54 protein-coding genes and 1 riboswitch (2 of these 55 only partly in view) are annotated in these 55,812 nt (G+C 74.8%); of the genes, 11 read left to right on the top strand and 43 right to left on the bottom strand.

Annotated elements, in window-relative coordinates; all coding sequences use genetic code 11:
* Positions 1-40, bottom strand: partial view of a riboflavin synthase gene (locus tag ABT092_RS06970; protein ID WP_351240618.1) — the 5' portion only. The gene continues 563 nt to the left of window position 1, outside the view; only the first 40 of its 603 coding nucleotides appear in the window; its start codon is at positions 38-40; the stop codon falls past the left edge of the window.
* A gap of 3 nt (positions 41-43) precedes the next feature.
* Positions 44-1,147, bottom strand: a complete 1,104-nt coding sequence (gene ribD, locus ABT092_RS06965) for a bifunctional diaminohydroxyphosphoribosylaminopyrimidine deaminase/5-amino-6-(5-phosphoribosylamino)uracil reductase RibD (RefSeq protein ID WP_351240616.1) — start codon at positions 1,145-1,147, stop codon at positions 44-46.
* Positions 1,148-1,292: 145 nt separating this feature from the next.
* Positions 1,293-1,423, bottom strand: a riboswitch (FMN riboswitch).
* Positions 1,424-1,826: 403 nt separating this feature from the next.
* Between ribD and ABT092_RS06960 the strand changes: the two genes are divergently transcribed.
* Positions 1,827-2,579: an SDR family oxidoreductase gene (locus ABT092_RS06960; protein ID WP_351240614.1), complete on the top strand. Its 753-nt coding sequence runs from the start codon at positions 1,827-1,829 to the stop codon at positions 2,577-2,579.
* Here the strand turns inward: ABT092_RS06960 and ABT092_RS06955 are convergent.
* Complete coding sequence (locus tag ABT092_RS06955; protein WP_351240612.1) at positions 2,492-3,766, bottom strand: ROK family transcriptional regulator; 1,275 nt, start codon at positions 3,764-3,766, stop codon at positions 2,492-2,494. The two genes, ABT092_RS06960 and ABT092_RS06955, sit on opposite strands and share 88 nt — an antisense overlap.
* 184 nt (positions 3,767-3,950) lie before the next feature.
* Between ABT092_RS06955 and ABT092_RS06950 the strand changes: the two genes are divergently transcribed.
* Positions 3,951-5,186: an MFS transporter gene (locus ABT092_RS06950; protein ID WP_351240610.1), complete on the top strand. Its 1,236-nt coding sequence runs from the start codon at positions 3,951-3,953 to the stop codon at positions 5,184-5,186.
* A gap of 20 nt (positions 5,187-5,206) precedes the next feature.
* Here ABT092_RS06950 and ABT092_RS06945 read toward each other — a convergent pair whose 3' ends face one another.
* Positions 5,207-5,734, bottom strand: a complete 528-nt coding sequence (locus tag ABT092_RS06945) for a DUF6584 family protein (protein ID WP_351240608.1) — start codon at positions 5,732-5,734, stop codon at positions 5,207-5,209.
* A gap of 90 nt (positions 5,735-5,824) precedes the next feature.
* On the opposite strand from ABT092_RS06945, the gene ABT092_RS06940 reads away from it, so the two are divergent.
* Positions 5,825-6,448, top strand: coding sequence for a class I SAM-dependent methyltransferase (locus ABT092_RS06940; protein ID WP_351240606.1), 624 nt, complete (start codon positions 5,825-5,827; stop codon positions 6,446-6,448).
* A 19-nt stretch (positions 6,449-6,467) separates the two neighbouring features.
* On the opposite strand, the gene ABT092_RS06935 is transcribed toward ABT092_RS06940, so the two are convergent.
* The 3 genes from ABT092_RS06935 to ABT092_RS06925 form a co-directional block, all read right to left on the bottom strand.
* Complete coding sequence (locus ABT092_RS06935; RefSeq protein WP_351240604.1) at positions 6,468-6,788, bottom strand: hypothetical protein; 321 nt, start codon at positions 6,786-6,788, stop codon at positions 6,468-6,470.
* Positions 6,754-6,978: a hypothetical protein gene (locus ABT092_RS06930; RefSeq protein WP_351240602.1), complete on the bottom strand. Its 225-nt coding sequence runs from the start codon at positions 6,976-6,978 to the stop codon at positions 6,754-6,756. Before ABT092_RS06930 ends, ABT092_RS06935 begins: the two co-directional genes overlap by 35 nt.
* Before the next feature lie 195 nt (positions 6,979-7,173).
* Positions 7,174-7,467, bottom strand: coding sequence for a hypothetical protein (locus tag ABT092_RS06925; protein WP_351240600.1), 294 nt, complete (start codon positions 7,465-7,467; stop codon positions 7,174-7,176).
* A 17-nt stretch (positions 7,468-7,484) separates the two neighbouring features.
* On the opposite strand from ABT092_RS06925, the gene ABT092_RS31000 reads away from it, so the two are divergent.
* Positions 7,485-7,664, top strand: coding sequence for a hypothetical protein (locus tag ABT092_RS31000; protein ID WP_502968398.1), 180 nt, complete (start codon positions 7,485-7,487; stop codon positions 7,662-7,664).
* A gap of 137 nt (positions 7,665-7,801) precedes the next feature.
* On the opposite strand, the gene ABT092_RS06915 is transcribed toward ABT092_RS31000, so the two are convergent.
* Complete coding sequence (locus ABT092_RS06915; RefSeq protein WP_351240596.1) at positions 7,802-8,026, bottom strand: hypothetical protein; 225 nt, start codon at positions 8,024-8,026, stop codon at positions 7,802-7,804.
* An 86-nt stretch (positions 8,027-8,112) separates the two neighbouring features.
* Entirely contained in the window at positions 8,113-9,315 is a 1,203-nt protein-coding gene (locus ABT092_RS06910) for a glycoside hydrolase family 6 protein (protein WP_351240668.1), read from the bottom strand.
* Between the two features lie 187 nt (positions 9,316-9,502).
* Here ABT092_RS06910 and ABT092_RS06905 point away from each other — a divergent pair, with 187 nt between their 5' ends.
* Positions 9,503-10,195, top strand: a complete 693-nt coding sequence (locus ABT092_RS06905; protein WP_351240594.1) for a DUF5995 family protein — start codon at positions 9,503-9,505, stop codon at positions 10,193-10,195.
* 16 nt (positions 10,196-10,211) lie between these two features.
* On the opposite strand, the gene ABT092_RS06900 is transcribed toward ABT092_RS06905, so the two are convergent.
* From ABT092_RS06900 to ABT092_RS06890, 3 genes are all read right to left on the bottom strand, one after another.
* Positions 10,212-11,903, bottom strand: coding sequence for a flavin monoamine oxidase family protein (locus tag ABT092_RS06900; RefSeq protein WP_351240592.1), 1,692 nt, complete (start codon positions 11,901-11,903; stop codon positions 10,212-10,214).
* Positions 11,904-12,126: 223 nt separating this feature from the next.
* Entirely contained in the window at positions 12,127-12,582 is a 456-nt protein-coding gene (locus tag ABT092_RS06895; protein ID WP_351240590.1) for an Lrp/AsnC family transcriptional regulator, read from the bottom strand.
* Positions 12,583-12,715: 133 nt separating this feature from the next.
* The gene (locus ABT092_RS06890; protein WP_351240588.1) at positions 12,716-14,158 is read right to left on the bottom strand and encodes a GuaB1 family IMP dehydrogenase-related protein; all 1,443 of its coding nucleotides are present in this window, start codon (positions 14,156-14,158) and stop codon (positions 12,716-12,718) included.
* A 326-nt stretch (positions 14,159-14,484) separates the two neighbouring features.
* Between ABT092_RS06890 and ABT092_RS06885 the strand changes: the two genes are divergently transcribed.
* Positions 14,485-15,696: a lycopene cyclase family protein gene (locus tag ABT092_RS06885; RefSeq protein ID WP_351240586.1), complete on the top strand. Its 1,212-nt coding sequence runs from the start codon at positions 14,485-14,487 to the stop codon at positions 15,694-15,696.
* The gene (locus ABT092_RS06880) at positions 15,696-17,276 is read left to right on the top strand and encodes an FAD-dependent oxidoreductase (RefSeq protein WP_351240666.1); all 1,581 of its coding nucleotides are present in this window, start codon (positions 15,696-15,698) and stop codon (positions 17,274-17,276) included. The genes ABT092_RS06885 and ABT092_RS06880 overlap by 1 nt, the downstream gene beginning before the upstream one ends.
* A 12-nt stretch (positions 17,277-17,288) precedes the next feature.
* On the opposite strand, the gene ABT092_RS06875 is transcribed toward ABT092_RS06880, so the two are convergent.
* The 5 genes from ABT092_RS06875 to ABT092_RS06855 form a co-directional block, all read right to left on the bottom strand.
* The gene (locus ABT092_RS06875; protein WP_351240584.1) at positions 17,289-18,308 is read right to left on the bottom strand and encodes a Rieske (2Fe-2S) protein; all 1,020 of its coding nucleotides are present in this window, start codon (positions 18,306-18,308) and stop codon (positions 17,289-17,291) included.
* On the bottom strand, positions 18,305-19,273 hold the full coding sequence (locus tag ABT092_RS06870) for a phytoene/squalene synthase family protein (RefSeq protein ID WP_351240582.1): 969 nt from the start codon (positions 19,271-19,273) through the stop codon (positions 18,305-18,307). Before ABT092_RS06870 ends, ABT092_RS06875 begins: the two co-directional genes overlap by 4 nt.
* Positions 19,260-20,783 (bottom strand): phytoene desaturase family protein, encoded by a 1,524-nt coding sequence (gene crtI, locus ABT092_RS06865; protein ID WP_351240664.1) that lies wholly within the window; start codon positions 20,781-20,783, stop codon positions 19,260-19,262. Before crtI ends, ABT092_RS06870 begins: the two co-directional genes overlap by 14 nt.
* A complete protein-coding gene (locus ABT092_RS06860; RefSeq protein WP_351240580.1) occupies positions 20,783-21,994 on the bottom strand; it encodes a polyprenyl synthetase family protein in 1,212 nt (403 codons plus the stop codon). The genes crtI and ABT092_RS06860 overlap by 1 nt, the downstream gene beginning before the upstream one ends.
* A 103-nt stretch (positions 21,995-22,097) precedes the next feature.
* Complete coding sequence (locus ABT092_RS06855) at positions 22,098-23,114, bottom strand: MerR family transcriptional regulator (RefSeq protein WP_351240578.1); 1,017 nt, start codon at positions 23,112-23,114, stop codon at positions 22,098-22,100.
* Positions 23,115-23,253: 139 nt separating this feature from the next.
* Between ABT092_RS06855 and ABT092_RS06850 the strand changes: the two genes are divergently transcribed.
* A complete protein-coding gene (locus ABT092_RS06850) occupies positions 23,254-23,853 on the top strand; it encodes an RNA polymerase sigma factor (RefSeq protein ID WP_351240576.1) in 600 nt (199 codons plus the stop codon).
* A gap of 20 nt (positions 23,854-23,873) precedes the next feature.
* On the opposite strand, the gene ABT092_RS06845 is transcribed toward ABT092_RS06850, so the two are convergent.
* The 4 genes from ABT092_RS06845 to rpe all read right to left on the bottom strand — a co-directional run bounded on the left by ABT092_RS06845 (position 23,874) and on the right by rpe (position 28,819).
* Positions 23,874-25,247: a cryptochrome/photolyase family protein gene (locus tag ABT092_RS06845; RefSeq protein ID WP_351240574.1), complete on the bottom strand. Its 1,374-nt coding sequence runs from the start codon at positions 25,245-25,247 to the stop codon at positions 23,874-23,876.
* An 86-nt stretch (positions 25,248-25,333) separates the two neighbouring features.
* Complete coding sequence (locus ABT092_RS06840; RefSeq protein WP_351240572.1) at positions 25,334-26,842, bottom strand: SDR family oxidoreductase; 1,509 nt, start codon at positions 26,840-26,842, stop codon at positions 25,334-25,336.
* Between the two features lie 150 nt (positions 26,843-26,992).
* Positions 26,993-28,033, bottom strand: a complete 1,041-nt coding sequence (locus ABT092_RS06835) for a sugar-binding transcriptional regulator (protein ID WP_351240570.1) — start codon at positions 28,031-28,033, stop codon at positions 26,993-26,995.
* A gap of 105 nt (positions 28,034-28,138) precedes the next feature.
* The gene (gene rpe, locus ABT092_RS06830; RefSeq protein ID WP_351240568.1) at positions 28,139-28,819 is read right to left on the bottom strand and encodes a ribulose-phosphate 3-epimerase; all 681 of its coding nucleotides are present in this window, start codon (positions 28,817-28,819) and stop codon (positions 28,139-28,141) included.
* A 127-nt stretch (positions 28,820-28,946) separates the two neighbouring features.
* Here rpe and ABT092_RS06825 point away from each other — a divergent pair, with 127 nt between their 5' ends.
* Positions 28,947-29,618: an HD domain-containing protein gene (locus tag ABT092_RS06825; protein WP_351240566.1), complete on the top strand. Its 672-nt coding sequence runs from the start codon at positions 28,947-28,949 to the stop codon at positions 29,616-29,618.
* Between the two features lie 37 nt (positions 29,619-29,655).
* On the opposite strand, the gene ABT092_RS06820 is transcribed toward ABT092_RS06825, so the two are convergent.
* Positions 29,656-31,104 carry an RsmB/NOP family class I SAM-dependent RNA methyltransferase gene (locus ABT092_RS06820; RefSeq protein WP_351240564.1) on the bottom strand — a complete coding sequence of 483 codons (1,449 nt, stop codon included), beginning with the start codon at positions 31,102-31,104 and terminating at the stop codon, positions 29,656-29,658.
* A 150-nt stretch (positions 31,105-31,254) separates the two neighbouring features.
* Positions 31,255-32,187: a methionyl-tRNA formyltransferase gene (gene fmt / locus ABT092_RS06815; RefSeq protein ID WP_351240562.1), complete on the bottom strand. Its 933-nt coding sequence runs from the start codon at positions 32,185-32,187 to the stop codon at positions 31,255-31,257.
* A 254-nt stretch (positions 32,188-32,441) separates the two neighbouring features.
* On the opposite strand from fmt, the gene ABT092_RS06810 reads away from it, so the two are divergent.
* Complete coding sequence (locus ABT092_RS06810; protein ID WP_351240560.1) at positions 32,442-32,981, top strand: hypothetical protein; 540 nt, start codon at positions 32,442-32,444, stop codon at positions 32,979-32,981.
* Positions 32,982-33,056: 75 nt separating this feature from the next.
* On the opposite strand, the gene ABT092_RS06805 is transcribed toward ABT092_RS06810, so the two are convergent.
* The 14 genes from ABT092_RS06805 to pyrR form a co-directional block, all read right to left on the bottom strand.
* Entirely contained in the window at positions 33,057-35,216 is a 2,160-nt protein-coding gene (locus tag ABT092_RS06805; RefSeq protein WP_502968397.1) for a primosomal protein N', read from the bottom strand.
* 113 nt (positions 35,217-35,329) lie between these two features.
* Entirely contained in the window at positions 35,330-36,541 is a 1,212-nt protein-coding gene (gene metK, locus ABT092_RS06800) for a methionine adenosyltransferase (protein WP_351240558.1), read from the bottom strand.
* 257 nt (positions 36,542-36,798) lie between these two features.
* Positions 36,799-38,031, bottom strand: coding sequence for a bifunctional phosphopantothenoylcysteine decarboxylase/phosphopantothenate--cysteine ligase CoaBC (gene coaBC / locus ABT092_RS06795; RefSeq protein WP_351240556.1), 1,233 nt, complete (start codon positions 38,029-38,031; stop codon positions 36,799-36,801).
* Between the two features lie 142 nt (positions 38,032-38,173).
* Positions 38,174-38,446 (bottom strand): DNA-directed RNA polymerase subunit omega, encoded by a 273-nt coding sequence (gene rpoZ, locus ABT092_RS06790; protein WP_030620214.1) that lies wholly within the window; start codon positions 38,444-38,446, stop codon positions 38,174-38,176.
* A 93-nt stretch (positions 38,447-38,539) separates the two neighbouring features.
* Positions 38,540-39,133 (bottom strand): guanylate kinase, encoded by a 594-nt coding sequence (gene gmk, locus ABT092_RS06785; RefSeq protein WP_351240554.1) that lies wholly within the window; start codon positions 39,131-39,133, stop codon positions 38,540-38,542.
* A 38-nt stretch (positions 39,134-39,171) separates the two neighbouring features.
* The gene (locus tag ABT092_RS06780; RefSeq protein ID WP_351240552.1) at positions 39,172-39,495 is read right to left on the bottom strand and encodes an integration host factor; all 324 of its coding nucleotides are present in this window, start codon (positions 39,493-39,495) and stop codon (positions 39,172-39,174) included.
* 396 nt (positions 39,496-39,891) lie between these two features.
* A complete protein-coding gene (pyrF, locus tag ABT092_RS06775; RefSeq protein WP_351240550.1) occupies positions 39,892-40,767 on the bottom strand; it encodes an orotidine-5'-phosphate decarboxylase in 876 nt (291 codons plus the stop codon).
* A complete protein-coding gene (locus tag ABT092_RS06770) occupies positions 40,764-41,870 on the bottom strand; it encodes a quinone-dependent dihydroorotate dehydrogenase (protein ID WP_351240548.1) in 1,107 nt (368 codons plus the stop codon). The genes pyrF and ABT092_RS06770 overlap by 4 nt, the downstream gene beginning before the upstream one ends.
* Positions 41,871-42,013: 143 nt before the next feature.
* Positions 42,014-45,322 carry a carbamoyl-phosphate synthase large subunit gene (gene carB, locus ABT092_RS06765; protein WP_351240546.1) on the bottom strand — a complete coding sequence of 1,103 codons (3,309 nt, stop codon included), beginning with the start codon at positions 45,320-45,322 and terminating at the stop codon, positions 42,014-42,016.
* A complete protein-coding gene (gene carA / locus ABT092_RS06760) occupies positions 45,315-46,472 on the bottom strand; it encodes a glutamine-hydrolyzing carbamoyl-phosphate synthase small subunit (RefSeq protein ID WP_351240544.1) in 1,158 nt (385 codons plus the stop codon). Before carA ends, carB begins: the two co-directional genes overlap by 8 nt.
* Complete coding sequence (locus ABT092_RS06755) at positions 46,469-47,092, bottom strand: PH-like domain-containing protein (RefSeq protein WP_351240542.1); 624 nt, start codon at positions 47,090-47,092, stop codon at positions 46,469-46,471. Before ABT092_RS06755 ends, carA begins: the two co-directional genes overlap by 4 nt.
* Positions 47,092-48,378 (bottom strand): dihydroorotase, encoded by a 1,287-nt coding sequence (locus ABT092_RS06750; RefSeq protein WP_351240540.1) that lies wholly within the window; start codon positions 48,376-48,378, stop codon positions 47,092-47,094. Before ABT092_RS06750 ends, ABT092_RS06755 begins: the two co-directional genes overlap by 1 nt.
* Before the next feature lie 4 nt (positions 48,379-48,382).
* On the bottom strand, positions 48,383-49,360 hold the full coding sequence (locus ABT092_RS06745; RefSeq protein ID WP_351240538.1) for an aspartate carbamoyltransferase catalytic subunit: 978 nt from the start codon (positions 49,358-49,360) through the stop codon (positions 48,383-48,385).
* A 177-nt stretch (positions 49,361-49,537) separates the two neighbouring features.
* Positions 49,538-50,128, bottom strand: coding sequence for a bifunctional pyr operon transcriptional regulator/uracil phosphoribosyltransferase PyrR (gene pyrR / locus ABT092_RS06740; protein WP_351240536.1), 591 nt, complete (start codon positions 50,126-50,128; stop codon positions 49,538-49,540).
* 218 nt (positions 50,129-50,346) lie between these two features.
* Here pyrR and bldD point away from each other — a divergent pair, with 218 nt between their 5' ends.
* Positions 50,347-50,847 carry a transcriptional regulator BldD gene (bldD, locus tag ABT092_RS06735; RefSeq protein WP_351240534.1) on the top strand — a complete coding sequence of 167 codons (501 nt, stop codon included), beginning with the start codon at positions 50,347-50,349 and terminating at the stop codon, positions 50,845-50,847.
* Positions 50,848-51,045: 198 nt separating this feature from the next.
* Here the strand turns inward: bldD and nusB are convergent, their stop codons facing one another.
* From nusB to ABT092_RS06705, 6 genes are all read right to left on the bottom strand, one after another.
* Positions 51,046-51,474 carry a transcription antitermination factor NusB gene (gene nusB, locus ABT092_RS06730; RefSeq protein WP_351240532.1) on the bottom strand — a complete coding sequence of 143 codons (429 nt, stop codon included), beginning with the start codon at positions 51,472-51,474 and terminating at the stop codon, positions 51,046-51,048.
* 2 nt (positions 51,475-51,476) lie between these two features.
* On the bottom strand, positions 51,477-52,043 hold the full coding sequence (gene efp, locus ABT092_RS06725) for an elongation factor P (protein ID WP_351240530.1): 567 nt from the start codon (positions 52,041-52,043) through the stop codon (positions 51,477-51,479).
* Positions 52,044-52,115: 72 nt separating this feature from the next.
* Positions 52,116-53,222 (bottom strand): aminopeptidase P family protein, encoded by a 1,107-nt coding sequence (locus ABT092_RS06720; protein ID WP_351240528.1) that lies wholly within the window; start codon positions 53,220-53,222, stop codon positions 52,116-52,118.
* Positions 53,223-53,292: 70 nt separating this feature from the next.
* Positions 53,293-54,108: an AAA family ATPase gene (locus ABT092_RS06715; protein WP_351240526.1), complete on the bottom strand. Its 816-nt coding sequence runs from the start codon at positions 54,106-54,108 to the stop codon at positions 53,293-53,295.
* 206 nt (positions 54,109-54,314) lie between these two features.
* A complete protein-coding gene (gene aroB, locus ABT092_RS06710) occupies positions 54,315-55,409 on the bottom strand; it encodes a 3-dehydroquinate synthase (protein ID WP_351240524.1) in 1,095 nt (364 codons plus the stop codon).
* On the bottom strand, positions 55,406-55,812 hold the 3' portion of the coding sequence (locus ABT092_RS06705; protein ID WP_351240660.1) for a shikimate kinase. The gene runs 97 nt beyond the window's last position; 407 of the gene's 504 nt are visible here — the last part of the coding sequence; the start codon falls outside the window, past its right edge — the gene reads right to left on this strand; its stop codon occupies positions 55,406-55,408. Before ABT092_RS06705 ends, aroB begins: the two co-directional genes overlap by 4 nt.

Below are 55,812 nucleotides of genomic sequence, written 5' to 3'. Positions count from 1 at the left end.
CGGTGATCTCGCCCAGCTCTTCGACGATTCCGGTGAACACGGTTCAGTACTCCTTCGGGTGGACGGGGGTGACGGGGGCGGGCGCGGCGGTGATCCGCAGGTCGGTGCCGATCCGGACGGCCTCGGTCAGGTCGAGGCGCAACGCGTCCGTGAGGGTGGTGATTCCCGCGCCGGCCAGCGCGGAGGGGCCGGCGCCCAGCAGGGCCGGGGCGAGGTAGCCGACGACCCGGTCGACGGCGCCCGCGGCGACGAACGCTCCGGCGAGCCGGGCACCGCCCTCCAGCAGCACCGAGCGCACGCCACGGGCGTGCAGGGCGTCCAGCAGGGCGGGCACCGACAGCCCGCCGGCGGCCCGCGGCAGTCGGACCAGTTCGGCGGTGTGCGGGGGCGGGGGCGCGTCCTCGGCGACGGCGATCAGGGTGGGTGCGGCGGAGTCGAGGACGCGGGCGCCGGGGCGCACCGCGGTGCCGGTGGTGTCGACGACGACCCGGAGCGGCTGCCGGGCTCCGTCGACGCCGCGGACCGCGAGGTGCGGGTCGTCGGCGCGGGCGGTGCCGGCGCCGACGACGACGGCGTCGGCCTCGGCCCGGAGTCGGTGGACGTCGGCGCGGGAGGCCGCGGAGCTGATCCACCGGCTGCTGCCGTCCTCGGCGGCGGTCCGCCCGTCGAGGGTGGCGGCGTACTTCCAGGTGGTGTGGGGGCGCCCGTGCCGCACCGAGGTCAGCCAGGCGGCGTTGACCGCTTCCGCCTCGGTGGCGAGCAGTCCGTGGGCCACCTCGACGCCTGCGGCGCGCAGGGTCTCGGCGCCGCCGGTCGCCTGGGGCGTGGGATCGGCGACCGCGTACACGACCCGGGCGACCCCGGCCTCGATGAGCGCCCGGGAGCAGGGGCCGGTGCGTCCGGTGTGGTCGCAGGGTTCGAGCGTGACGACGGCGGTGGCGCCGCGGGCCCGGTCGCCGGCGGCGCGCAGGGCGTGCACTTCGGCGTGCGGGCCGCCGGCGCGCTGGTGGTGGCCCTCCCCCACGGTGGTGCCGTGCGGGTCGAGGAGCACACAGCCGACGACGGGGTTGGGGCTGGTGTGGCCGAGTCCGCGCGCGGCGAGCGCGAGGGCGCGCTGCATGGCGGTTGCTTCGGCTGCGGTGGCCACCGGGTCCTCCTGCCTCTTCGGGCACGGACTCCGGGGCTGTCGAAGGCGACAGGGTACGGACGCGGCACACCGGAAACGCACGGCCGCGGCCCCCCGTTGGACACGGGTGGAACCGTCGGCGGCGCACGGTTGACGTGCTCGCCCGTCGCGCACTGCCTCCCATCCGGACTTTCACCGTCGGTCCAGGAATCTCACCTGGTCAACCGGTCACTGGAGGTGACCGGGTCGCGGACTGTAACCGCCGGCTCGGACTTTCACCGACCCCGGAGTGCGCTGCTACTGGTACGCAACCAGTCTGCCACGCCACCGCCGGGCCATGCGGGCGGACGGTTGTGGACTGGCTCACAAGGGGCGCACGAGGTGCGTCGACGCCACGGCGGAGCCGTCAACTCCCTTTCCGACTCCTTCGTTTGGGTTACGTCCGGATCATCCCTTGACGGGTCGAGCGGGGCTTCCCGCGCTCGACCCGACCCCGGAAGGCCCCTCCGGACCGGCGACGGACCGCACGGCCCGTCCGCCGCCGGGTCCGCGAAGCGTCCGCCGGGTGCCCCGTTCGGGTTCCGCCCCCGGGCGAACGAGGGGCCCGCGGCGCGGCTGCCGGCGGCGCGCCGGCCCGGTGGTCCTCAGTGGTGGGGGCGGTCGCACCGGCCGCCGACCTCCCAGGGAAGGCGGCTGCGCGATGACGACGGTGGTGACCGGGGGCACGGGCACGCTCGGCAGACAAGTGGTGGAGCGCCTGCGCGGCGCCGGCGAGGAGGTGCGGGTGCTCAGCCGGCGCTCCCAGCCCTATCCGGTGGACCTGGTCAAGGGCACCGGACCGCTGGACGCGGCGCTCGACGGCGCGGAGGTGGTGGTGCACTGCGCCAGCGGGCGCCACGGGGACGAACTCGCCGCGCGCCGGCTGATCGAGGCCGCCCGACGCGCGGGGGTCGGGCACCTGGTCTACGTCTCGATCGTCGGGGTCGACCGGGTGCCCCTCGGGTACTACCGGTCGAAGTGGGCGGTCGAGCGGATGGTCGAGGCGTCCGGGAGCGGCTGGACGATCCTCCGGGCGACGCAATTCCACGACCTGGTGCGCACCCTGTTGGCCGGGCTGGCCAAGCCGCCCGTGCTCCTGGTGCCGGCGGGCGTGGCCGACCAGCCGATCGCCGCCGGCGAGGTCGCCGACCGGCTGGCCGAGTTGGCGGCCGGGGCCCCGGCCGGGCGGGTGGCCGAGCTGGGCGGGCCCGAGGTGCGGGGGCTCGACGAGTTGGCCGCGGCCTATCTGGCGGCGAGCGGACGCAGACGGCCGGTCGTGGCGGTGCCGCTCCCCGGGAAGGTGGGGCGGGCGCTGCGTGCCGGCGGTCATCTGACGCCGGACCGCGCGATCGGCCGGGAGACCTTCGAGGAGTTCCTGACCAGGGCCTTCACCCCGTCGACCGCGGGCGGCTGAGGGGCGAACAGCTCGTCCTGCGCGGCGTCCCGGGCGGTGCACAGGGCGCCGCGCAGCACCGCCGTTCCGCCCAGTTCCCCGGCCCGCACCTCGGTGCGCAGCGGGGAGAGCGTCGCGAGCCGCGCCCCGACCCGTTCGGCGAGCACCGCCCCGCCGGCCCGGCCGACCTCACCGCCGAGGACCACGCACCCGGGGTCCAGGACGGCGGTGACCGCCGCCGCGCCCACGGCGATCCGGCCGGCCAGTTCGTCCAGGAAGGCGTCGGCCGGCGCGGGCGGGCCGTCGGCGTCGGGTCCGCCGGCGGCGACGGCCGCGCGGACCAGGGCCGCGGCGTGCGGTTCGGCTCCGTCGGGGGTGGCCGTCACTCCGTGGCGGGCGGCCAGTTCGACGACGGCACCGGAACCGGCCAGGCTGTGGAAGCCGCCCCCGCAGGAGGTCACGGACGGCAGGGCACCGGTGCCGGGAACGGGCAGGAAGCCGATCTCGCCGGCGCCGCCGGAGGCGCCCCGGCGCAGCGCCCCGTCGAGGACGACCGCCGCGCCCACCCCCTGGCCGAGCCAGAGCAGGACGAAGGTGTCCCGGCCCCGGGCGGCGCCCTCGCGCAGCTCGGCGAGGGCGGCGAGGTTGGTCTCGTTCTCGACGGTCACCCGGGCCGGGAAGCGTTGGTGAAGGGCCGTCAGCAGGGCGTGGTGCCAGGTGGGCAGTCCGCCGCCGGAGCGCAGTTCGGCGGTCGCCGGGTCGACGAGTCCCGGCGCGCCGACGCCCACGGTGTGCACGGCGGTGATCCCGGCCCGTTCGGCGGTGCGTTCCAGCAGGGCGACCGCCCGGGTCGGCGCCGTCCCGGGGTCGGCGCCGACGGGCGCGGAGGCTTCGGCGAGCACCCGGCCGAGGAGGTCGGCGACGAGCACGGAGACGCTGTGCTGGCGGACGTCGAGCGCGGCGAGGTGGGCGTGGTCGGCGACGATCCCGTACAGCCGGGCGTTGGGGCCGCGCCGCTGGGCGCCGGACTCCCCCACCACGCTGATCAGCCCGCTCTCCTGGAGGCGTTCCACCAGGTCGGCGATGGTGGGGCGGGAGAGTCCGGTGAGTTGCTTGAGCTGACCTGCGGTCAGCGGACCCTCGCTCTGGAGCAGCCCCAGGGCGAGCCGGTCGTTGATGGCGCGGGCCGTGCTCGGTGTTGCCGACATGGGGCCGATCCTTCCAGACGTCGCCCGCCGGTCCGCGGGCGCTCCCGACCCGGTGTCCGCCGGGGACTATTTATCAGGCAGGGTTCCTGATAGTTTACGCCCGGACCACCGGAACGACCGGAAACCAACGGCCCCGGCAACGGAAACCGCCAGGGCCGCACATCACCACGGGAGGCAGCAGCGCATGGGGAAATCGGGGGGCGGAACGGCCCATGACACGACATCGGCCCGGCGTGCCCGGTACGCGGTGGCCGCCGTCTTCTGCGTCCACGGCTCGGTGACCGGTTCCTTCGCGACCCGGGTGCCCTGGATCCAGGACCACGCCGGCGTGAGCGCCGGCCAACTGGGCCTGGCCCTCGCCTTCCCGGCGATCGGCGCCGCCCTCGCGATGCCCCTCGCGGGCCGGGTCAGTCACCGGCTCGGCGCCCGTACCGCCCTGCGCCTCCTGTTGGCGCTGTGGACGCTGTCCCTGGCACTGCCCTCCCTCGCGCCGAACCTGCTGACGCTGTGCCTGGCGCTCTTCGTCTACGGCGCCACCTCCGGCATGTCGGACGTGACGATGAACGCCCTGGGCATCGAGGTCGAGAACCGGCTCGGCCGCTCGATCATGTCCGGGCTGCACGGCATGTGGAGCGTGGGCGCCCTGATCGGCTCCGCCGGCGGCACCCTGGCCGCCCAGCTCGACGTCGACGCACGGGTGCACCACGCCCTGGCCGCCGCGGTCCTCACCCTGCTCGGCCTCGTCGCCTGCCGCCGCGTGCTGGACGTCCGGCCCGCGGCGGACGAAGCGGCACCGCCGCGGTTCGCCCTCCCGCCCCGCTCGGCCCTGCTGATCGGCGCGGTCGGCTTCTGCGCGGTGTTCGCGGAGGGCGCGAGCCTGGACTGGTCCGCCGTCTACCTGCGGGACGTCCTCGGCTCCTCGGCCGGCCTCGCGGCGGCCTCCACCACCGCGTTCACCCTGACCATGGCGGTGGCCCGGCTGGCGGGCGACCGGATCGTCGACCGCTACGGCGCCGTGCGCACCGTACGGGCGGGCGGTGCGCTCGCCGCGGTGGGCGGCCTGATGGTGGTGGCCGCGGCCCACCCGGCGATGGCCATGGGCGGGTTCGCCCTGCTCGGGCTGGGCGTCGCGGTGGTCGTTCCGCTGGCCTTCGCCGCGGCCGGGCGCAGCGGCCCGAACGCCAGCATGGCCATCGCCGGGGTCGCCACCATCACCTACACCTCGGGGCTGATCGCCCCCTCCGCCATCGGTACCCTCGCCGATCTGACGAGCCTGGTGGTGTCGTTCGGGCTGGTGACCGTCCTGGCCTTCGGCCTGATCGCCCTCGCGGGGGTGCTGCGCTCCGCGGACCGGACGGCCCCGGCCGCGCCCGCCGCCGCGCCCTCGGGCGAGGCCGCGCCGCGGGACGCCCGGCCCTGACCCCGGCCCGGCCGCGCGGATCAGTCGACGAGGGCGACGAGCCCGTTCACCCAGACCGCGAGGAACGCGAGGGCCACCACCAGGCAGCCCAGGCCGGCCAGCACACCGCTGACGGTCCACGGGTGGGAGGGCTCCTCGCGCTCCGCGTCCAGCCCGCTCCCGTAGGAGGCGGGGTCGTCCCAGTCGACGGGGCGCCCCACCTCCTCGGCGCAGGCGGTCCGTACCGCGACCAGCTGTTCCCGGGCGAAGGCGGTGGCGGCCTCCGTCTCGGGGCCGCGCCAGGCGAGGGCCTTCATCCGCCACGCCGGAGAGCCGTACCGCGCCTCGAAGGCGGCGGTCTCCCCGGCCGCACGGTCCTCCTCCAGGTACGCCCAGCGCCCCGCCTCGGCGGCGTCGCCGTAGAGCCGGTACACCCCGGCCAGCCGCCGACGGAGCGCCAGGTCCTGCGGGAAGGAGGAAACGAGACCGCGCAGACGCTGCCGCGCGATCGGGATCCGGCCTGCGGTCAGGTCCGCGTCGACGCGGGCGAGGGTCTCTCTCAGGGGCATGGACGCATGATCGGACACCGTGTCGCGGCGCGTCGACCGGGTTTCGCCGCCCGGTGTCCGCCCGGGCCGCGCGCCGTCTACGGTGAGCCGATGGACCAGCCCGAGCCCGAGCCGTACTGGAACACCAACGTCGCCCGGCACCCCGGTGTCCTCCGCGCCGTCCCCGAGGGGTGCGGCGAGGCCCTGGACGTCGGGTGCGGGGACGGGCTGTTGGCGCTGAAGCTCGCCGGGCGGGCGAGGCGGGTCACCGGGATCGACGCCTCGCCGGAGATGATCGCCCGCTCCCGCGACCGCGCCGGGGGCCGTCCGGGGCTCGCCTTCGTCGAAGGGGACTTCCTCACCGCCGACCTCCCCGCCGCGGGCTACGACTTCGTGTGCTCGGTGACCGCCGTCCACCACATGGACTTCGCGGCGGCGCTGACCCGCATGCGCGAACTGCTGCGGCCCGGCGGCACGCTGATGGTGGTGGGACTGGCCCGCGAGTCGAGCCCCGCGGAGTGGGCGGCGCTGGTCGCGGCGGCGCCGCTCGTGCGGATCACCAAGGTGGTGCGCCGCGCCCGGAGCCCGGAGGGCATGCCGGTCGCCGACCCGCGGATGGGCTACGGCCAGGTGCGAGCCACGGCGCAACGCCTGCTCCCCGGCGTGCGCTACCGCCGCCACCTGCTCCGCCGGTACTCGCTGACCTGGCGCAAACCCGACCCCCGAGCCCGCTGAGCCCGACCGACCGCACACCCTAACCAGGAGCCGGCACCACGGCGGACGTCGCCATCCCGTTGTAAGCGAGGGAGTACTCGCTCAGCTCGACGCTGCGGATCAGGACACCGGGGAAGTACTCGAAGCGGGCCAGCGCGTCGGCGATCGCCCCGGTGAGCGTGGGGGCGTCCAGGTAGCAGGTGAAGAGAGAGCGACCCGGCCCTTGTTCGAGACCCAGGTCCCCGTCGGCGAACTGGTCGAGTCCCGCCAGGACGTCGACCTGCTCGGCGGTGAGCGGGTCCTGCACGTGCAGAATGAAGTGCCAGCTACGAACAGCCTCGGTGCCGTTGCGTGAACTCATCGATCCTCTTCGCCATGGTTCCTGTGTCCTTCGGCGTGCAGTGCACCGTCACGCTCCTGCTGCAGGGGCAGCAGAGGACGTATCCCCAGTGATGTCGGTTCTTGTCGTGCGTCACCTTGAGTCCGGCCGCCTCCGCCCGCTTGAGCGCCGCCTCCACGTCCTTCTTCTGATGCCGGTCCCCGAGTCCCATGAACGAGGATCCTGCTCTCCCGCGGTCCGCCGGGCGGGGGAAACCGCCCACGCCCACCCGATCGAGGCGGCGCCGATCGTGCGGATCACCAAGGTGGTGCGCCGCGCCCGGAGCCCGGAGGGCATGCGGGTCGCCGACCCGCAGATGGGCACAAACCCGACCCCCGAACCCGCTGAGCCCGACCGACCGCACACCCTAACCAGGAGCCGGCACCACGGCGGACGTCGCCATCCCGTTCTCCGCCAACTCCCGCGGGCCCAGTTCCACGCTGCGGACCAGGACTCCGGTGAGGCTCACGAAGAGCGCCAGTGCCTCACCGACTGCGTCGGTCAGGCTCTCGGCCTCGTACGCACACCAGAACTCGGCCGTTCCCGGCCCCTCGACCAGCGAGATCCGGCCGTCGTTGAAGCACTCCAGGTGGTCCCGGACGTTCGACTGCGTGTCCGTGAGCGGTGCGTCCGCGTGCAGGATGAAGTGCCATTCACGCACAGCTCCGGTGGACGTTGATGAACCCATCGATCTTCTTCGCCTCCGTCCCCGAATTCCTCGGGGTGCTACTCACCACGTACCGCCCGTTGCAGGGACAGCAGATCAGCCATCCCCACCGGTGCCCGTTCCGATCGTGCGTCACCTTGAGTCCGGCCGCCTCCGCCCGCTTGAGCGCCGCCTCCACGTCCTTCTTCTGATGCCGGTCCCCGAGTCCCGTGGACGAGGATCCTGCTCTTCCGCGGTCCGCCGGGCGGGGGAAACCGCCGACGCCCACCCGATCGAGTCGGCGCCGGGCACCGTCCCCGGGGGACGCCGGAGGGGGCCCGGCGCGGGGTCACCGCCCGTCGTGGCGCGGGTGGCGGCGGGCGACCCGTTCGTTGCCCCGCCGGTAGTTGCCGGTCCACCGGGCCATGACCGCCTGGGCGTCCTGGGTCGTCACCTCCTGGAGGAACCGGGCGGCGCGCTCGCCCCGCAGGACGGTGGCGGAGCGTCCGAAGTGCCGTACGTCGACGGTCCCGTCGCCGTACTCCCGGTAGGTGAAGCCGTGCGGCCGTGCCATCCTCGTCCCCGTTCCGGGCCGGTGCCGGCCCCCGCCCCCATGGTGACGGGGCGGAGGGTCGACGGCGAGCGGAAATCGACGGGCGGTCAGCCCCCGTTGCGGGCCAGTTCGTAGGCGTAGGACGGGGTGAACCTGCCGGGACGGCCCCGGCAGCCGTCGGACTCGCCGGGGAGCTTGACCCACAGGTAGGCGTCGATGCGGGCCTGCCCGGTGCGCAGGGTCGGCGGCCGGCCCAGCGCCCGGCCGGCCGGATCGCACCAGGCGCCGTCCGCGGGGGCGCCGTTGCCGTTGCGACTGGTGTCGACGACGGCACCGAGACCGGGGGCGCCGCCGAGCGCGTCGAGGACGGCGCGCGCGAACGCGGTCTCGTCGGTGGTGCGGTGGAAGTTGGACACGTTGGTGAAGATGCCGTCCGAGGCGGTGGCGGCGCCTGCGCCGGCCGCGCGCAGCCGTTCCGCGATGGTGGCGGGGGCGTGCCAGCCGGAGTGGCCGGCGTCGAAGTACACCCGGGCTTCGGGGTTGGCCGCCTTGAGGACGCGTCCGGCCCGGGCCAGCGAGCGGTAGCGGCGTTCGCGGGCGTCGGCGGGGAGGCAGTCGACCAGGGCGAGGGCATCGGGTTCGAGGACGACGATGACCTCGTCGTCGCCGAGTCCGGCGGCGAACCGGTCGATCCAGGCGTCGTAGGCGGCGGTGTCCGGGGCGCCGCCCTGGGAGGCGCCGCCGCAGTCCCGGTCCGGGATGGCGTAGGGCACGACGACGGGGACCCGGTCCCGGTCGGCGCCGCCGGAGGTGACGGCCCGCACCCGGGCGGTGATGGTGTCGGGCGTGTAGTCGGCGAACCACACGGCCGCGGGCTGGTCGCCGATGCGGGACGCGATGGTGGCGGCCCGGGGATCGCCGGGGTTGGCCCGCAGCCAGTCCAGCACCTGGGAGGCGGGGTGCCGGTACAGGGCGGCGGAGACGGGTTCGGCCCGGGTGGCGGGCGCGCTGCTGGGGGGCGGGGCGGACGCGGTCGGGGGCGGGGCGGGCGGTTCCGGGGCGCGGGTGGCGGTGCGCGAGGGGCTTGGGGAGGGCGACGGCGACGGCGACGAGGACGGGGACGGGGTGGGGGACGGCGGTGGCGGGGTGGGGCTGGGCGCGGGCGGGGGCGTGGTCGGGGCGGGGGGCGGCAGCGGGGTGGTGGTGATCTCGGGCCGGGCCTCGTCGGCGGTGCGGCCCCGGCCCTCCAGGGCGTCGAGGGTGCCGGCGACCGTGCCGAGCAGGGCGACCACCGAGGCGGTGACCACCATGACGGTGCGGTGCCGTCCGTACCGCCGGCGCGGTACGCGGACCGCTCCCGTCCGGTTGCCGGTCCGTCGCGCGTGGCTGCCGGGCACGGCGCCTCCCTCCCCCGGTGCCGTGCGACCGTTCCCCCGTTCCGGGGAAGCCCCCGGCCCTTCGGCACCCGGGACAGCCTAGGGCTGGGACGCTGCCGCCATGACACCGTTCACGGAGTTCCCCGCCCCGACGCACGGGGTGGACGAGGTGGTGCGGACCCTGCGCGCGCTCGGCGGGAGGTGGCCGGCGGGTGACGGCGTCGGGGTCTTCAACCGCGTCTACCTGACGGTCACGGAGGCGGTCGGCCGGGACGTCCTCGGTGGTGGGTTCGCCGATCGGGAGGCCGCTGTCACCCTGGACGTGCTCTTCGCCGGACGGTACGTGGCCGCGGTGCGGGCGGTGGACGGGGGAGGCCGGCCGCCGGCCTGTTGGCGGCCCCTGTTCCAGCTCCGCCGGCATCCCGGGGTACGTCCGGTGCAGTTCGCCCTGTCGGGCATGAACGCGCACATCGGGCACGACCTGGCGCTGGCCGTGGTGGACACCTGTCGTAGCCTCGGCTGCGAACCCGCCGATCTGGAGGACGAGTTCGACCGGGTGGGCGAGGTGCTGACGGGGTTGGAGGAGCGGGTCCGCGAGGAACTGATGCCCGGCCCGGACCTGTTGGAGCTGGCCGATCCGCTGACGCACCTGGTGGGCGCGTGGAGCCTGGAGCGGGCCCGGGACGCGGCCTGGGCGGCGGCCCGGGGGCTGTGGGCGCTGCGGCACCTGCCCGAGCTGCGGGACGAGACCGTCGCCCGCCTGGACGCGGCGGTCGGCCTCGTCTCCCGCTGCCTGCTGACGCCCACCCGGTGAGCGGGGCCGTCGTCGTTCAGTCCTCCGGCAGTTCCACCGGGGCGATCTCGTCGTACACGTCGCCCGGGCCCGGGTTGCCGGCGTCGGTCTCCCCGCCGAACTGGCGCATCACGCCCCACACCGCGTTCAGCGCGGTCTGCACCGCGCCCTCGGCCCAGCCGGCCGTCCAGGAGATGTCGTCGCCGGCGAGGAAGATGCCCCGCTTGTCCTCGGGCAGCCGGTCCTGCACGAAGTGGGTGAACAGCCGCCGCTGGTAGCGGTAGTGGCCCGGCAGGTTGGCCTTGAACGCGCCCATGAAGTACGGCTCGTTCTCCCAGGACACGGTCACCGGGTTGCCGATGACGTGCCGGCGGACGTCCACCTTCGGGTAGATCTCGCCGAGCGACTTCAGCATGACCTCCATGCGCTCGTGCGCGGAGAGCGGAAGCCACTTGAGGCTGTCGTCGCACCAGGTGTACGAGAGGCAGATGACGGCGGGCTTGTCGGGTCCGTCGTCGAGCAGGTAGGTGCCCCGGGTCATCCGGTCGGTGAGGGTCATCGACATGACGTCCCGGCCGGTCTCCTCGTCCTTGTCCAGCCAGAACGGCCGGTCCACGGGGACGAAGAGCTTGCTGGACTCCATGTAGTGGGTGCGCTCGATGGCGGTCCAGTGGTCGATGGGGAACAGCTCGTCATCGCACTCGATCTTGGACAGCAGCATCCAGGACTGCGCGGTGAACACCACCGCCGGATAGGTGCGGATGTCGCCGGTGGCGTCGGTGACGGTGATCCGGTTGCCGGCCGTGCGGTGCAGTCGGGTCACCGCGGGGCGCGGGGCCCCGTCGTGCAGCGAGGAGAGCGAGGTGCCGGGCGCCCAGTGGACGATCTTGCCGGGGGCCCGCTCCCACAGCCGCAGCGGCAGCTGCTGGCTGCCGCCGACGATGCCGCGGTGGTGGTCGTCCGCCTCGGTGTAGACGACCCGCAGGATCTCCAGGATCGAGTTGGGGAAGTCGGTGTCCCAGCCGCCGGTGCCGAAACCGACCTGGCCGAAGATCTCCCGGTGCCGGAAGGAGCGGAACGCCTCCGAGTCGCAGAGGAAGCCGTAGAAGGTCTGGTTGTCGAGCTTCTCCACGAGCCGCGCCCAGATCTCCCGGATGCGCGGCACGTCCCGCTCCCGCATCGCCCGGTTCATGTCGGAGAAGTCGGCGCCCTCCTCCAGACAGGCGCTCCACGCCTCGGCGACCTGCCGGTACACCGGGGGCAGGTCGTCCAGCGTGCGGGCGTAGTGCGACTCGCCCTTGAGGTCGACCACGGTGGACGGGGTCGCCTCGGCGAGCGGGTTGGGGAACGGCCGGGTCTCCAGGCCCACCAGGTCGATGTAGTGCTGGAGCGCCGTCGACGAGGGCGGGAACCGCATGGCGCCCATCTCGGCGGTGAGGCCCGGGTCGCACCCCTCGAAGCCGACCGTCCGCAGTCGCCCGCCGATCCGGTCGGCCTCGTAGACGACCGGCTTGAGGCCCATCTTCATCAGCTCGTACGCGGTGACGATGCCGGACAGCCCGCCGCCGATCACCGCGACCTCTGTGCCGTGCTCGGTCGCCGGCACCTGCCCCAGCCCGGCCGGGTGGGCCAGGAAGTCGTCGTAGGCGTAGGGGAAGTCCGGGCCGAACATGGTGATCGGCGGCTGCGCGTCGCTGTGCTGGACGGCGTTGGGCACCGTGGACGTCATGGGGCGGGGACTCCTTGCACGGGGACGACGGCCGCTGCGGCGGCGGAACGGGGGGGGAGGCGCGGGGCCGACTCGACGGTACGTTTCGGCCTTCTGCCGCCACAAGGCGCGTCCGTTGCGCACGACCCGGTGATCCCTTGCGTCTCCGGGCCCCTTCACGGCGATTCGTTGCGTCCGCCCGGTCGACGTGAGCTGGGCCACGTCCGGGAGGGGGTGCGGGCCGTCAGCCGGGGGCGCCGGAGGAGACCCGGCGCAGCAGCGGCGAGAGCACCAGCACCGACTTGGTGCGCTCCACGAACGGCTCGGCCGCGATGCGCTCCAGGACCCGCTCGAAGTGGCGCATGTCGGCGGCGAAGACCTGCACCACCGCATCGGCGGCGCCGGTGACCGTGGAGGCCGCCACGACCTCCGCGTACGGTTCGAGGCCGCGGTGGATCTCGTCCGCGGAGGTGTTGCTGCGGCAGTACAACTCGATGAAGCCCTCGGTCGCCCAGCCCATCGCGGCCGGGTCGACCCGGACCGTGAACCCGGTGATGACCCCGGTGGCGCGCAGCCGGTCCACCCGGCGTTTCACGGCCGGGGCCGAGAGGCCGACCCGGTGGCCGATGTCGGCGTAGGAGCGGCGGGCGTCCTGGGCGAGGGCGTGGACGATGGCTTCGTCGAGGTCGTTCAGTCGCACGGGGGTCGTTCGCTTCTCTTCACTGGCCCCGGCGCTGCGGGGACGGCGGGGGGCCGTACCCGCAGTAGAACACGCCTCGCGCCGGGCCGGCCGCGGACGGCACCCGGGGTGCCGTCCGCGACTGGCGGGGCGGTCAGTTCCAGCTGGCGTGCAGGGGCTTGCCCTCGGCGTAGCCGGCGGCGCTCTGCACCCCGACGACGGCACGCTGGGCGAACTCCTCCAGCGAGCCGGCGCCCGCGTAGGTGCAGGAGGAGCGGACGCCCGCGATGATCGAGTCGATCAGGTCCTCCACCCCGGGCCGGGTCGGGTCGAGGTACATCCGGGAGGTGGAGATGCCCTCCTCGAACAGCGCCTTGCGGGCCCGGTCGTAGGAGGACTCCTCGCTGGTGCGGTTGCGCACCGCGCGGGCGGACGCCATGCCGAACGACTCCTTGTACAGGCGGCCGTCCGCGGCCTGCTGGAGGTCGCCCGGGGACTCGTAGGTGCCGGCGAACCAGGAGCCGACCATCACGTTGGACGCGCCGGCGGCCAGGGCCATCGCCACGTCGCGCGGGTGGCGGACGCCGCCGTCCGCCCAGACGTGCTTGCCGTGCTTGCGGGCCTCGGCGGCGCACTCCAGCACGGCCGAGAACTGCGGGCGGCCCACTCCGGTCATCATCCGGGTGGTGCACATGGCGCCGGGTCCGACGCCGACCTTGACGATGTCGGCGCCCGCCTCGATCAGGTCGCGCACGCCCTCGGCGGCGACGACGTTGCCGGCGACGATCGGGACCTCGGGGCCCAGCGCCCGCACCGCCCGTACCGCGGCGATCATCGATTCCTGGTGGCCGTGCGCGGTGTCCACCACCAGGGTGTCCACACCCGCGTCGAGCAGCTGCTTGGCCTTGCCCGCGACATCGCCGTTGATGCCGACCGCGGCGGCGATCCGCAGCCGTCCCCGGGCATCGGTCGCGGGCGTGTAGAGGGTGGCGCGCAGCGCGCCCCGGCGGGTGAGGATGCCCATCAGGCGCCCGTCCGCGTCCACGGCGGGGGCGTAGCGGCGGTTGGCGGCGTCGAGCTGGTTGAACGCCTCGCGCGGGTCTATCTCGGCATCGAGGATCAGCAGGTCACGGGACATGACCTCGCCGAGCTGGGTGAACCGGTCCACCCCGGTGAGGTCCTGCTCGGTGACCACGCCGACGGGGCGGTGGTGCTCGTCGACGACGACGCCGGCGTGATGGGCCCGCTTGGGCAGCAGGACCAGGGCGTCGGCGACGGTCTGGTGCGGCACCAGCACGATGGGGGTGTCGAGGACCAGGTGGCGGCCCTTGACCCAGCCGACCACCTCGGTGACGACCTCGATCGGGATGTCCTGCGGGATCACCACCAGGCCCCCGCGCCGCGCCACCGTCTCCGCCATCCGGCGGCCCGCGATCGCGGTCATGTTGGCGACCACGAGGGGGATGGTGGTGCCCGTGCCGTCCGGGGACGAGAGGTCCACGGCCTGTCGGGAACCGACGGCGGACCGGCTCGGCACCATGAAGACGTCGTCGTAGGTCAGGTCGTACGGGGGCTTGAGGTCATTCAGGAAACGCACGTGCTGCTCATCCCAGTCGATCAGAGGTGGCCCCCGAACAGGTCAGTCGGGGGAAAAGCACGTACTTCAGTGTCCCATGCCGGGCCCCCTCACCGACCTGGGACGATCGGCCAGGCCGCGGCGCGTACCCCTCGTCGTTTCCTCCGAACGCCTTCCCCCGGGCGGGGCGTGCCTCGGCCCGGCGTACCGGCCGGGCGGGGCCCGAGGGGCGATCGTGTGCCACGGGGCGCATCCGGGGACGGCACCGGGACGGAAGCACCCGTGGACGGCCGGGTACCGCCCCCGGCCCGGCCGTCCGCCGCGCACCCGGGGCGGAGGAGGACGAGGTGTCCGATGCGGACGTGGTGATCGTGGGTGCCGGGGCGGCCGGCTTGTCGCTCGCGCACCGGCTGTGCGCGCTCGGTCCGCGGGAACGGCCCGCGGTCGTCCTGGTCGAGGCGCCCCCGGGGCCGCGGCGGCCCGGGGAGCGCACCTGGTGCTACTGGGAGGAGCCCGGCGGGCCCTACGACGCCTGGCTCACCGCGGCCTGGGACCGGGTGCGGGTGCGGGGCGCGGACGGCACGTCGACGACGGGTCGGACGGCCCCTCTGCGGTACAAGATGCTGCGGTCCCGGGAGTTCTCGGCGGCCGTGGGGGCGCGGATCGCGGCCACGGCCGGCGTGCGCCGGCTCACCGCCACCGTGGACCGCATCGCGGACCTGCCGCCCGGACGGGCGCCCGGCGCTGAGGTGCACGGCACCCGGGCCGACGGCTCCCCGCTGCGGTTGCGGGCCCGCTGGGTGTTCGACTCGCGTCCCCCCTCGGCGCCGCCCCCGGCGCGCACCGTGCTCCTCCAGCACTTCCGGGGCTGGTTCGTGCGGACCCGGCGCCCCGTGTTCCGCCCCGACACCGTCGACCTGATGGACTTCCGCACCCCGCAACCCGCGCACGGGCTGTCCTTCGGCTACGTCCTGCCCACCGGAGCGCGGACGGCGCTGGTCGAGTACACCGAGTTCTCCCGGCGCGTCCTGCCGGGCGCCGACTACGACCGCGCCCTCGGCCACTACCTGGAGGAGGTGCTCGCCGCCGGGCCCTACGAGACCACCGGGGTGGAGCACGGGGTGATCCCGATGGCGGACTCCCGGCCCGCGCCGCGCGCCGGCGCCGCGGTCTTCCGGATCGGTGCGGCCGGCGGGGCCGTCCGACCCGCGACCGGGTACGCCTTCGCCGGCATCCAACGGCAGACCCGGGCGGTCGCCGCGCTGCTGCGCGCCGGACGCACCCCGCTGCCGCCGCCCGCCCACCGGGCGCGTTCCCTCGCCATGGACGCCGTGCTGCTGCGGGCCCTGGACACCGGGCGGATCGACGGCGCCGACTTCTTCGCCCGGCTCTTCCGCACCGTGCCCACGCCGACCCTGCTGCGCTTCCTCGACGGGGCCACCCGCCCCGTCGAGGACCTCGCCCTCGGGCTGCGCACCCCCGTGCTGCCGATGCTGCGCACCGCCCTGGAACTGCCCCTGCTGCGCCGTTCCCCGTCCGCCTCCGGAAAGGCCCCGTGATGCACCCGCACCCCGATCGCCAGCCGTTCCCCGACCGACCCCGGCGGGCCGCGGGCGCCCGGTTCCGGGACCGGCGCTCGGTACTGCTGCCCGCCCCCCAGGGGCGCCCGCGCGCGTCCGGCGAGGGGCCCTCGGTGGCGGTCGTCGGCGGGGGCGTCGCGGGGCTGGCCGCGGCGACCGGGCTGGCCGAGCGGGGCGCACGGGTCACCCTGTACGAGCGGGAGCCGGTGCTCGGCGGGCGGCTCGCGGGGTGGCCGATCCGACTCGCGGACGGTTCCACGGCGACCATGAGCCGCGGGTTCCACGCCTTCTTCCGCCAGTACTACAACCTGCGGGCGCTGTTGTGCCGCACCGACCCCGGGCTGGACCGGCTGCGCCCGCTGCCGGACTATCCGCTGCTCCACCGCGACGGCCGCACCGACGGTTTCGCCCGGGTGCCCCGCACGCCCCCGTGGAGCGCGCTCGGCTTCGTGGCGCTCAGCCCCTCGTTCGGCTGGCGGGACCTGGGGCGGATGGACGTGCGGGCGGCGCTGCCGCTGTTCGACGTGCGGGTGCCCGAGGTGTACGCGCGGCTGGACGCGACCGACGCCCGCGCGTACCTGGAGCGCATCCGGTTCCCGGCGGCGGCCCGGCACCTGGCCTTCGAGGTGTTCTCCCGCAGCTTCTTCGCCGATCCGCGGGAGTTGTCGGCCGCCGAGCTGGCCCTGATGTTCCACGTCTACTTCCTCGGTTCCGCCGAGGGCCTGCTGTTCGACGTGCCCACCGAGCCCTTCCCCACCGCCCTGTGGGAGCCGCTCGCCCGGTACCTGGGCGGACTGGGCGTGACGGTGCGCACCGAGTGCCCGGTGACGACGGTGGTGCCGGTCGACGACGGCTCCGAGGGGCTGGCCCTCACCGCGGACGCCCGGACCGTCCGCTACGACGCGGCGGTGCTGGCCCTGGACGGCGGGGGGCTGCGGCGGTTGGTGGGGGCCTCGCCGCTGCTGGGGGACCCGGCGTGGCGCGCCCGGGTGCTCGGCTCGCGGGAGGCGCCGCCGTTCCTGGTCTCCCGGTACTGGCTGGACCGTCCCGTGGCGCCCGGCCGCCCCGGGTTCCTGGGCACCGGCGGCTTCGCCTCGCTGGACAACGTCAGCGTGCTCGACCGCTGGGAGGGCGAGGCGGCCCGTTGGGCCGCGCGCAGCGGCGGCAGCGTGGTGGAACTGCACGCGTACGCGCTCGCCCCCGACGCCGACCGGGCCGCCGAACAGGACCGGCTGCTGCGGCAGTTGCACCGGGTGTACCCGGAGACCGCACAGGCGCGGGTGGTGGACCAACGGCACGAGTGGCGGGCCGACTGCCCGCTGTTCCCGGTGGGCGGCTACCGCGACCGCCCCACGGTCCGCACCCCCCACCCCGCGCTGGTCCTGGCCGGCGACCAGGTGCGCACCGACCTGCCGGTGGCGCTGATGGAACGCGCGGCGACCACCGGCTTCCTGGCCGCCAACGCGCTGCTGGCCCGCTGGGGGGTGCGGGGGCACGCGCTGCGCACGGTCCCCCGCCGGGGGCGGGCGCCGTTGCTGCGGGCCCTGGCCGGCGGCTGAGCCGCGGCGGCCTCACCCGGGGAACCGACCCGCGGCGCGCAGCGCCCAGCGGCGTTCCGCGTACGCCAGGTCGTCCCGCCACAGCCGGGCCGCGGCCCGGCGCATCAGGGGCCGCAGCAGCGGCGAGAGCCTTCGGGCCACGGCGAACCCGCTCCGGTCGGAAGCCGCGAGGACCGCCTCGACCACCGCGGTCCGGGGCGGCCGTCCCCCGGTGTCCGGGCCGGTCACCGAAGTGGCGTGGGTCTCGACCACCGAGCCGGCCCCCTCCCCCTCGACGATCCGCATCACCACGGTGCGCGGACCGGGCGCGGTGAACTCGGCCCGGACCGGCACCACCAGGCGCCCCGTCAGCCGGAAGGACACGTCCACCACGAAGGCGTCCGCCTCCTCGGGGGCGTCGGCCCCGGGGGCGCCGACCACGGTCAGGTCCACGAAGGAGTACGGGTGGAACCACGCCCCGTGCCAGGGGTCGAGCCGGTTGGCGACCACGTCCTGCGGGGCGCAGCGCCCCACCGCCGTGCACACCGCCGCCACCGCCCGGGCGGTGGCGGGTCGCGGCGGCACCGGCGGGCGGGCGGTGGGCTCGGCGCCGCCGGCCCGGTCGAGGCGCACCCAGACGAGGACGCCGTCGTCGTGGGCCGGGTAGGGCTCCCAGCCGGCGCGGGGACGGCCGTCGAGGGCGAGTCCGTGCCAGTGGCACACCAGCGTCCCGCACCGCACCGGGCTGTCGCGCAGCGGGGCGCCCAGGTGGGGGCAGGCCCCCGGGCCGGCGGTCAGCGTGCCCGAGGCGTCCCGCCACAGGACGATCTCGGTGCCCTCGACGGTCCGCCCGAGCGGGACGCCGGCCGGGACGTCCCGACTGGCGCCGACGACGTACCAGTTGCCGTGCGGACGCCGGAGGGCCCGGTCCAGCGCACCGGCGATCAGCGCGGGCCGGGCCTGCGGCCAGGTGGGGCGCTGGTGCGCCCAGGGCACGGGGTCCCGGCGCAGGCGCACCGGGACCCCGGGGAGCCGGACGGGACGGCGGGTCATGCGGGCCTCCCGGGGGCGGTCGGCGGGGCGACGGGGGTCCGCCGGCGGGCGTGCAGGGCGGCGGCGTACCCCCGCGCGGCGACTGCCAGGCGGCGGGGCAGGCCGACGGCGGCGCGCCGGTGCAGCACCGCGTAGCCCTCGTCGGCGACGGCGTCGAGGATCCCCCCGTACAGCACGAACGCGGTGCGCACGCACGGCCGGGAGACCGGTTCCAGCAGGGCGATCCCGGGCTCGGCCCGGGCGTACGCCGTCCGGGTCAGTCCGGCCGCGGCGACCAGGGCGGCAGTGATCCGCGGGTCCCGGCGGCCGGTGCGCCGGGACCACTCCAGCAGCGGACGGTCCACGCCGTGGGCGGCGAGCAGGTCCGCCGGCAGGTAGATCCGCCCCCGGTCCAGGTCCTCGCCCACGTCCCGCAGGAAGTTGGTGAGCTGGAAGGCGACGCCGAGGTCCGCCGCGTAGGGGGCGGCCTCCCGCGGCGGGGCGACCGTGCCCAGGACGGGCAGCATCTGGAGGCCGATGACGGCCGCCGAGCCGTGCATGTAGCGGCGCAGGGCCGCGTAGTCGGCGTAGTCGGTGACGGTGAGGTCGGTGTGCATGGCGGCCATGAAGTCGTCGAACAGGCCGTGCGGAATGCCGTACCGGGCGGCGGTGTCGACGAGCGCGCGCACCGCGGGTTCCCCGGCGGGAGCGCCGGCGAGCCCCTCGGCCAGCCGCCGGCGCAGGGCCGTCAGCGCCCCGGCCCGCTGCCCCGGCCCCGCGGCGGGCCCCGGGACGTCCACGATGTCGTCGGCGTGCCGGGCGAAGCCGTACAGCGCGTGCACGGCGGGCCGGCGGGCGGCGGGCAGCAGCCGGGTGGCGAGGAAGTAGGTCCGGCCGTGGCGGGCGTTGAGGCGTCGGCAGTGGGCGTAGTCGGCGCGGAGCGCGGGGTCGGTGATCCGGGCCGCGTCGAGTTCACGGTCCGTCATGTGCGGGGGCCTTCCTGGCGGGCCGGGGCCGGTGGACCCCGGTGATGCGGGCGGCGGCGAGCTTTCCGGAGACCAGGACCGTCGGCACGCCCACGCCGGGGGCGGTGCCGCAACCGGCGAGGACGGCGTTGGTGGTGCCGCGGACCAGGTTGCGCGGCCGGAAGGGGCCGGTCTGGGCGAGGGTGTGCGCCACCGCGAACGGACCGCCCGCGGCGTGCCCGGCGGCGGCCCAGTCCACGGGGGTGACCAGGCACTCCTGCTCGATCGCGGCGGCGAGGCCGGGCATCTGACGGCGTTCCAGCACCCGCAGCAGGGAGTCCCGGTAGGCGGGCCCGAGGGTGCGCCACTCCCGGACGCCGGGGCCGGTGTCGGTGTTGGGGCAGGGCGCGAGCACGGTGTGCAGGTGGCGGCCCGGCGGGGCCAGGGCGGGGTCGGTGCCGGTGGGACGGGTGATGAGCAGCGAGGGGTCGGTCATCAGCCGTCCGGTCCGGGTCAGCTCGTCGAAGGTGCGGTGCCAGGCCGCGCCGAAGGAGAGCGTGTGGTGGCCGAGGTCCGGCCAGGTGCGGTCGGTGCCCAGGTGCAGCAGCACGGCGGACGGGGCGTGCCGCAGGGGCCGGGGGCGCCGCGGGGCGCGGCCCAGCAGTCGGTAGCTGATCGGGAGGTCGGGGGTGAGGACGACGGCGTCGCAGGGGATGCGCTCGTCGGCGGTGTGCACGGCGGTGATCCGCTCGCCGCGCCGTTCCAGCCGGGTGACGGGGCTGGCGCAGCGCAGGTCGGCCCCGGCGTCGACGGCCGCGGCGGCGAGGGCCCGGGGCAGTGCGTGGACGCCGCCGCGCGGGAAGTGCACCCCGGCGACGGTGTCCATGTAGGCGATGACGGCGTAGGCGGCGAGGGCCCGGGCGGGCGGCACGCCCGCGTACAGCGACTGGAAGGAGAAGACCCGCCGCAGTCGTTCGTCGGAGAGGAAGCGGCCGATGCGGGCGTCGAGGCGGCCGAAGCCGCCGAGGGCGGCGAGCCGCGCCAGGTCCGGGTGGAGCAGCCCGAACGGGGAGTCGAAGTGGGCGTCGATGAACCGGTTCATCTGCACCCGGTACAGCGCCTGGAGCCAGGCGCGGAGCCGCCGGTAGCCGAGGGCGTCCCGGGCGCCGGCGAAGCGGTGCACCTCGGCCTCCATGGTCTCGGCGCAGGTGTGCACGTCGAGGGCGGAGCCGTCGGCGAACCGGGCCCGGTAGGCGGGGTGCAGCGGGACGAGGTCGAGCCGGTCGGCCAGGTCCTCGCCGACCGCGGCGAAGGGTTCGGCCATCAGCTCGGGCATGGTCAGCACGGTGGGGCCGGTGTCGATGCGGTAGCCGCCGCGGGTCAGCAGCCCGGCCCGGCCGCCGGGCTCGGCCTCCCGTTCCAGGAGGGTGACCCGGCGGCCGGCGCCGAGCAGGTGCAGCGCGGTGGCGAGGCCGGCGAGGCCGGCCCCCACCACCACGACGTGATCGGTGGGTCCGGCGACGGTCTTCATCACGACGGGAGGACTCCTCGGGCTCGGGAGGGGGCGCGGCGGCCGTGGGCGGTCTCCTCCAGCAGGCGGGCGAGCCGGCGCAGCGCCTCGGGGGCGGAGGAACGGGGGACGGCCTCCAGATGGCGCAGGGCGAGGGCGGCGAAGTGGTCGGCCCGGTCGGCGACGGCGTCCCGGGCGCCGGTCATGATGAGGGCGGTGCGCACCCGGCGCAGGTCGTCGGCGGTGAGGTCGGGGGCGCCGATCGCGGCGTCGAGGACGGCCAGGGCCGCCCGGTCGCCGCCGGTCTCGGCACGGGCCCGGCCGACCGCGGTCAGATAGGTGGGCTTGCCCTCCCGGATGTCCTCGCCGGACGGCTTCCCGGTCTCGGTGGGGTCGCCGAACACGCCCGAGAGGTCGTCGCGGAGTTGGAAGGCGATGCCCGCGTACCGGCCGGCCGTGCACAGCGCCCGGGTGGTGTCCTCGTCGGCGCCGGCGAGTGCCGCGCCGAGCGCCAGCGGCCGTTCCACCGTGTAGAGGGCGCTCTTGAGCCGGGTCACGTGCAGGGCCTGGGCCCGGGAGCGGGAGCCGGTGACCTGGCCGTGCAGGTCGAGGTACTGGCCGGCGACGAGTTCGGTGCGCAGGGCCCGCCATTCGGCGCGCACCCGCTCGCGGGAGCCGGGCGGGAGTTCCGTGTCGAGGAGGACGTCGTCGGCCCAGGCCAGGGCGAGGTCGCCGACGAGGACGGCGGAGGAGGTGCCGAAGTCGGCGCCCTCGTGCCGGGGGCCGGGTCCGTAGCGGTCGCGCAGGGCGGTGTGCACGGCGGGTCTGCCGCGGCGCAGCGCGGAACCGTCCATCAGGTCGTCGTGCACCAGGGCGCAGGTCTGGAGGAGTTCGAGGGCGGCGGCGATCCGCAGGGCCGGGACGACCGCGGCGGCGGGGCCGTCGCAGGCCCGCATCGCCCACCACAGGAACTGGGAGCGCAGCCGCTTGCCGCCGTCCAGGGTGAAGCGGGCGACGCAGGCGGCGACGTCCCGGGCGAAGACCGGGTCGAGGCGGGCGGACTGGTCGAGGCGTTCGTCGAGCAAGCGGGCGAGGACCTCCCCCACCGCGGAGGGCACGTCCCGGTCGACGTGCCGGGCCTGCGGGGGCGGGTGCCGGGGAGGCGGTTGGTGCCGGGGCACCCGGCCCGGGGGTGGACCGGCTCCGGAGCGTTCTTCGGCGGCGCGGCGCATGGGCCTCCTTCGGGGTGGGCGGCTGGGTCTGCGGATCGATTCGTGCCGGGGCGCGCGGACGGATGCAGGGATGCGGATCCGGGTGTCCGCCGTAGCGGGCCTATCAGCGCCGGGTCGGCCCGCACGGCTGCGCCGCCGACCTGCCGTGAGGGTCCACACCACCGGCCCAGTGCTGCGCGGCCCCGTCGGCGTACAGCTCGCGGAGCATCCGCAGCGCCCCGGCCAGGGTGGTGGGGCGCAGCGCGCCCTCGGGCGCCGGCCCCGCCCAGCCGGGGCCGGCGGCGAGGACCGCCGGGGTGCGCCGGGCTCCGCGCACCCCCCAGGTCGTGGTGGTGGTCCGGCGCAGCAGGGCGCGGTCGGCGGTGGTGCGGGACTGGGACCACAGGACGACGGCGACGGGGCCCGAGCGGTGGACGGCCTCGTCCAGGGCGCGGGCGGGCACCGCGCCGCCGAGCATCCGCACCGGGAGTCCGACGGACAGCAGTCCGGCGGTGAGCGCTTCCAGCGGCAGGGTGTGCAACTCCCCCGGGGCACAAGCGGCGAGGACGGGGCCGGCGGGGTGCCGGGGGCCGGGGCGGGTCGGGGGCACCCGGCGCAGGGCGGAGGAGATGTGCCAGGACAGCAGGTGCTCCACCTCGACGTAGCGGCCGTCCGAGGACTGCCACTTGCGGCCGACGGCGCGCAGCGCCGGCATCATCACCTCGTCCCAGGCGAAGAGCAGTCCGTGCGCGGCGAGGCTGTGGGCGAGCAGTTCGTCGACGGCGTCGGCGTCGAGCCGGACGGCGGCGCGGGCGAGTCCCCGGCATTCGGGGCCGACCCGGCCGAGCGGGAGGGCGCCGTGGTTGCGCAGCCGGGGGCCGGCCGGGGCGGGCGGCGGGACAGGACCGGTCCGGGCGGCCCGGGCCGCCTCGGCCGGCGGCACCCCGGAGGCGGTGAGCCGGCACATGGCCTCCAGCACCGCGATGTCCCCCGGTGTCCAGCGCCGGTGCCGGCCGCCCTGGTGGTGGGCCGGGCCCAGGCCGTAGCGGCGGTCCCAGGAGCGGAGCGTCGTCGGTGCCACCCCGAGCCGGCGGGCCACCGCGCCGGTGGTGAGGGCGGGCGCGGGCGGGACCTCGGGCATCCGCCCAGAATAGGCCAATCGATGCACGAACGATGCGTGTTGCGGTGATCGGTCGGCTGCTCGACAGTCGGGATGACGGCCCGTCGACCGACGCCGGGGCCGCCCGTCAGCTCCACCTCCGGACCGAGGAGCCCGTGCAGTGACCACCGAAACACCGGTCGGGTCCGTCCCGAGCGCACCGTCCGAGGAGGCCCGCTGGGAGGAGGAGCTGTCGGCCGCGCTGGTCGACGGCGACCAGGACGCCCTCGCCGTCGCCTACCGCCGTTGGGGACCGCTGGTGCGGACCCTGGCGGTGCGCTCGCTGGGGGACGCCGGTGAGGCCGAGGACGTCAGTCAGCAGGTGTTCCTGGCGGTGTGGCGGGGACGGGCCGGGTACCGCCCGGAGCGCGGGCCGTTGGCCGCCTGGATCGTGGGGATCACCCGCCGCAAGGTCGCCGACGCGCTGTCCGCGCGGACCCGCCGGGGCACCTTGGCCGCCGCGGCGGCACGGGTGTCCGGGCCCCGGGTGCCGGGCGGGGACCCGGAGGCGGCGCTCGACCGGGTGGTGCTCGCGCAGGCCCTGCGGGGACTGACCCCGGTGCAGCGGGACCTGTTGCGCCTGGCGTTCTACGAGGACCTGACGCAGTCGCAGATCGCCCGGCGCACCGGTCTGCCGCTGGGCACGGTGAAGAGCCATGTGCGGCGGGGGCTGCACCGGTTGCGCGGGCACCTGGGGCCGCCCGGGGCCGGCGGACCGTGAGCGGTCCGCCCGGCGGTCGTTCACCCGGCCTCCCTGCCCCGGCGGAACCGTTCGGTCCCGACCGCCAGGTCCACGAGCGGCTCCGGGTAGTCGTAGCGGGCGCGCTCGGTCGCGGACAGCTTCCAGGGCTCGTGCACGGCCGGTCCGGCGAGGCCGGCGAGTTCGGGCACCCAACGCCGCACGTAGCTGCCGTCGGGGTCGTGACGCCGGCCCTGGCGCACCGGGTTGAGCACCCGGCCGGGGCGGGTGTCGGTGCCGGTGCCGGCCGCCCACTGCCAGTTGAGCTGGTTGTCGGCCACGTCCCCGTCGACCAGGAGGTCCAGGAAGTGCCGGGCCCCGATCCGCCAGTCCAGGTACAGCGTCTTGGTGAGGAAGCTGGCGGTCAGCAGCCGGGCCCGGTTGTGCATCCAGCCCTCGTGGCGCAGTTGGCGCATCGCCGCGTCGATCACCGGGTAGCCGGTGCGGCCGGTCCGCCACGCCTCGGCGTCCCGGTCGGCCGCCGCTCCGGTCCGCCACCGGTCGTGCCGGGGGCGGTAGTCGGCGTCGGCCGCGTCGGGACGGGCCGCGAGCACCTGGTGGTGGAAGTCGCGCCAGCACAGTTGGCGGACGAAGGCCTCGGCGCCGCCGCCGCCGACGGCCCGGGCCCGGTGGACCACCTCGGCGGCGGACACGGTGCCGAAGTGCAGGTGCGGGGAGAGGCGGGAGGTGCGGTCGCCGGGCAGGTCGTCGTGGCCGTCCGCGTATCCGTCGAGCCCGCTGCGCAGCCAGCGGGTCAGGAGCCGGCGGCCGGTCTCCTCGCCGCCCGCGGCCAGCCCCGGCGACACCCCGGTCACCCCGTCGCGGGCGGGGAGCGGCTCCGAGCGGAGCGCCTCGGGCACCCGGACGGCACGGGGCGCGGCCAGGGGCTCGCGGAGCGGTTCGGCGTTCCAGCGGCGCAGGTAGGGGGTGAAGACGGCGTAGTGGTCGGTGCCCTGCGGGGTGACGGCTCCGGGCGGCAGCGCGGTGATCACCGCTTCGTGGGCGGTGAGCCGGCCGCCGGCCTCCCGGACGGCCGCCGTGAGGCGCCGCTCCCGGCGCGCCGCGTAGCCGCTGGCCCCGGCCGCGAGGTGCACCTCGCGGGCGCCCGTCTCGGCGAGCACCTCCCGCACCGCGGTGACCGGGTCCCCGGAGCGCACCACCAGTCGGCCGCCCCGGCGCCGTAGCCCGGCGTCCAGGTCCCGCAGGCAGTCGGCGAGGAAGGCCAGCCGGTTGGGCGGGGCGAAGCCCGCCGCCCCGATCGCCGGGTCGCTGACGAACAGCGGGACCACCCGGTCCGCGGCGCGCAGGGCGGCCCGCAGCGGCGGGTGGTCGTGCACCCTCAGGTCGGAGGTGAACAGGACGACGGACGCGGTCACGGGCGCCACTCCTCGGTCGGACGGTTCGGCGTGCCCCTTCTTCGGCCCGGGGGCCGCGAGCGGACGCACCCGGTGGCGGTCGGGTCCTACTCGTTCCCGGCGTCGCGCTCGGCGTCACGTTCGGCGGTGCGTTCGGCGGTGCGGGCGATGTTGCGGACCATGCCGCCGAACACCAGGGCGTGGAAGGGGGCGACGCTCCACCAGTACAGGTGGCCCAGCAGTCCGCGCGGGTGGAACAGCGCCCGTTGCCGGTAGCGGCTGCGCCCCTCGGCGGCGGGTTCGGCGGTCAGCTCCAGCCAGGCCAGTCCGGGCAGCCGCATCTCGGCGCGCAGGCGCAGCAGTCGTCCCGGCCGGATCTCCTCCACCCGCCAGAAGTCGAGGGAGTCGCCGGCGCGCAGCCGGGCCGCGTCCCGCCGGCCCCGGCTGAGGCCGACCCCGCCGATGAGCCGGTCCAGCCAGCCCCGTACCGCCCAGGCCGGCGGGAAGGAGTACCAGCCGTTCTCGCCGCCGATGCCCTCGATGACCCGCCACAGGGCGGTGGGCGGGGCGGCGACCACCGTCTCCCGGCGGTCGGTGTACAGGCTGCCGCCGGCCCAGTCGGGGTCGGTGGGCAGCGGGTCGCTGGGGGCGCCGGGCGTGGCGGCGGAGGACCAGCGGGTGGCGACGTTGGCCTCGCGGACCCGGCGCAGGGCGAGGGCGAGGGCGGTGTCGAAGGGCAGGGGGTGTCCGGGCGGGTCGGGGACGTACCGGGTGATGTCGTGTTCCTGCTGGACCACCTCGTGGCGGAGCGATTCGGCGAGCGGACGGGCGAGCGCCGGCGGGACCGGGGTGACCAGGCCGATCCACCGGCTGGACAGTCCGGGGCTGAGCATCGGCACGGGGAGGACCAGCCGGCGCGGGAGTCCCGCGACGGCGGCGTAGCGGGTCATCATCTCCCGGTAGGTCATGACGTCCGGCCCGCCGATGTCGAAGGTCCGGTTGACCTCCTCGGGCATGGTGGCGCTGCCCACGAGGTAGCGCAGCACGTCGCGGACCGCGACGGGTTGGACGCGGGTGGAGACCCAGCTGGGGGTGACCATCACCGGGAGGCGTTCGGTCAGGTAGCGCAGCATCTCGAAGGAGGCGGAGCCGGAGCCGATGACCACGGCGGCGCGGAGCACCGTGGTGGGCACCCCGGAGGCCAGCAGGACCCGGCCGACCTCGGCGCGGGAGCGCAGGTGCGGCGAGAGTTCCCGGACGGGCACCCCGGCCGGGGTGAGCCCGCCGAGGTAGACGATGCGGCGGACGCCGGCGGCGCGGGCCTGCCGGCCGAAGGTGAGGGCGGCTTCGCGGTCGGTGCGCTCGAAGCGGGAGCCGCCGCCCATGGTGTGCACGAGGTAGTAGGCGACGTCGACGTCGCGCAGCGCGGCGGCGAGGGAGTCGGCGTCGGTGACGTCGCCGCGGACGAGTTCCGCACGGCCGGCCCAGGGGTGGTCGCGCAGCACCGCCGGGTCGCGGGCCATGCAGCGGACCCGGTGGCCGGCGTCGAGCAGTTCGGGCACCAGGCGCCCGCCGATGTATCCGCTGGCCCCCGTGACCAGGCAGCGCAGCACCACCGTGTCCCCTCACTCGGTCGGGAAGCGCCCCGGTGTCCGTGCGTCCGGGGCTCTGGACCAGCGCACCACAGCGCGGGGCGGGGCACCCCTCCGGAGGTCCGAAAGGGGGCCGGGTGCGCGGCCCGCGCCGGTGCGGCGCGGGCGGCGCGGTCAGGCGTCCGGGTCCCGGCGCTCCAGCGCGGGGGCGGGCGATGTTCCGGTGGTCATCAGCAGGTCCGCCGCGGCGGTGTCGGTGACGAGGCTGGTGACCAGCCCGGACCGCAGCACCGCGTCGATGGCCGTCGCCTTGCGGCGGCCCCCGGCGATGGCGATGACCTCGGGGATCCGTCGCAGCCGGTCGGCCTCGACGGTGATGCAGCGCTCCCCCAGGTCCCTACCGACTCGGCGGCCCTCCGAGTCGAACAGGTGGGCGGACATCTCGGCGGCGACGCCCAGCGAGGCGTAGTGACCGCGTTCCTCGTCGGTGAGCATGTCGTGCACCGTGGAGATCCCTGGCTCCCAGGAGCCGATGGAGACGCAGGCGACGGTCACCTTGTCGAAGTACTCGAAGGCGCGGGCGATCCCGGTCTGCTCCCGCAGCGCGGCGGCGGTGGCCGCGTCGGGCAGCAGCATCGGGGCGTAGATGGGGTGGGCGTCGCCGCCGGAGACCTGGGCGGCCCGGCGGACCGCCTCGACGGACCCCCGCTCCGCGGTCCCCGCGTCGTACACCCCGGTGAGCTGGACGACCGTGCACTGCGGCAACCGGTCGAGCGCCGCCGCCATGTGGATGGTCGAGCGTCCCCAGGCCAGCCCGAGGACGTCCCCCTCCGTCACCAGTTCGCCGAGCAGGTCCGCGGCGACCTCTCCGAGGTTCTCCGGGTCGGGGGAGTCCTCGGTCTCGGCGGGCGACTCGACGACCACGGCGTGCCGCAGGCCGTAACGGGCGCGCAGCGCGTCGGAGCGTTCCGCGTCCAGTTCGGCGGGCACCCGGATCTCGATGCGCACGAGGTCCCGTTCGAGGGCGGTCTCCAGCACCCGGGCCACCTTGAAGCGGCTGACGCCGAACTCCTCGGCGATCTGGATCTTGGATTTGCCCTCAAGGTAGAAGCGGCGGGCCATGGCGGCGGCCTGCACCAGCTCAGCGGGTCCCATCCGCATGGCCGATCGACCCGCCGAGAAGCCAGTCAAGGCGATCTCCTCACTGCTGTTCACTTCTGTTCACAACCCGGTCGGCTCACAACCGGCTCTCGTCGTTCATCCTCGCAGATCCCGTTCGACCGATGAGCCCGGATGAAACGTCGTTCATCTGCGGGTGGCTCAGTGCTCGCACGCCCGGACGCCCCCGGCCGACTCCGCCAGGGTGCGCAGCCCTCGGACGGCCTGGGCGGGATCGGCCGCGCCGTAGACGGCGGAGCCCGCCACGAACACGTCCGCCCCGGCCTCGGCGCATCGCTCGATGGTGGCGGCCGAGACCCCGCCGTCGACCTGGAGCCAGAGTTCCAGGCCGTGCTTGGTGATCAGCTCCCGGGTGCGGCGGATCTTGGGCAGCATGATGTCGAGGAACGCCTGGCCTCCGAAGCCGGGCTCCACCGTCATGATCAGCAGCATGTCGAGTTCCGGCAGGAGGTCCTCGTACGGCTCGATGGAGGTGGCCGGCTTCAGCGCCATGGAGGCCCGGGCGCCCTTGGCGCGGATCTCCCGGGCCAGCCGCACCGGGGCCGCCGCGGCCTCCACGTGGAAGGTGACCGACCCCGCGCCCGCCTCGACGTACTGGGGGGCCCAGCGGTCGGGGTCCTCGATCATCAGATGGCAGTCGAGCGGAGTGTCCGTGGCGCGTGCCAGGGATTCCACGACCGGAACGCCCAGGGTGAGGTTGGGGACGAAGTGGTTGTCCATGACGTCGACGTGGAGCCAGTCGGCGCCGTCCACCGCACGGGCCTCTTCGGCGAGGCGGGCGAAGTCTGCGGAGAGGATACTGGGATTGATCTGCACGGCCATGGTCCAAGACTGCCATGCCGGCCGCCGGTTGCTTCCACGATCCCCGTCCGGGCGGCCGTCCGCTCCGGACCCCCACGACCGAACTGCCCGACCTGACCGGAATTGCCCCAGCCAGGGAGTGAAGGCGATGACGAACCCGCAGGAGCCCGGCGCACCCCACGCCCCCGAGGAGGTCGCCGGGGTCTCCGTACCGGACACCGAGGTCGCGGCGGCGGCCACGGAGTTCATCCGGGACACCACGAGCGAGCTGATCTACCACCACTCCCGCCGGGTGTACTTCTTCGGCGCCCTCCAGGGCGCCCGCCGGGGCCTCGGCTTCGACCCCGAACTGCTCTACGTGGCGGCGATGTTCCACGACGTCGGACTCGGCGAGCCCCACCGTTCCAGCGGACGGCGCTTCGAGGTGGACGGCGCCGAGGCGGCCCGCGACTTCCTGCGCGGCTACGGACTGCCCGAGGACAGCGTGCGCCGGGTGTGGACGGCCATCGCCCTGCACACCACCCCCGGCATCCCGGAGCACCTGGAGCCGGAGGTGGCCCTGGTGACCGCCGGGGTCGAGTACGACGTCCTCGGCATCGGCTACCACGACCTGGCGGACCACCTCCGCACGGCGGTGACCGCCGCCCATCCGCGCCCCGACTTCAAGCGGCGCATCCTGGGCGCGTTCACGGACGGCATCGCCCCCAAGCCCGCGACCACCTTCGGCAACGTCAAGGCGGACGTGCTGCGCCACTTCGTCCCCGACTTCACCCCCGGCGACTTCGTGCAGGTCATCCGGGACTCCCCCTGGCCCGAGTGACCGGCCGCCCGGGCCGGAACCCGGGCGGTGCGCACCGTCAGCCCGTGCGGCGCAGCAGCGCCAGGTACATGGCGTCGGTGCCGTGCAGGTGCGGCCACAACTGCACGTCGGGCCCCTCGCCCAGAGCGGGCACGCCGGGCATCAGCGGGCGGGCGTCGACGAGTTCGGCCGTCAGCGCCGGCCCGGCACCGCGCAGCACGTCGTCCACCACCGCCCGGGTCTCCGCGAGGTGCGGGGAGCAGGTGGCGTAGCCGACCACCCCGCCCACCCGCACCGACTCCAGCGCCCTCGCCAGCAGGGCGCGCTGGAGCGGCGCGAAGCCCGCCAGGTCCTCGGGGCGACGGCGCCAGCGGGCCTCGGGCCGGCGGCGCAGCGCGCCGAGGCCGGTGCAGGGCACGTCCACCAGGACCCGGTCGAAGCTGCCCGGCCGCCACGGCGGCCGGGTTCCGTCGGCGGTGACCACCTGGTAGGGGCCGGGGTTGCCGTCCAGCGCCCGGGCCACCAGCCCGGCCCGGTGCGGCTGCCGCTCGGCGGCCAGCAGCGCGGCCCCCCGCTCGGCGGCGAGGCCGGCGAGCAGGGCCGCCTTCCCGCCGGGGCCGGCGCAGCCGTCCAGCCACCGGGCGTCGGGCCCGTCCAAGGGCGCGTTCGCCACGGCCAGGGCGACGAGCTGGCTCCCCTCGTCCTGCACACCGGCCCGGCCCTCCCGCACCGCCTCCAGCGCGCCGGGCTCGCCGCCCTCGGTGAGCCGGACCGCGTACGGCGACCAACGGCCCGCCACGGCGCCCTCGCCGGCCAGTCCCTCGCGCAGCGCGTCGACGGCGATCCGGCCGGGGCGGGCCACCAGGGTGACCTCGGGGCGTTCGTTGTCGGCTTCCAGCAGGTCCTCGATGCCGGCGCGGCCACCGCCGAGGGAGTCCCACAGGGCGGAGACCACCCAGCGGGGGTGCGAGTGGACGACGGCGAGGTGGTCCTCGGGGTCCTCGTCGTAGGGCGGGGCGACCCGCTCCAGCCAGCCGTCCAGATCGTGCTGGGTCACCTTGCGGAGCACGGCGTTGACGAACTTCGCCCGCCCGTCCCCGAGGACGACCCGGGCCAGCTCCACCGAGGCGGACACCGCCGCGTGGCTGGGGATGCGGGTGCCCAGGAGCTGGTGGACGCCGAGGCTCAGCACGTCCAGCACGGGCGGGTCGACCTCGCGCAGCGGCCGGTCCACGCAGGCGCCGAGCACCGCGTCGTAGGTGCCCTGACGGCGGAGCGTGCCGTACACCAGCTCGGTGGCCAGGGCCGCGTCCCGGTCGTCGAAGCCGTCCTGCTCCCGGGCCTTGCGCAGCAGCGGCGGCAGGACGAGGTTGGCGTACGCGTCGCGCTCGTCCACGGCGCGCAGGGCGTCGAAGGCGAGGATGCGGACGGGGTCCTTCTGGGGTCGCCGGTAGGGACGGCCGGGCCGCCGGGAGGGGGACGTCGGCCTGCGCCGCTGGTCGTTCACGACAAGGTGCTCCGGAGAAAGGGGGACGGGCGTGGAGGGGGAAGGCGCGGGACGCGCGTCCCGCCGCACGGAAGCGGAGGTCGGCGCCCCGTCCAGCGTACGCCGGGGTGCGGGGGCCCACGCCCCGGCGGGGGCCGGGGCGCCCACGGCTCAGTCGCCGAACCGCTCCCCCGGGGCGATCCGCGCGCCCCGGGCCCAGTCCGCGGCGTTCATCGGCCGCTTGCCCTGGGCCTGCACCCACAGCAGCCGCACGGCGTGCGAGCCGCTGCCGACGTGCACGGTGCTCTTGCCCACCGCGAGTTCGCCGGGGGCGAGGTCGGTGCGCTCGGGGTCCGGGGCGGCCTGGACGAGCTTGAGCCGTTCGCCGCGGAAGACGGTCCACGCCCCGGGCGCCGGGGTGCAGCCGCGCACCACCCGGTCCACCCGCAGGGCGGGGGCCGTCCAGTCGACCCGGGCGTCCGCCACGCTGATCTTCGGGGCGACGGAGACCCCGTCGGCCGGCTGCGGCACCGCCTTGAGGGTCCCGTCCGCGATGCCGTCCATGGTGGCCGCGAGCAGTCCGCCGCCCGCGAAGGCCAGCCGGGTGAGCAGGTCCCCGCTGGTGTCGGTGGAACGCACCCGTTCGGTGACCGTCCCGTACACGGGCCCGGTGTCCAGGCCCTCCTCGATCAGGAAGGTCGAGGCCCCGGTGTACTCGTCGCCGGCCATCACCGCGTGCTGCACGGGGGCCGCGCCGCGCCAGGCGGGCAGCAGGGAGAAGTGGAGGTTGACCCAGCCGTGGGTGGGCACGTCCAGGGCGATCCGGGGCAGCAGCGCGCCGTAGGCGACGACCGGGCAGCAGTCCGGGGCGATCTCCCGCAGCCGCGCCAGGAAGTCCTCGTCCCGGGGGCGGGCGGGCTTCAGCACCTCGATGCCCGCTTCCTCGGCCCGTTCGGCGACGGGGCTCGCGACCAGTCGGCGGCCCCGTCCGGCGGGGGCGTCGGGTCGGGTGACGACGGCGGCGACCTCGTGCCGGTCGGAGGCGATCAGGGCGTCCAGGGCGGGAACGGCGACCTCGGGGGTGCCGGCGAAGACGAGCTTCATCAGGGTCGTTCGGCCTCTCGGAGCGGGGGCGGGGCGTGCACGGGGCGCACTCGGCGGGCAGCGCACCAGTCTATGGGGGCCCGGCCGGGGCACGCCGGGGGCGTACGTCGGCCCGTGCGCCCCGCTCGCATTTCTCGCGCCCCGGCAGCGTGACCACTCCAGGCGTGGCGCGTTGGTCAAGACAGCGTTGACCGCCGGGCCGTCGAGACGGCCCGGCACACCCCCTTCCACCGCCGGTTCGAGAGGCTTGTCTGATGGCCGACCACGCAACCCACGACGCACAGGCACGGGCCAGCCTGCACCTGCTGGTGCGGGACATCGAGCGGGTCCGCCGACAGGTGGACGCCCTGCGGACGCTCACCGCCCAGTTGGGCAACGTCTACCGTCCCCGCCGCTCGGGCCCGTCCACGGGCTTCGTCGTCTACGGGCGCGCGCCCGCGCCCACCGTCCGCCTCGCCCAGGAACTGCGGGACAGCGTCGAGACCCTGGTCACCGCAGCCGTGGACTTCGACCGGTCGCTCGGCTTCTCCTGGGACGCGGTGGGCTCCGCCCTCGGCGTGACCAAGCAGGCGGTGCACCGCCGCTACGGTGCCCGCCGGGCCGCCGCCCAGGCCGCCGCCGAGGCGGAACGGGCCCAGGAGGCCGCACCCGCCGCCCGCCCGGTGGGGGTGACGGGCGCTCCCCTGCCGGCGGTTCCGGCCGCACGCACCATGCCGACGCAGCCCATCGGCGGCAGTCCCGCCCTGCGGGACGACACCCGACCGAACGCCTTCCCCGGTCCGCGCAACGGCTGAGCCGGCGCGGCGGCGCGGCCGGGGTGCGGACGGACCTCCCGCACCCCGGCCGTCGCCGTGTCCGGGGACGGTTCCTCAGCCGATGTCCGGCGGATCCACCCGTACCTCGACCCTGCTCCCGCCCCCGGTGCCCCGCGCGGTCCGTGCCGCCTGCGCGGACTTCAGGGCGGCGGCCAACGCGCCGCCGCTGCCCGGTGGCACCCTCAGCAGGGCCCGCTCCCAGGGCCGGTCGGACGGGGGCCCTCCCGGGACGCCCGGTGCCGGCATCGGCACCGGGCCCAACACCACGGCGTCGGCGGGCAACTCCACCAGGGCCAGGAACTCGGCGACCGCCTCCGGCGGGCCGGCGACCGACGCCATCCGGGACACCGGGGGGAACCCGAGTTCGACCCGGTCGGCCAGCTCGCGCAGCGCGTGCCCCACCGGGTCCCACCGCACCAGCGCCTGCACCGGACGCAGGGTCGGCTCGGCGACGATCACCACGGTGCCGCCCGAGCCCTGGTCCCGGACCAGGGCACTCGCCCCCAGCCAGCGCCGCAGCGCCTCCTCGCCCGCCCGCAGATCGGGCCGGGACAGCATCGCCCAGCCGTCCAGCAGCAGGGCCGCCGCGTACCCGCCCTCGGCCACGGGCTCCGCACCCGGGGTGCTGACGACCAGCGCGGGGGCGTCCGGAACGGTGTCCAGCACCTGTTCGCGGCCCGAGGTGCGCACCGGGACGGCGGGGAACGCCCGGCCCAGCTCCTCGGCGGTGCGCCGGGCCCCCACGACCTGCGCCCGCAGCCGTGAACCGCCGCACTCCGGACAGTGCCAGCGCGGCTCCTCACGCCCGCACCAGGAGCAACCGAGGCCGCCGTCCTCCCGGGCGGCCAGTGGTCCGGCACAGTGCCGGCAGCGGGCCGGGGCCCGGCACCGGCCGCAGGCCAGCCGCGGCACGTAGCCGCGCCGCGGGACCTGGACCAGGACGGGGCCACGGGCGAGCCCCTCACGGGCCACCTGCCAGGCCAGCGAGGGCAGCCGGGCGGCGCGGGCCGCGCCGTCCCGGGCCAGCTCCGCGTCCCCGACGGTGCGCACCAGCGGGGCGGCGGCCCGCACCCGGTCCCGGTCGGCCACCAAGGGCTTGGCCCAGCCGGTCTCGACGAGTTGGGCGGCCTCCACCGTGCACCCCAGCCCGCCCAGCAGGAAGCCGCACCCCTCGTGCGCGGCGCGCAGTTGGAGGACCTCGCGGGCGTGCGGCCTGGGCGCGTGCCGTTCGCTGTGGTTGGAGTCCCCGTCGTCCCACAGGACGACCAGCCCCAGGTCACGGACCGGGGCGAACATCGCCGCCCGGGTCCCGACGACCGCCCGCAGGGCGCCCCGGCGCACGGCCAGCCACTGCCCGTAGCGCTTCTCGGGACCCGCGTCCGCGGTGAGCACCGCGTGCCGGCCGGAGCCGAGCAGGGCGGTGAGCGCGGTGTCGACCCGTTCGACGACCCGCCCGTCCGGGACCACGACCAGGGCGCCGCGTCCCGAGGCCAGGGCGGCGGCGACGGCACGGGCGATCCCCTCCGCCCAGCCGGGGCCGGGCAGCGCGGTCCACACGGCGCGGGGGGAGGCCCCGTCGGCGAGGGCGCGCAGGAAGGCCGGGCCCCGTGCGTAGCTCTCCCAGGCGCCGGGGGCCGGCGCGGGGGGCGGGGGCAGCGGCTCGGGCGAGGGGCGTTTCTCGGCCCGGGCGCTGCGCGGGGGGACGGCCAGTTGCAGCACGTCGGCGAGGCTGCCGGCGTAGCGGTCCGCGACCGCCCGGGCCAGGGCCAGCAGTTCCGGTCCGAGGACCGGTTCCGGGGAGACGACCTGGGCGAGGGCGGCGAGGGGACCGGGGTAGTCGGAGGCGGCGACGCGCTCGACGAGGAAGCCGTCGACCAGTCCCCCGCCCTCGCGGCGCCCGCCGCGGACCTGGCCGCGGCCGGCGCCGAACCGCACCCGGACCCGGACGCCGGGTCGGGCCTGGGCGTCGAGTTCCTCGGGGACGGCGTAGTCGAAGTAGCGGTCGAGGTGGAGGACGCCCTTGTCCACCAGCACCCGGGCCACCGGCAACCGGCCGGCGAGGGCGGCGCCCCGCCAGGTGCGGGGTTTGGCCCGCGGGACCTCGGCCCGGCGGACGGACTCCCGGATCAGGGCGAGCTGCTCGGGGGGCTCGGAGCGGGGCCGGTCCTCCGCGCCGTCACCGGGGCCGGCCGCGCCGTGGTCTGGGCTGCTCACACCGCATTCCTACCAGACCGCACCGACAGCCCGGCCCCGGCGGCGGAGCACGCGAGGAGGGCCGGACACCGCGACGGATGCGGTGTCCGGCCCTCCTCCGGGTGCAGGGGCGGTCAGAGTCCGGCGGCGGCGCGCAGGGCGTCGACCCGGTCCGTGCGCTCCCAGGTGAAGTCCGGCAGCTCACGGCCGAAGTGCCCGTACGCGGCGGTCTGGGCGTAGATCGGCCGGAGCAGGTCGAGGTCGCGGATGATCGCGGCCGGTCGGAGGTCGAAGACCTCGCTGATCGCGCTCTCGATCCGCTCCGGGTCGACCTTGTGGGTGCCGAAGGTCTCGATGAACAGGCCGACCGGCTCGGCCTTGCCGATGGCGTAGGCCACCTGCACCTCGCAGCGGGAGGCGAGCCCGGCCGCGACGACGTTCTTGGCCACCCAGCGCATGGCGTACGCGGCCGAGCGGTCGACCTTGGACGGGTCCTTGCCGGAGAAGGCGCCGCCGCCGTGGCGGGCGTAGCCGCCGTAGGTGTCGATGATGATCTTGCGACCGGTGAGGCCGGCGTCGCCCATCGGGCCGCCGATCTCGAAGCGCCCGGTCGGGTTCACCAGCAGGCGGTAGCCCTCGGTCTCCAGCTTGATGCCGTCGTCCAGGAGCGCCTTCAGCTCGGGCTCGACGACGAACTCGCGGATGTCGGGAGCGAGCAGCGACTCCAGGTCGATGTCGGAGGCGTGCTGCGAGGAGACGACGACCGTGTCGAGCCGGACGGCCTTGTCGCCGTCGTACTCGATGGTGACCTGCGTCTTGCCGTCGGGACGCAGGTACGGGATGGTCCCGTTCTTGCGGACCTCGGACAGCCGGCGGGAGAGCCGGTGCGCCAGGTGGATGGGGAGCGGCATCAGCTCGGGCGTCTCGTCGCACGCGAAGCCGAACATCAGGCCCTGGTCGCCGGCGCCCTGTCGGTCCAGGTCGTCGGTCCCCTTGGACTCGACGCGGGACTCGTACGCGGTGTCGACGCCCTGGGCGATGTCGGGCGACTGCGCGCCGATGGACACCGAGACGCCGCAGGAGGCGCCGTCGAAGCCCTTCTTCGACGAGTCGTACCCGATGCCGAGGATCGTGTCGCGGACGAGTTGCGCGATGGGCGCGTACGCCTTCGTCGTGACCTCGCCGGCCACGTGGACCAGGCCGGTGGTGATCAGCGTTTCCACGGCGACCCGGGACGTCGGGTCCTCCCGCAGAAGCGCGTCGAGAATGGTGTCGCTGATCTGGTCGGCGATCTTGTCGGGGTGACCCTCGGTCACGGACTCCGAGGTGAAGAGACGGCGGGACACATCGCTCCCTGTGGTTGCAGCGGCTGCTGGCTGTTCATAGGCGGGCCCTCCGGAGGCTGCGCCCGGGGGGTCCGTCATCAGTTTATCGGTCGCGCTCGCCGGACGGGTCACGTGTCTCGCCACCTGGGAGGGCTGTGACCTGCGGCACTGGCATTCTGGTGCACGGTCGGTGCGCGCACCAGTACGCCCTGCCCGAATGTGGGGGTTGCCAAATCCCGGGAAGGGGGTTCCGGCGATTGTCGCGCAGGGACCGTCGCTCACCCCGTGGGCGCGCCGGGGAACCGGGCCGCCACCAGGTCCCAGACGGTGTCCGCCACGGCGTCCTTCGGTCCGAAGGGCACCGGGGTCAGGGTGCCGTCCGCGCCCAGGACCACGGCTTCGTTCTCGTCGGCGCCGAAGGTCTTGCGCTCCCCGACCTCGTTGACGACCAGCAGGTCACACCCCTTGCTGCGGAGTTTGGCGCGGCCGTTGTCGAGCACGTCGTCGGTCTCGGCGGCGAAGCCGACGACCACCTGTCCGGGGCGGGCCCGGTCCCGGGAGACCTCCGCAAGGATGTCCGGATTCCGTACCAGGACGATGGGGTCGGGCTCGTGCCCGTCCCGCTTCTTGATCTTGCCGGGGGCGTAGGCGGCGGGGCGGAAGTCGGCCACCGCGGCGGCCATGACCACCGCGTCGGCGGTGGCCGCGGCGGCGAGCACGGCCTCGCGCAGTTGGGCGGCGGTGCCCACCGGGACCAGGTCCACCCCCGCCGGGTCGGGGAGGGTCCCCGCGGTGTTGGCGGCGACCAGGGTGACCCGGGCGCCGCGGGCGGCGGCGGACCGGGCGAGCGCGTAGCCCTGCTTGCCCGAGGACCGGTTGCCGAGGAAACGGACCGGGTCGAGCGGCTCCCGGGTGCCGCCTGCGCTGACGACCACGTGCCGGCCGGTCAGGTCGGGCTCGCGGACGCCCCGGGCCAGGACACGCCGGCACACCTCGTAGATCTCCCCCGGGTCGGGCAGTCGGCCCTTGCCGGTGTCCACCCCGGTGAGCCGGCCGACCGCGGGTTCCACGACGACCGCGCCGCGGCGGCGCAGGGTGGCCACGTTCTCCTGGGTCGCGGGGTGCTCCCACATCTCGGTGTGCATGGCGGGCGCGAAGACGACCGGGCAGCGCGCGGTGAGCAGCGTGTTGGTGAGCAGGTCGTCGGCGAGGCCGTGGGCGGCCTTGGCGAGCAGGTCGGCGGTGGCCGGGGCCACCACGACCAGGTCGGCTCCCTGGCCGATGCGGACGTGGGGCACCTCGTGGACGTCGGACCAGACCTCGGTGGCGACGGGTTGCCCGGAGAGCGCCGACCAGGTGGCGGCACCGACGAAGTGGAGCGCGGACGCGGTGGGGACCACCCGGACGTCGTGTCCCGATTCGGTGAGCCGTCGGAGCAGCTCGCACGCCTTGTAGGCCGCGATGCCTCCGCTGACCCCGAGCACGACCCTGGGCCTGGCCGCCTTGTTCATGTGTCTCCCGCCTCGACTCGCGTTCCGGCCCCGGGCCGGCACGCATCCCGTTGGTGCGCGTGTCACGTCCCATCAGACACCACGGGCCCGGCAGCGTCGCTGCCGGGCCCGTGACGGGTGGTGCTGCGGAGGAACCGCCGAGCTACTGGGCGGGGCCGTCGACGGCCTCGGAGGTCAGCAGGCCCGCGTTGATCTCGCGCAGGGCGATCGAGAGCGGCTTCTCGTGGACGTGGGTGTCGACGAGCGGACCGACGTACTCCAGCAGGCCCTCGCCGAGCTGGGAGTAGTACGCGTTGATCTGCCGGGCACGCTTGGCCGCGTAGATCACGAGGCTGTACTTGGAGTCGGTGGCCTCAAGCAACTCGTCGATCGGCGGGTTGATGATGCCCTCGGGCGCGGTGATGGAAGAGGACACGCTCTACCTTCCGAAATATGGGCCGTCGCTGCGGTCCGCGGTGGACGCGGGGCGCGGGGCCTTGAGGAAAAGACGGTACGGGATCAGCGAAGATCACACGACGTTCATCAAGGCTAGCAGCTCGCGCGCCACGTCCTTGACCGAGGTGTTGACCAGGGTGGTGTCGAACTCCGACTCCGCGGCCAGTTCGGTCGTGGCGGCTTCCAGTCGGCGGGCGATCACCTCGGGGGACTCCGTGCCGCGGCCGGTGAGGCGACGGACCAGTTCCTCCCAGGAGGGGGGCGCGAGGAACACCAGCTGGGCGTCCGGCATGGACTCCCGCACCAGGCGGGCGCCCTGGAGGTCGATCTCCAGGAGCACCGGCTCGCCGGCCTCCAGCCGCTGCTGGACGGCGCCGCGCGGGGTGCCGTAGCGGTTCCCGGCGAACTCGGCCCACTCCAGCAGCTCGCCGTTGGCGATCAGCTTGTCGAACTCCTCGTCGGTGACGAAGAAGTACTGCACACCGTGCTGCTCGCCGGGACGGGGCCGCCTGGTGGTGGCCGAGACGGAGAGCCAGACCTCGGGGTGCTCCTTGCGCATGTGGGCGACGACCGTGCTCTTGCCGACCCCGGAGGGGCCGGAGAGCACGGTCAGCCGCGGACGTGCGTCCGGGGGTACGGGGGGCGTCCCCCGGGATGTTGCAGCCATGGAGCGATTATCCAGCTTCGCGGGGGTGCCCGAGAACGTCAGGCGGGGCCGCCGCCGAACTCCCGCTCCAGGGACGCGATCTGGTTGGAGCCGAGCCCTCGGACGCGCCGGCTCTCGGAGATGCCGAGCCGCTCCATGATCTGCTTGGCGCGGACCTTGCCCACGCCCGGGAGGGACTCCAGGAGGGCGGAGACCTTCATCTTGCCGATGACGTCGTTCTCCCGGCCTTGTTTGATGACCTCGTGGAGGGAGGCGCCGGAGTGCTTGAGTCGATTCTTGACCTCGGCCCGCTCCCGGCGAGCCGCGGCGGCCTTCTCGAGCGCGGCTGCGCGCTGTTCAGGGGTCAGGGGCGGAAGAGCCACGCCTACGTCACCTCGGATGTCGAACTGTCGGATGTCTGTCAGGTACAGCAGTCCGGTGAGGAACCTAGTCGCCCCACACCTGGGGAGCAACGAGCAACGCGCTTGCCCGTCCGCTCTCGACGGAGACTAGCGGCCACGGCCCCCCGAGTCAGCGAGAACAGCGGAAAACTCCTGGTCAGCCTTGCCAGAGCCCGACATTTTCGGGCAAATGGACCCTGTTTCTGAGAACTCTTTCAGAAGACACGCCGGGGCGGGTGCAGGGCGGACGGCACCCGCGGAGCCGAATTCGGGAGACTGCCCACCTCGGACCGCGCCGAAACCGACACCTCGTGGCACTTCCGGCAGGTGCCCCCGTACCGCCCCTCGGAGGCGGCGGCACGGCGGCGGAGCAGGCGGTCAGCCCCGCCCGACCGCCTCGCGGACCTCGTCGGCGAAGCGGTCCGCCGACGACCGCAGGGCCGCCGGGTCCGGGCCGTGCCGCAGCACCCCGCGACTGACGTTGGGCACCACCTGGTGCACCGCCGCACCGAAGACCCGGGGCAGGTCCGCCGGGGTCGCCCCCTGGGCCCCGATGCCGGGCGCCAACAGCGGCCCGTCGATCGCCAGGTCCTCGGCGGACAGGTCCGCGAGGGTCGCCCCCACGACCGCCCCGAAGGAACCCAGCGGGGCTCCGCCGGCCACCTCGGGCGCGTTCTCCGCGGCGAGGTGCGCCAGCATCGTGGACCCGACCGTGCGCCCGTCCCCGCGCACCGCGTGCTGCACCTCCGCGCCCTCCGGGTTGGAGGTCAGCGCCAGCACGAACAGTCCGGCGCCGCTCTCCCGGGCCAGCTCGACCGCCGGCGCCAGCGCGCCGTAGCCCAGGTAGGGCGAGACCGTCAGGGCGTCCGAGAACAGCGGGGCGTTTGGGCGCAGGAAGGTGTCGGCGTACGCGGCCATGGTCGAGCCGATGTCCCCGCGCTTGGCGTCCATCAGCACCAGGGCCCCGGCCGCGCGGGCCTCGGCCACGCAGGTCTCCAGCACCGCGACGCCGCGGGAGCCGAACCGCTCGAAGAACGCGCTCTGCGGCTTCAGCACCGCGACCCGGTCGGCCAGCGCCTCGACCACCGTGCGGCTGAAGCGCTCCAGCCCGGCCAGGTCGTCGCCGAGCCCCCAGGAGGTCAGCAGGGAGGCGTGCGGGTCGATGCCCACGCAGAGCGGGCCGCGGGCGTCCATCGCCCGGCGCAGCCGGCTGCCGAAGGGCGCTGTGGGGGCGGCGGGGGCGGTGTCGGTCATGCGGACCTCCGGGAGTCGGCGCCGACGGCCTCGGCGAGGGTGGCGTACGGGGAGGCGGCCAGTCGGGCGGCGAGTCCGCGGTGGACGCCCCGGGCCCAGGTGGGGCCCCGGTAGATGAACGCGCTGTACCCCTGCACCAGGGTGGCGCCGGCCAGGATGCGCTGCCAGACGTCCTCCGCGTCCTCGACGCCGCCGACCCCGATCAGGGTGATGCGGTCGCCCACCCGGGCGTACAGCCGGCGCAGGACCTCCAGCGAGCGCTCCTTCAGCGGGGCGCCGGACAGTCCGCCGGCCTCGGCGAGCAGCGCGGGGTCGCTGCGCAGCCCGAGGCCCTCGCGGGCGATGGTGGTGTTGGTGGCGATGATGCCGTCCAGGCCCAGCTCCACGGCGAGGTCGGCGACGGCGTCGACGTCCGCGTCGGCGAGGTCGGGCGCGATCTTCACCAGGAGCGGCACCCGGCGGCCGGTGACCGAGCGGTCGGCGGCCTCGCGGACCGCGGTGAGCAGCGGGCGCAGGTGGTCGACGGCCTGGAGGTCGCGCAGTCCGGGGGTGTTCGGCGAGGACACGTTGACGACGAGGTAGTCGGCGTGGCGGGCGAGCCGTTCGGTGGACTTCACGTAGTCGGCGACGGCCTCCGCCTCCGGGACGACCTTGGTCTTGCCGATGTTGACGCCCACGGTGGTGCGGAACACCTCGCGGCGGGCGTCGAGCCGGGCCGCGACGGCCGCCGAGCCCTCGTTGTTGAAGCCCATGCGGTTGATCAGCGCCCGGTCGGCGGTCAGCCGGAAGAGGCGGGTGCGGGGGTTGCCGGGCTGCGGCTCCCCGGTGACGGTGCCGATCTCGACGTGGTCGAAGCCCAGCATCGCCAGGCCGTCCACGGCGATCGCGTTCTTGTCGAAGCCGGCGGCCAGGCCGAAGGGGCTGTGCAGCCGCAGCCCGAGCGCCTCGGTGCGCAGTTCGCGGTGGCGCGGGGCGAGGTAGCCGGCGACGAAGGTCCGCAGCACGGGGGTGCGGGCCGCGAGCCGGATCCAGCCGACGGCCAGGTGGTGGGCCTGTTCGGGGTCCAGGCGCCGGAACAGGTGGTGGAAGAGGAGCTGGTACACGGTGGTGGGTCCCTCGGTCCGGGGGGCGGGGCGCCGGACGGGCGCGGGTCATGGAACGGGGGCACCGTTTCCGGTGCCCCCGGGGGCGGTGCCGTGCGGCGGGCGCGGGCCGGCCCCGTCGAGGGCCGGCCCGCGCTGCGGGATCAGTCCCGGGCCGCGGTCAGCTGCTGCGCGTGCTCCTGGAGCGAGCGCACGCCGACGTCGCCGTGGTGCAGCGCGTCGATGCCCTGGACGGCGGCGGCGAGCGCCTGCACGGTGGTGAGGCAGGGCACCGACCGGGCGACGGCCGCGGTGCGGATGTCGTAGCCGTCGAGCCGGCCCCCGGTGCCGTAGGGCGTGTTGACGATGAGGTCGACCTCGCCGTCGTGGATGAGCTGGACGATGGTCCGCTCGCCGTTGGGGCCCTCGCCCTCGGACTGCTTGCGCACCACCGTGGCGTTGATGCCGTTGCGCTTGAGGACCTCGGCGGTGCCGGAGGTGGCGAGCAGTTCGAAGCCGTGGGCGACCAACTCCCGGGCCGGGAAGATCATCGATCGCTTGTCGCGGTTGGCGACCGAGATGAAGGCCCGGCCCTTGGTCGGCAGCGGGCCGTACGCCCCGGCCTGCGACTTGGCGTAGGCGGTGCCGAAGACGGAGTCGATGCCCATGACCTCGCCGGTGGAGCGCATCTCCGGGCCGAGCACGGTGTCCACGCCGCGGCCGTGGATGTCGCGGAACCGCGACCACGGCATGACGGCCTCCTTGACGGAGATCGGCGCGTCCAGCGGCAGGGTGCCGCCGTCGCCCTGGGCCGGGAGCAGCCCCTCGGCCCGCAGTTCGGCGACGGTCGCCCCGAGCGAGATCCGGGCGGCGGCCTTGGCGAGCGGGACGGCGGTGGCCTTGGAGGTGAAGGGCACGGTCCGGGAGGCGCGCGGGTTGGCCTCCAGGACGTAGAGGATGTCCCCGGCCATGGCGAACTGGATGTTGATGAGCCCGCGGACCCCGACGCCCTTGGCGATGGCCTCGGTGGAGGCGCGCAGCCGCTTGATGTCGAACCCGCCGAGGGTGATCGGGGGCAGGGCGCACGCCGAGTCGCCGGAGTGGATGCCGGCCTCCTCGATGTGCTCCATCACGCCGCCGAGGTAGAGCTCCTCGCCGTCGTAGAGGGCGTCCACGTCGATCTCGATGGCGTCGTCGAGGAAGCGGTCCACCAGGACCGGGCGGGAGGGGCTGATCTCGGTGGACTCGGCGATGTACGAGGAGAGCCGGGCCTCGTCGTAGACGATCTCCATGCCGCGCCCGCCGAGCACGTAGGAGGGGCGCACCAGGACCGGGTAGCCGATCTCGTCGGCGATGGCCTTGGCCTCGGCGAAGGTGGTGGCGGTGCCGTGCTTGGGGGCGGGCAGTCCGGCTTCGGCCAGGACCCGGCCGAAGGCGCCGCGGTCCTCGGCGGCGTGGATGGCCTCCGGGGGCGTGCCGACGATCGGCACGCCGTTGTCCTTGAGCGCCTGGGCCAGGCCCAGCGGGGTCTGGCCGCCGAGCTGGACGACGACGCCCGCGATCGGTCCGGCGAGGGACTCGGCGTGGACGATCTCCAGGACGTCCTCCAGGGTGAGCGGCTCGAAGTAGAGCCGGTCGGAGGTGTCGTAGTCGGTGGAGACGGTCTCCGGGTTGCAGTTGACCATGACGGTCTCGTATCCGGCGTCGCTGAGCGCGAAGGAGGCGTGCACGCAGGAGTAGTCGAACTCGATGCCCTGGCCGATGCGGTTGGGGCCGGAGCCGAGGATGATCACCGCGGGCTTCTCGCGCGGGGCGACCTCGTTCTCCTCGTCGTAGGAGGAGTAGAAGTACGGGGTCCGCGCGGCGAACTCGGCGGCGCAGGTGTCGACGGTCTTGTAGACCGGGCGCACCCCGAGGGCGTGCCGGACCTCGCGGACGACGTCCTCGCGCAGTCCGCGGATCTCGGCGATCTGGGCGTCGGAGAAGCCGTGCCGCTTGGCTTCGGCCAGCAGCTCGGGCTCCAGCCGGTCGACGGCCGCCAACTCGTCGGCGATCTCCTTGATCAGGAAGAGCTGGTCGACGAACCAGGGGTCGATCTTGGTGGCCGCGAAGACCTCTTCGGGGGTGGCGCCGGCGCGGACGGCCTGCATGACGGCGTTGATCCGGCCGTCGGTGGGGCGCACCGCCTCGCGCAGCAGCTCGGCCTTGTCGCCGGGCTCGCCCACGAAGGTGAACTGGCTGCCCTTCTTCTCCAGCGAGCGCAGCGCCTTCTGGAGGGCCTCGGTGAAGTTGCGGCCGATGGCCATGGCCTCGCCCACCGACTTCATGGTGGTGGTGAGGGTGGAGTCGGCGGAGGGGAACTTCTCGAAGGCGAACCGGGGCGCCTTGACGACCACGTAGTCGAGGGTGGGCTCGAAGGACGCGGGGGTCTGCTCGGTGATGTCGTTGGGGATCTCGTCGAGGGTGTACCCCACGGCGAGCTTGGCGGCGATCTTGGCGATGGGGAAGCCGGTCGCCTTGGAGGCCAGGGCGGAGGAGCGGGAGACCCGGGGGTTCATCTCGATGACGATGACCCGGCCGTCCTCGGGGTTGACCGCGAACTGGATGTTGCAGCCGCCGGTGTCCACGCCCACCTCGCGGATCACGGCGATGCCGATGTCCCGCAGGATCTGGTACTCGCGGTCGGTGAGGGTCATCGCGGGGGCGACGGTGATCGAGTCGCCGGTGTGCACGCCCATGGGGTCGAAGTTCTCGATGGAGCACACGACGACGACGTTGTCGTGCTTGTCGCGCATCAGCTCCAGCTCGTACTCCTTCCAGCCGAGGATGGACTCCTCCAGGAGCACCTCGGTGGTCGGCGAGAGGGTGAGGCCCTGGCCGGCGATGCGGCGCAGTTCCTCCTCGTCGTGGGCGAAGCCGGAGCCGGCGCCGCCCATGGTGAAGGAGGGGCGGACGACGACGGGGTAGCCGCCGAGGGTGTCCACGCCGGCGAGGACGTCCGCCATGGAGTGGCAGATCACCGAGCGGGCGGACTCGCCGTGCCCGATCTTGGCGCGGACGGCCTCCACGACCTCCTTGAAGAGTTCGCGGTCCTCGCCCTTGTTGATGGCCTCGACGTTGGCGCCGATCAGCTCGACGCCGTACTTGTCGAGGGTGCCCGCCTCGTGCAGCGAGATGGCGGTGTTGAGGGCGGTCTGCCCGCCGAGGGTGGGCAGCAGGGCGTCGGGGCGCTCCTTGGCGATGATCTTCTCGACGAACTCGGGGGTGATCGGCTCGACGTAGGTGGCGTCGGCGATCTCCGGGTCGGTCATGATCGTCGCCGGGTTGGAGTTCACCAGGACGACGCGCAGGCCCTCGGCCTTGAGGACGCGGCACGCCTGGGTGCCGGAGTAGTCGAACTCGGCGGCCTGACCGATGACGATCGGGCCGGAGCCGATGACCAGGACGGACTGGATATCGGTGCGCTTAGGCACGCTGGCCCTCCATCAGGGTGACGAAGCGGTCGAACAGGTAGGCGGCGTCGTGCGGACCCGCGGCGGCTTCGGGGTGGTACTGGACACTGAACGCGGGCTTGTCGAGGAGCCGCAGCCCCTCGACGACCTGGTCGTTCAGACAGACGTGGGAGACCTCGGCGCGACCGTGGGGGGTGTCGCTGACCCGGTCGAGGGGGGCGTCCACGGCGAAGCCGTGGTTGTGGGCGGTGACCTCGACCTTGCCGGTGGTGCGGTCCTGGACGGGCTGGTTGATGCCCCGGTGGCCGTACTTCAGCTTGTAGGTGCCGAAGCCGAGGGCCCGGCCGAGGATCTGGTTGCCGAAGCAGATCCCGAACAGCGGGGTGCCGCGGTCCAGGACCGCGCGCATCACGGCGACCGGGTGGTCGGCGGTGGCGGGGTCGCCGGGGCCGTTGGAGAAGAACACCCCGTCGGGCTCGACCGCGTACACGTCGTCGACGGTGGCGGTGGCGGGCAGCACGTGCACCTCGATGCCGCGCTCGGCCATCCGGTGCGGGGTCATGCCCTTGATGCCGAGGTCGACCGCGGCGACGGTGAAGCGCTTCTCGCCGATCGCGGGGACCACGTACGCCTCGCGGGTGGCCACCTCGGCGGAGAGGTCGGCGCCCGTCATCTCCGGGGCCTGACGGACCTCGGCCAGCATGGTGCCCTCGTCGGGCAGGGCGTTGCCGGAGAAGATCCCGACCCGCATGGCGCCGCGCTCGCGCAGGTGGCGGGTGAGGGCGCGGGTGTCGACGCCGGAGATCCCGACGACGCCCTGGGCGGCGAGTTCCTCGTCCAGGGAGCGGCGGGAGCGCCAGTTGGAGGGCGTCCGGGCGGGGTCGCGGACCACGTAGCCGGCGACCCAGATGCGACGGGACTCGGGGTCCTCGTCGTTGACGCCGGTGTTGCCGATGTGCGGGGCCGTCATCACGACGACCTGCCGGTGGTACGAGGGGTCGGTGAGGGTCTCCTGGTAGCCGGTCATGCCGGTGGAGAACACCGCCTCGCCGAAGGTCTGGCCGACCGCTCCGTACGCACGGCCCCGGAAGACGCGGCCGTCCTCCAGGACGAGTACGGCGGGAACCCGGGTTCCCCTGGTGGAGGTCGGCTGCGCTGTCTGCGCGCTCATCGGTCCGCGCCTTCCGTGGTGGTGGTGTGCAGGGGGGTGCCCTCGGTGGGGCGGTGGGGGTCGACGGGGGCGCCCAGCGCCTCGACCCAGGCGGGGTGCTCGGCGGCCCGGTCGGAGCGGAAGCCCGAGTCGATCAGGCGGTCGCCGTGCTGCCAGGTGAGGACGAGCAGTCCGCCCTCGGCGAGGACCTTGCCCGCGATGCCCTTGTCGAGCCGGGCCCCGCGCAGGCGGTCCGCGGGGACGAAGAAGTCGTTCGCCCCGGGGCGGACCACGGCCAGGCCCGCGTCGGTGAGGGTCAGCTCGGCCCGCGAGCGGGCGCCGAGGCCGTGGGCGACGATCCGGTCGAGCCACTGCCCGGCGGTGGTGGAGCCGTGGTAGCGGCCGTGCAGGGTGAGGCGGGGGGTGCCGGGGTCGGCGGGCGCCTCGGGGAGCGGGGGCAGGTCGCCCTGGAGGGTGCCGCGCCACTTCCACCCCTCGCGCATCAGCCAGTACACGAGGGCGACGAAGAGGACCAGGCCGACGAGCCAGCCGATGCGGGCGGCCCAGTCGGTGACCTCCGCCGATTTCCGCTCGGTGGCGAGCACGGTGAGGAGTTCGGCACTGCGCAGGGGGTGAGACATCACACGAGCTTCCCGTCGACGACCGTGGCACGGCCCCGCAGCCAGGTGTGGGTGACGCGTCCCGGCAGCTCGCGCCCCTGGTACGGGGTGTTGCGGCTGCGGGAGGCGAAGCCCGCGGGGTCCACGGTCCCACGGTAAGCGGGATCGACCAGGGTCAGGTTGGCGGGCTCGCCCACCGAGACGGGGCGGCCGTGTCCGGCGAGGCGTCCGATCTGGGCGGGACGCACCGACATCCGGTCGGCGACCTGCGCCCAGTCGAGCAGTCCGGAGTCGACCATGGTGTGCTGGACCACGGAGAGCGCGGTCTCCAGGCCCACCATGCCCATGGCGGCGGCGGCCCACTCGCAGTCCTTGTCCTCGTGCGGGTGGGGGGCGTGGTCGGTGGCCACGCAGTCGATGGTGCCGTCGGCGAGCGCCTCGCGCAGGGCCAGCACGTCGGCCTCGGTGCGCAGCGGCGGGTTCACCTTGTAGACCGGGTTGTAGGTGCGCACCAGCTCGTCGGTGAGGAGCAGGTGGTGCGGGGTGACCTCGGCGGTGACGTCCCAGCCCTTGGACTTCGCCCAGCGGACGATCTCCACCGAGCCGGCGGTGGAGAGGTGGCAGATGTGGACCCGGGAGCCGACGTGCGCGGCGAGCAGCACGTCCCGGGCGATGATCGACTCCTCGGCGACGGCGGGCCAGCCGCCGAGACCGAGTTCGGCGGAGACGACGCCCTCGTTCATCTGGGCGCCCTCGGTGAGCCGGGGCTCCTGGGCGTGCTGGGCGACGACCCCGTCGAACGCCTTCACGTACTCCAGGGCGCGGCGCATGATCACCGCGTCGTCCACGCACTTGCCGTCGTCGGAGAAGACCGTCACCCCGGCGGCCGAGTCGTGCATGGCGCCCAGTTCGGCGAGCTGCTTGCCGGCGAGGCCGACCGTGACGGCGCCGACCGGCTGCACGTCGCAGTAGCCGTGCTCGCGACCGAGCCGGTAGACCTGCTCGACGACGCCCGCGGTGTCGGCCACGGGGAAGGTGTTCGCCATGGCGTGCACCGCGGTGAAGCCGCCGACCGCGGCGGCGCGGGTGCCGGTGAGGACGGTCTCGGAGTCCTCGCGGCCGGGCTCGCGCAGATGGGTGTGGAGGTCGACCAGGCCCGGCAGCAGGACCTGCCCGTCCGCCTCGACCACGGTGGCGCCCTCGGCGCTCAGCCCGGTGCCGACCCCGGCGATGGTCTCGCCGTCGACCAGGACGTCCTGCGGCTCGCCGCCGAGCACCCGGGCACCGCGAATCAGGATCTTGCTCATGTCGTTACTTCTCCTCGGTACGGGTGTGGGTGACGGCGGGCTCGTTGCCGCCGAGCAGCAGGTAGAGGACGGCCATCCGGATGGAGACGCCGTTGGCGACCTGTTCGACGGCGGTGCAGCGGGGCGAGTCGGCGACCTCGGCGGTGATCTCCATGCCGCGGACCATCGGGCCGGGGTGCATCACGATGGAGTGTTCGGGCATCCGCGCCATCCGGTCGGCGTCCAGGCCGTACCAGCGGGCGTACTCGCGCTCGGTGGGGAAGTAGGCGGCGTTCATCCGCTCGCGCTGGACGCGCAGCATCATCACCGCGTCGGACTTGGGCAGCACCCGGTCGAGGTCGTAGGAGACCTCGCAGGGCCAGTGCGAGACGCCGACCGGCACCAGGGTCGGCGGGGCGACCAGGGTGACCTCGGCGCCCAGGGTGTGCAGCAGGTCGACGTTGGAGCGGGCGACCCGGCTGTGCAGGACGTCGCCGACGATCGTGATGCGCTTGCCGGCGAGGTCCCGGCCGAGCCCGGTGTCCCGGCCGACGAGCCGCCGGCGCATGGTGAAGGCGTCCAGCAGGGCCTGGGTGGGGTGCTGGTGGGTGCCGTCGCCGGCGTTGATGACGTGGGCGTCGATCCAGCCGGAGGTGGCGAGCCGGTAGGGCGCTCCGGAGGCCCCGTGCCGGATGACGACGGCGTCGACCCCCATAGCCTCCAGGGTCTGCGCGGTGTCCTTCAGGGACTCGCCCTTGGAGACCGAGGAGCCCTTGGCCGTGAAGTTGATGACGTCGGCGGAGAGCCGCTTCTCGGCGGCCTCGAAGGAGATCCGGGTGCGGGTGGAGTCCTCGAAGAACAGGTTGACGACGGTGCGACCGCGCAGGGTCGGCAGTTTCTTGATCGGCCGGTCGGCGACCCGGGACATCTCCTCGGCGGTGTCGAGGATGAGGACGGCGTCGTCACGGGTGAGGTCGGCGGCCGAGATGAGGTGACGCTGCATCTGGATGCTCCGTGGGCGGGTTCGGCGGTGTGCGGGGACGGGCGGGGCGTGCGGGGCCGAGGGGCTCCCGGGGGAAGGAAGCGGACCGGATCGTTCCGGAACGTTCCCGTGCAGGCGCGCACGACGGGGGTGCTGCGCCGCGACCCGGTGGTCTCCCGCGGACGGTGTGCCGGGGGCTCAGCCGGCGGGGCCGGCCGGCTTGGTCCCGAGCAGGACGGTGTCCCGGCCGTCCTCCTCCGCCAACCGGACCCGGACCGTCTCGCGCAGCGAGGTCGGCAGGTTCTTGCCGACGTAGTCCGCGCGGATGGGCAGCTCGCGGTGGCCCCGGTCCACGAGGACGGCGAGCTGCACCGCGCGCGGGCGGCCGATGTCGTTCAGGGCGTCGAGGGCGGCTCGGATCGTGCGGCCGGAGAAGAGCACGTCGTCGACGAGGACGACCAGCCGTCCGTCGATCCCCTCGCCGGGGATCTCGGTGCGCGCCAGGGCGCGCGGCGGGTGCATCCGCAGGTCGTCGCGGTACATGGTGATGTCGAGGGAGCCGACCGGGGTGTCGCGGCCGGTGATCTCCGCGAGCTTGGCGGCGAGCCGGCGGGCGAGGAAGACCCCGCGGGTGGGAACGCCGAGGAGCACCACGTCGTCGGCGCCCTTGGCGCGTTCGACGATCTCGTGGGCGATGCGGGTGAGCACCCGGGCGATGTCCGGGGCCTCCAGGACGGGACGGGCGGTGCCGTCCTGGCCGTGCGGGCGTTCGGTGCTGCTGGTGTCCATAGGAAACGGACCTCCTTCTCCGCCTCACGGGACGGACCTTAAAGGACGTCGGAATTGCGCCGTCCACGGTAGCAGGCCGCGTGTTCCCCCAGTTCACCCCCTCACCGTGCGCCCCGGGGCGAGGCAAGGAAGAGTCGGTGCTGACCATTCGGCTTGACGCATGCAAGTCACGCTGCGTAACCTCACAGTGAGTCACCAGCCTTCGTCCGGGGAGCCATATGTCCAGCGAATACGCCAAGCAGCTCGGGGCCAAGCTCCGGGCCATCCGCACCCAGCAGGGCCTGTCACTCCACGGCGTCGAGGAGAAGTCCCAGGGCCGTTGGAAGGCAGTGGTGGTCGGTTCGTACGAGCGCGGGGACCGCGCCGTGACCGTCCAGCGCCTTGCCGAACTGGCGGACTTCTACGGGGTCCCGGTGCAGGAGCTCCTGCCCGGCACCACGCCCGGCGGTGCCGCCGAGCCGCCGCCGAAGCTCGTCCTGGACCTGGAGCGCCTCGCCCACGTCCCGGCCGAGAAGGCGGGCCCGCTCCAGCGCTACGCCGCCACCATCCAGTCCCAGCGCGGCGACTACAACGGCAAGGTGCTGTCGATCCGCCAGGACGACCTGCGCACCCTCGCCGTGATCTACGACCAGTCCCCCTCGGTCCTCACCGACCAGCTCATCGGCTGGGGCGTCCTGGACGCGGACGCGCGCCGCGCGGTGGCCCACGAGGAGGGCTGAGCCGCCGCCCGGGTAGGGCACAGCAGAAACGTGCCGCCCGGGTGGTACGGACCGACCGGTCCGTACCACCCGGGCGGCCCTTGCGCGCCCCGCGCCCTCCGAGCACGTCGGACCACCCGTTCGGCGGTGTGCACACGGGCGGATCGCGGGGCGGAACGACACCGGTCCCCGTCGGGATCGACGGGGACCGGCGGCCGGTCACGCCCTGCGCAGACCGGGCTTCAGTTCCTTCAACCGTCCGAGCAGTCCGTTGACGAAGGACGGCGAGTCGTCGGTGGAGAACTCCTTGGCCAACTCGACGGCCTCGTCCAGGACCACCGCGTCGGGCGTCCCGTCGACCCAGATGAGTTCGTAGGCCCCGAGCCGCAGGATGTTCCGGTCCACGACCGGCATCCGGTCCAGCGTCCACCCCACGGAGTACTGGGCCAGCAACTCGTCGATGCGCTGCGCGTGCTGCGCGTAGCCCTCGACCAGCTCCATGGTGTACTCGCTGACCGGCGGCTGCCGGGAGTCGGTGCGTGCGTGGCGCACCCAGTCCGCGAGGACCGTCAGGACGTCCGCACCGCGCTGGTCGCCCTCGAACAGGATCTGGAAGGCGCGCTTGCGGGCCGTGTTCCGGGCAGCCACGGTTAGCTGTTCACCCGGCCGAGGTAGTCACCCGAACGCGTGTCGACCTTGATCTTCTCACCGGTGGTGATGAAGAGCGGGACCTGGATCTCGTAGCCGGTCTCCAGCTTGGCGGGCTTGGTGCCGCCGGTGGAGCGGTCGCCCTGGACGCCGGGCTCGGTCTCCGCGATGACCAGCTCGACGGCGGTCGGCAGCTCGACGAAGAGCACGTTGCCCTCGTGCTGCGCGACGGTGGCCTCGAAGCCCTCCAGGAGGAAGTTCGCGGCGTCGCCGACCGTCTTGCGGTCGATGTGCAGCTGGTCGTAGGTCTCCATGTCCATGAACACGAAGTACTCGCCGTCCATGTAGGAGAACTGCATGTCGCGCTTGTCGACGGTGGCCGTCTCGACCTTGACGCCGGCGTTGAAGGTCTTGTCGACGACCTTCCCGGAGAGGACGTTCTTGAGCTTGGTGCGCACGAAGGCCGGGCCCTTGCCGGGCTTGACGTGCTGGAACTCGACGACGGACCAGAGCTGGCCCCCGTCGAGCTTGAGCACCATGCCGTTCTTGAGGTCGTTCGTGGAAGCCACGGTTGCGGAATCTCCTGGACTGACGTGGACGACCAGCGGGGCCCGCGTCCGGCGGCTCAGCGTGCGCTGAGGCTAGAGCGCCAGCAGCTCCTTGGTCGTGATGGTGAGTAGCTCGGGTCCGCCGTCCGCCTCGGAGCGGACGACGAGCGTGTCATCGATCCGGACCCCGCCCCGGCCAGGGAGGTGAACCCCCGGTTCGACGGTGACCGGCACACGAGCGTCCAGTTTACCCATGGCGGAGGGGGCGAGCTGCGGGTCCTCGTTGTTTTCGAGCCCCACCCCGTGCCCGGTGCGGGGGGAGAGCCCCTCCCGGTGCCCCGCCGCCGCCAACACCTGGCGCGCCGCCGCGTCCACGTCCCGGCAGGCGGCGCCGGGCGCCAGTGCCTCCCGTCCGGCCCGCTGAGCGGCGAAAACGGCGTCGTACAACTCGACCTGCCAGTCCGCGGGCGAGGTGCCGATGACGAAGGTGCGACCGATCTCGCACCGGTAGCCGCGGTAGGCGGCGCCCAGGCAGACGGAGAGGAAGTCGCCCTCCTCGACCCTCCGGTCGGTGGGCCGGTGGCCCACCCGGCCCGCGTCCGGACCGGTCCCCACCGAGGTGGCGAACGCGGGGCCGTCCGCACCGTGGTCGACCAGGCGCCGTTCGAGTTCCAGGGCCAGGTGCCGCTCGGTGCGCCCCACCAGGATCGACTCCAGCAGCTCGCTCAGGGCCTGGTCGGCGATCTCGGCGGCGATCCGCAGACAGCTGATCTCGTCCTCGTCCTTGACCAGTCGGAGCTGTTCGACGGCCCCGCCCAGATCGGTCAGTCGCAGCCCCGGGGCGGCAGCGGTGACCGCCCGGTGCCGGGCCACGGTCAAGTGGTGCTCCTCGACGGCCAGCGAGTCGAGGCCCCGGCCCGCCGCCACGGCCGCCGCGGTGACCGCGCTGTCCTCCCGGGGCCCGGTGAGCGTCCGGGTCGGGAGGGTGTCGTCGGGCTGGGGGGTGCCCGGGCGGGGCTCCGGGGGCTCCGCCTGGACGAGGAGGTCGCCGCCCTCGGCCAGCAGCAGGGTGGCGCCCACGGGCGCGGAACCGGCGAGGTAGCGGATGTTCGCGGGCCGGGAGACGAGGACGGCTGCGGTACCGGTGGCCGTGATGCGCTCCCGCAGGCGGTCCCTGCGGCTCGCGTGGGTCTCTGCCATGTCCCCGAGCCTACGAGCGACGGCGCCGAAGGGCCCGGTCAGCGCGTCCGGACGGGCTGACCCGACAACCTCAGGCCGGGGGCGGGGTGGCGACGGCCCGGGCCAGTGCCTCGTTCAGGGCGCGCGCCGTGCCGGCGACGTCCAGCTGGGAGTTGTCGATGATGGGCAGGCCCGAGCCGTACCAGCCGGCCATCCGGGCGTGGATGTGGGCGACCTCCTCGTCGCCGAGCCGGCGGTTGCCCCGCCGCCTGGCGTTGCGCTCCAGCACCACTTCCAGGCCCGGCAACAGCACCACCGGCAGCAGCCCGGGCCCCACGTGCCGCTTCCAACCGCCGAGGCCGACCACCGGGCGGTCGGGGAAGACCGCGTCGTCGATGACGCAGGAGATGCCGTTGGCGAGGAAGTTGCGGGCGGCGAACCCGCAGGTGCGGCGGGCCAGCCGGTACTGCGCCTCGGAGTGGTCGTTCCAACCGTCCTGCGGGTCGGCGAAGCCGCAGCGCACCCATTCCCGGACGTCGTCGAGGCTGATGTGCGCGGTGGGGGTGCGCCGGCGGTCGGCCCAGTACTGGGCGACGCTGGTCTTCCCGGCGCCCGCGGGACCGATGAGCAGGACGGCCAGGGTCGTCGTGGAGAGGTCGGCGGCCGGGCCGTGCGGCGGGCTCCCCACGGGGACGCCCGGGGGCAGGGGGACGTGCCCGGTGGTCTCCGGCACGGGCGGGGCGGCGGGCACCGGCGGATGGCCGGCCGGCCGGCCGGGGGCGCCGTGCGGCGCCGGCGGCGGCAGCGGGAAGTCCGGGGCGGCGGCGGGCGGGGCCGGGGGAACGGGGGGCGGCCACGGGGCCCCCGGTCGTCCGTGCGGCGGCAGCGCCGCTTCCCCTGCGTGCATCCGGTACCACTCCGTCTCGTCGGGCCCGTCCCGGAGGGGTGTCGGACCGGTGGGCCGCGTCTCCTACGGGCAACTGACGGCGGCCGTGGAGAAGTTCCCGAACGCACCGTCCGGTTCCCCGCGGTCGGCCCGTGCGGGGAGCGACCCGCGCCGAACGGTACCCGCCCCGGGCCGGGCCGTGCGGCCGGTCCGGGGCGGGAAGGGGACTACTGGGCGACTTCCCCGTAGGCGGCGAGCAGCACCGCCGGGTCGGGGCCCTCCAGGACCACCGGACGGGCGAGGCCGTCGAGGACGATGAAGCGCAGCAGGTCGCCCCGGGACTTCTTGTCGACCTTCATGGTCTCCAGCAGCTTGGGCCACTGGTCGTAGCGGTAGCTCAGGGGCAGGCCGACCGACTCCAGGACGGTGCGGTGCCGGTCGGCGGTCGCGTCGTCCAGGCGTCCCGCGAGGCGCCCCAGCTCGGCGGCGAAGTGCATGCCGACGGCGACGGCGGCGCCGTGCCGCCACTGGTAGCGCTCGTTCTTCTCGATGGCGTGGGCCAGGGTGTGGCCGTAGTTGAGGATCTCCCGGCGACCGGACTCCTTGAGGTCCCCGGAGACCACCTCGGCCTTGACCTTGACGGCCCGTTCGATCAGTTCGGCGGTGTGCGGGCCGGCCGGGGTGCGGGCGGCTTCCGGGTCGGCCTCCACGAGGTCGAGGATCACCGGGTCCGCGATGAAGCCCGCCTTGATGATCTCGGCGAGCCCCGAGACGTAGTCGTGCACCGGCAGCGACTCCAGCGCGGCGAGGTCGCACAGCACCCCGGCCGGCGGGTGGAAGGCGCCGACCAGGTTCTTGCCCTCGGCGGTGTTGATGCCCGTCTTGCCGCCGACGGCCGCGTCGACCATGCCGAGGACCGTGGTGGGCACCGCGATCCAGCGGACCCCGCGCAGCCAGCTGGCGGCGACGAACCCGGCGAGGTCGGTGGTGGCCCCGCCGCCGACGCCGACGATCACGTCGGTGCGGGTGAACCCGGACTGCCCCAGCGCCTTCCAGCAGTACGCGGCGACCTCGGCGGTCTTGGCCTCCTCGGCGTTGGGCACCTGGATGGCGACCGCTTCGAAGCCCTGCTCGGCGAGGTCCGCCCGCAGTGCCTCGCCGGTCTCGGCCAGCGCCTCGGGGTGGATCACGGCCACCCGCTTGGCCCGCCCGCCGACCAGGGGGCCCAGTTCGCCGAGGAGCTGACGGCCGATGAGCACCTCGTAGGGTTCGGTGCCGGCCGTCCCGGCGACCTGGATGCGGATGGGCTGCTGGGCGGTCATGAGGTCTTCTCCTGCGAGGGGTCTGGGGGCAGTCCGAGCGCGTCGAGGACCGCCCCGGCCACCTCTTCGGGGTCGCGGCCGTCGGTCGGGACGACGACGCGGGCCACCTCCCGGTAGAGCGGGAGGCGGGCCTCCATCAGCTCGCGCCACTGCCGGCGCGGGTTGACGGCGAGCAGCGGGCGGGCGACGTCGAGGCCGGTGCGCCGGACCGCCTCCGCCACGTCCATCGACAGGAAGACGACGGGGCGGTCGACGAGCAGGGCCCGGGTCCCGGGGTCGAGGACGGCCCCGCCCCCGAGGGCGAGGACGCCCTCGTGGGTGGCGAGGGCCGTGCGCACGGCGTCCTTCTCGACGGCCCGGAAGTAGGGCTCGCCCTCGTCCACGAAGATCTCGGAGACGGGGC

The sequence above is a fragment of the Streptomyces sp. NPDC002490 genome (genome assembly GCF_040296045.1).
Lineage (GTDB): Bacteria > Actinomycetota > Actinomycetes > Streptomycetales > Streptomycetaceae > Streptomyces.
This window is presented reverse-complemented; position numbering and strand designations above follow the sequence as displayed.

Coding starts and splice junctions, on each gene's coding strand:
- ABT092_RS06950 (WP_351240610.1), top strand. CDS start 3,951: ATGGGGAAATCGGGGGGCGGAACGGCCCATGACACGACATCGGCCCGG.
- ABT092_RS06810 (WP_351240560.1), top strand. CDS start 32,442: ATGGCCGACCACGCAACCCACGACGCACAGGCACGGGCCAGCCTGCAC.
- ABT092_RS06825 (WP_351240566.1), top strand. CDS start 28,947: ATGACGAACCCGCAGGAGCCCGGCGCACCCCACGCCCCCGAGGAGGTC.
- pyrF (WP_351240550.1), bottom strand. CDS start 40,767: ATGACCGACACCGCCCCCGCCGCCCCCACAGCGCCCTTCGGCAGCCGG.
- ABT092_RS06905 (WP_351240594.1), top strand. CDS start 9,503: ATGACACCGTTCACGGAGTTCCCCGCCCCGACGCACGGGGTGGACGAG.
- pyrR (WP_351240536.1), bottom strand. CDS start 50,128: ATGGACACCAGCAGCACCGAACGCCCGCACGGCCAGGACGGCACCGCC.
- ABT092_RS06750 (WP_351240540.1), bottom strand. CDS start 48,378: ATGAGCAAGATCCTGATTCGCGGTGCCCGGGTGCTCGGCGGCGAGCCG.
- ABT092_RS31000 (WP_502968398.1), top strand. CDS start 7,485: ATGAACCCATCGATCTTCTTCGCCTCCGTCCCCGAATTCCTCGGGGTG.
- rpe (WP_351240568.1), bottom strand. CDS start 28,819: ATGGCCGTGCAGATCAATCCCAGTATCCTCTCCGCAGACTTCGCCCGC.
- coaBC (WP_351240556.1), bottom strand. CDS start 38,031: ATGAACAAGGCGGCCAGGCCCAGGGTCGTGCTCGGGGTCAGCGGAGGC.
- ABT092_RS06900 (WP_351240592.1), bottom strand. CDS start 11,903: ATGACGTCCACGGTGCCCAACGCCGTCCAGCACAGCGACGCGCAGCCG.
- ABT092_RS06755 (WP_351240542.1), bottom strand. CDS start 47,092: ATGTCTCACCCCCTGCGCAGTGCCGAACTCCTCACCGTGCTCGCCACC.
- ABT092_RS06870 (WP_351240582.1), bottom strand. CDS start 19,273: ATGACGGACCGTGAACTCGACGCGGCCCGGATCACCGACCCCGCGCTC.
- aroB (WP_351240524.1), bottom strand. CDS start 55,409: ATGACCGCCCAGCAGCCCATCCGCATCCAGGTCGCCGGGACGGCCGGC.
- ABT092_RS06720 (WP_351240528.1), bottom strand. CDS start 53,222: ATGGCAGAGACCCACGCGAGCCGCAGGGACCGCCTGCGGGAGCGCATC.
- crtI (WP_351240664.1), bottom strand. CDS start 20,783: ATGAAGACCGTCGCCGGACCCACCGATCACGTCGTGGTGGTGGGGGCC.
- ABT092_RS06855 (WP_351240578.1), bottom strand. CDS start 23,114: ATGCCCGAGGTCCCGCCCGCGCCCGCCCTCACCACCGGCGCGGTGGCC.
- bldD (WP_351240534.1), top strand. CDS start 50,347: ATGTCCAGCGAATACGCCAAGCAGCTCGGGGCCAAGCTCCGGGCCATC.
- ABT092_RS06955 (WP_351240612.1), bottom strand. CDS start 3,766: ATGTCGGCAACACCGAGCACGGCCCGCGCCATCAACGACCGGCTCGCC.
- ABT092_RS06960 (WP_351240614.1), top strand. CDS start 1,827: ATGACGACGGTGGTGACCGGGGGCACGGGCACGCTCGGCAGACAAGTG.
- fmt (WP_351240562.1), bottom strand. CDS start 32,187: ATGAAGCTCGTCTTCGCCGGCACCCCCGAGGTCGCCGTTCCCGCCCTG.
- ABT092_RS06930 (WP_351240602.1), bottom strand. CDS start 6,978: ATGGGACTCGGGGACCGGCATCAGAAGAAGGACGTGGAGGCGGCGCTC.
- ABT092_RS06940 (WP_351240606.1), top strand. CDS start 5,825: ATGGACCAGCCCGAGCCCGAGCCGTACTGGAACACCAACGTCGCCCGG.
- ABT092_RS06935 (WP_351240604.1), bottom strand. CDS start 6,788: ATGAGTTCACGCAACGGCACCGAGGCTGTTCGTAGCTGGCACTTCATT.
- carA (WP_351240544.1), bottom strand. CDS start 46,472: ATGAGCGCGCAGACAGCGCAGCCGACCTCCACCAGGGGAACCCGGGTT.
- ABT092_RS06915 (WP_351240596.1), bottom strand. CDS start 8,026: ATGGCACGGCCGCACGGCTTCACCTACCGGGAGTACGGCGACGGGACC.
- ABT092_RS06860 (WP_351240580.1), bottom strand. CDS start 21,994: ATGCGCCGCGCCGCCGAAGAACGCTCCGGAGCCGGTCCACCCCCGGGC.
- ABT092_RS06880 (WP_351240666.1), top strand. CDS start 15,696: ATGCACCCGCACCCCGATCGCCAGCCGTTCCCCGACCGACCCCGGCGG.
- ABT092_RS06715 (WP_351240526.1), bottom strand. CDS start 54,108: ATGCACGCAGGGGAAGCGGCGCTGCCGCCGCACGGACGACCGGGGGCC.
- ABT092_RS06945 (WP_351240608.1), bottom strand. CDS start 5,734: ATGCCCCTGAGAGAGACCCTCGCCCGCGTCGACGCGGACCTGACCGCA.
- ABT092_RS06910 (WP_351240668.1), bottom strand. CDS start 9,315: ATGGTGGTCACCGCCTCGGTGGTCGCCCTGCTCGGCACGGTCGCCGGC.
- gmk (WP_351240554.1), bottom strand. CDS start 39,133: ATGGCTGCAACATCCCGGGGGACGCCCCCCGTACCCCCGGACGCACGT.
- ABT092_RS06875 (WP_351240584.1), bottom strand. CDS start 18,308: ATGACCCGCCGTCCCGTCCGGCTCCCCGGGGTCCCGGTGCGCCTGCGC.
- ABT092_RS06745 (WP_351240538.1), bottom strand. CDS start 49,360: ATGCAGCGTCACCTCATCTCGGCCGCCGACCTCACCCGTGACGACGCC.